The organism is Bacteroides sp. An19 (assembly GCF_002160215.1).
Lineage (GTDB): Bacteria > Bacteroidota > Bacteroidia > Bacteroidales > Bacteroidaceae > Phocaeicola > Phocaeicola intestinalis.
The window spans coordinates 1-48,946 of the sequence record NZ_NFKD01000031.1 but is presented as its reverse complement, the minus strand read 5'-3'; the positions used below and the strand labels follow the sequence as shown (position 1 = coordinate 48,946).

The following is a 48,946-nucleotide window of genomic DNA, read 5'->3' as shown; positions in this document are numbered from 1 at the left end:
CAAGTCCGGTCTGAAACCGAACAGAACTTTTAATACTAAACTTATCAAAGAACTATTTGGCATAGTGGCAGAAGCCGCTTAGCCGATATGTTGATTTTTTAACGGACTATTATAATAAGTAGATGTTGAAAATTAATTTATATGATGTGTGCCTGTCATGTTGAGCATTGTTCTCCCCCGACAAACGGGGGAGGTAAGAGGGGGTGCGAAGCGAAGTCGAAACATCTCCCGAAAGACACGATTCCCTTGGGCAGTGCATGTAGTGAGATTCTTCGACTACGCCCTACTGGCTTCGCTCAGAATGACAGATACGTCGATAGTATAAACTAAATAGGAATGATTACTTATATCATTTTGTTATGTATCTTATCGAACTTCCGCTACCAAATGGATATTCTGATACATCAGTGTTTAAGTAGAGTGAGTCAGGAACAGGAATCCCTTCAAATCCATAACGTATTTTTTTGAATTGTGTTCCATCATCTGCACACTTGTAAGGCAACCATTTTGTTGGTTTATATACTGTTCTTACAATACCCTTATACACACCTAGTACATAGGTGATTTTTGTAATCATAGATTTGCTTATCGGCCAATATTTACGGGTTGATTCATAATCGTTAGCTCGCTTATAAATGCCCGTTGATTTAGATTGGTCATAACTTTTATTAAGACTCACAAGAAGTAGCAATTCACCTTCTTGGAGGGTTATCTTTGGGCAATCATATAATAAGCACAATTCTTCTGTGGTTTTTATACCCTCGTCCCATTGATGGTGACCACTCGTAATGTTTGTGAGCAGGTTCTCCTTGTTGAATTTAGTGTATGACAGCATATCTATAAGTACAGACTCCACCAAAAAAGCGGTTTCATCTGACAATTTATGCCTGATAATATAATGCTTAACTTTTAAGCCGTCCTGATGAATGGAACGAATTGTTTCAAGTTTAAGATTGTGACCGTCAATATTCTCTTGAAGAGCATTTTCTGCATGTTGGAATACTCTGTTCCCCTTGCCCTTTCCGATGTAGAAGATATGGTCATTTCTTGGGTCTACCAATGCATAAACATAAGATTGCAATTCTTCTATTACTTTTTGTGTGAACATCCCTTTATAATTGATTTTAATTCATTGATTGATATATTAGCCCTGTGCAGCATAGAATGGCAATTGGAACAGGCCATTAAGAAGTCGGAAGGCTCAATTTTGTGTTCACCATCTGTTGTTGCTAATCCAATTTTATGATGAGCTTCTATGAAATCTTTACCAATTTCACCATAAACAGACTTAAAATTGAATCCGCATATTTCACAATACAACTCGTTATTATGATTCCTTTTGAATATAGATTTGGCTTCAGCAACGACTTTGCTGTTACGTTCTATTTTCATATGGGTCACTAATTTCCTACCTCCCTCAAAAAAGTGGCTATTAACAGATTCCCATGGAATTTCGTCCTCCAAACACCAATAACTTCTATTATTCTTAGATGGCTGTTTGCCTAACCAAAAACAATAAGTCTTATAGGCATCTTCCAGTTCTTGTGAATATATATTGGAATGTCCTAGAATACGGGTAATTTGCTGTGTCGTTATAGTTCCGTGTTTGTCAAGATTTTGTTTGTGCCGTTCTAATGTATTGTTGGCGTAGCCAATGAATCTACTTGGTGCAAAATGGAAATCACCATCAATTTTATATGCGATGAACACCCGTCCATGACTTATATGTTTAGCCATTATGTCAAAATCATTGTCTGAATCACCCATCAAATACTTTTCAATGGTCTTGATATTTGCAATAATCTGATTCTTATCCGATACCAATGATATTTTCATATATTCAATAAATTGGTTGTTAGCATTAAACAGCTTCGTCATAAAGACTTAGCAAAGATTTATTGCAAAGGTAGCTAATTTTTTAGAATCATTTTGTCATAGCCTTAAAACATTGACTGACAAGCAAAAAAAAGCAGTAAATGTGCAGGATAAAAAACATAAAATCCATATTTTGCCACATTCCCGTGTATGAAGCCCCTTGTTCCGTCATATAGGAAGATGACCGCACACGCAAGCAGCGCACCGGTTATGCCGTAGCGCATCATCAGCGGAAAGGCAAACGGCAGTTGCATCATCCTGTGCAAAGTGACGAATTTACCCTTGCCAAATCCTAACAGATAGAACACCACAATTAGCAGTACACCCCTCCATTCGTAGTCCGTTTCCAACCATGCCGCCAACCATGCTGTCAGCAGTATGGAAAGACAGCATAGAATGCGATGTTCCCAAAGCCTCTCGAATGCGGCCAATGCCGCCACTCCCAAGGCCAGCGTGAACATCACGTTGTGCGTGCCGTCCGCACCGTTCAACAGATACCACGGCACTTCGCTGACGACTGCGAACAACATGAGGGAAAGGAAGTACCGCATCCTGTTCCGCGTATGGGCGAAACCTTCCGCAACCAGGAAAGCGAACACGGGGAAGGCGATACGCCCGAAGCACCGCATCACCTCATAAGCCATTGTATTGCCATCCATAAGATAATATGCGTAATGGTCAATAACCATGGAAACCACGGCGATGATTTTCAATGCGCTTCCGCTCAACAAAGGAAGCGGTTCAGGCAGATAGGAAGTCGAACCAATATTCATATATCATTATCTTTCAATATGTTATCAGAAACAGTTAGACAATCACTTAGCTCATTCCAAGCAGTTCCTTGACCATATCCTCTACCTCCTGATTAACCCGTTTGAAATTGCGGTTGAGCAGAATTTCCTTCTCCCTGTCGTTCTTGAACTCGTAGATTTTGGGCAGCGGCACGTAGTGTTCCTCCTCGTCCTTAATCTTCTTCATGTCGAAGTGCGTCTTGCAGAAATACTTGGTGGTCTTGAACTCCTCCGACTGTTCGATGTCGAACTTCTCCAACATACTCTCGTCCGTGGCGGTGAAGTCGCGCGCCGCCTGTCCGGCCAGCCATCCGGTGGCCATGTCCGCTATCTTCGCCGCCGGAACGAGGTAGTCCATCTTCTCTGATATGGTGGTGGACACCTTCTGGTCGTTGATGGATATGGAGCGCGAGGTCTGCTTGGCCTTGCCGAACACGTCGTTCTGCGCCCATTCCAGCGTCTCCTTGTTACGGGCAGCCCCCATGAAGATGTTGCCGCACGTAGTAATGATTTTCTGCATACCCACCTTGCCGTAGTCCGCCTCCAGTTGCGGAAGTTCCTGAAAACCTAATGTCACGGCCACCTTGTTGCTCCGCGCCGTGCCGATAAGGCGGTCTATCTTGTGGAAGTACAGCGTGGGCAGCTCGTCCACGATGATGCTCACCGGGATGTTCCCCTTGGAGTTCACACGGGTTATCAGACGGTTCAGCACAAGGGCGTTGAGCGAGCCGATGACCTGCTCCTTCTCCGGGTCGTTGGCTATCACGAGGTAGCTCGGATGTTCCCTGTCGGAAATCTTCAGGTCGAAGTCGTCCCCGGTGAACACCCAATAGGCCTCCGGCGACACGAGCCTTGCCGCATTGACACGCAACGTTCCCACCATGCCTTCCAGCTGGTCGTTGGCCTTGTTCTCATAGGCACTCTTGAACGGTGCCATGAGAGAAGCAATCTTGTCGTCCTGCATCAGGATGTTAAACACCTGGTCGTATGGCCTGCCCAGAAAAGAGAGCACGTGCGGCATGTCCGAATATTCCCCCGTGACAGTGTCCGGCTCCACCTCGTTGCCGTCCTTGTCCTCATACCAGCAGCGGTCGATACGTATCAGTTTCCCTGTGCGGTCTTTATAGCTGTAACCGTTCAAGTCCACGAACATCCTATCTTCGTCTGTGGAAACATCGTTGCCCTTCTCGTCCACGAAATCCAGCACCACATTCCCGTCCTTGTCAATGGCGTTGAAGTCGTCCCAATTCCTGATGACGATTTCCAGCTTCTTTCCCTCGTGTAGGATGAAGCGCCTGAGCTTCCTGCCGTCCTTGAAGCCCACGGGGTGGAAGTTGACGAAGAAGTAGATGATAGCCGCGAGGAAGTTCTCCGCCGAGTTGGTGAAGAACGCCTCCGAACCGCCTTTCTTCTCGCCGCCGCCCTTGTTGAGCGATGCCAGCAGGGTAGCCGCCGTTTCCGACGCCGCCGCAAGGTCGGGGATATACTTCCGCTGAATGGGGTTGATGCGGTCGGAATACTCCACGTCGGTAAAGTTGATGGTGCGGAATCCGCAGTTGGCAGGCAGCCTGCCGGCCTTCCTGTTCTTACAGAACTGGTAGAAGAGCGTCTTCGCCAACGTGGGGTACTTGAAGTCGTACACCATCATAGCGAAGCCCTTGGCTGCGTGCTGCCGGATGAACGGGTCAATGACACCGAAGGACTTGCCCGAACCGGGCGTTCCCAACACGATTGTCCCACGGAAGGGGTTGATGATGTTTATCCATCCCCTGTGCATCTTCCGCTTCCAATAATATATCATAGGGATGTTCACCGAGTAGTCATTGGCGACAAGATTCTCCGACTGCTGGAACGACTCGTTCTCGAAGTTGAAGCGGTCTTCGCCCACCTTGTTGTTGTAATACTTGGCGATGCCGTCCAGCCCTTGATGCACCAGCATGGTGCCGACAACCGAGCAGATGGCGTAGAGGATGCGGTTGGCAGGGAAGCCGAACCAGCTGACGCCGAAATACATCCCGTGGAACACGAAGCACAGCCCGACAAGGGTAAGCCCGGCCAGCACGGGATAGACCACCATCGTGCGCACGTTGAACTTCAACGCCTTCTTCGCTTTCGTCCCTATGCAGACGATGCAGATGCACACCAGCTCCGCCACCTTGCAGCCCGATACGGTGTTGAACACCTTGAAACGCCCCAACAGGTCGAGAATGAACTGCGTGACACGGTTGTCCGCTGTGACGGGCAGGTTCATCACAATCTCTATGATTAGGAAGATGTATATGCAGCTGCGGAAGTAGTTGTACATCTGCTGCTGTTCCCTTGTCTCTTCAAATGCCATGCCTTCTGTTTTGTTTACAAGTGGTTAAAAAGGTATCTTCACTCCAAGCAACAACCCGTTGCGGAACGTGTCGCCGTGCAGGAAGTTCACGTTGTTCTTCTGTATCAGGGCGAACTCCCAGCCGTTACGGAACACATAGCTGTATTCAAACCCTCCCTCCAATCCGATGAAGAACCGTTTTTGCACCGCGCCGAACTGCGGGCCGAAGCGGAAACGCAGCATACCGTTCTTATAGCGCACCAGCCGGTGCTTGTAGACGATGCCGCCGTCCCAATAGTAGCCTTTCCAGAAATCCTTTTCCTGCCAATGGGTGCCGGCCTCGCCGTACAGTTCCACGGCATTCCCGTATGACAACGGACGCTCGTAGCCGATTGTTGCGTTCAGGGTGGACGGGAACAGGAAGCCGGCGTTTACCGCCAGCTTGCCGTCCTGTGCGGATGCGCCAATGGAAACGGCCGCACAGCATAAGGTAATCAGAAACTTCTTCATCATTTGTCAGAATAAGAGATGTAGTAATAAGGATAGTAGGCAGCGTCCTTCAGGATGTCGGCATCGAAGCCGTCCGCATGGAGGATGTCCTCGTATTCGAGGGTCAGCACGATGACCCGTCCGCTGATCTGGTTCTCGGATATTTCAATGCGCAACACCTTCTCGTCGGGGAAGGTCAGCTTGGGCAGCACCATCACGTTGCGGTAGTCCTTCCTGAACTTCCTCGTGGAGTTGAGCGTGAACACGGGCGACAGCTCAATGGTCTGCGAGTTGGTCGCCTTGGTTTCCTTCTTGTCCGTGAGCTTCACGCGGATTTCCTCGATGTCGTAGGGAATCTTCGTTTTGTTGCGCAGCGAAAAGTCGATGAAGAAGTAATCCCCGACGGCGTAGATGTTGTTGACCGTGGCCTTCATCCCGTGCGCCCTCGTCACGATCTGGTTGTACTTGCGCCTGCTGCCGTACACCGCCCACGCATAGCGTGCCATCTCGGACATGGGCATGGTGACTTCAGGGTTGATGTAGGACTGCGTGTGAGTGTACGGCACCTCGAAGATGGCGGCCGCCTGTCCTGGCTCTTCGGTATAAAGGACGTCATATTGCGCGATGTGTCTTTCCCCGATGAGCGTGATGGTGCCCAGCAGCTCGTTCTCCGTGTAGCCGCCGGACCGTATGGAATCGCCCTCATCGTGGTACGGCTTGATGCGGACGATGTTGTCCGTGCATTGGTTGCCTGCAATCTTTGGGGTGGAGATGTCCACCAGCTTGATGGGTTCGGGCATGACGATGTGCGTGGTCACGTCCCGGTTGACATAGATTTTCTCGTTGGCGTAGGCGGTCATGCCCACGGCGCAGAGCAAAGTCAGTAAGATGGTTCTTGCTTTCATATAAGTAAGTATGTATTTGTTTTTCAAATCATGTTCACCTTGCATCGTCCGAGTTGATGAGGTAGACGATGGTGTTGTACTTGATTTTCGCCTTGTTCTTCCGTATGTTGGACGACAGGGCGGAAGTGGCGGAGTTGTACATGTTCTGCAGGGCCTGCAAGGCAATGGCCTCGCCGGATATGCCGGAGCCGTAGCCGCCGTCGGACTCGATGTTGATGTCCTGCTGCACCACGTTGGAGCTAGCGTCCTTCACGAAATCGCGGAACGAGGATTCGGGCACGTAGAAGCCCTCCATGCCGTCGTTGTCGAATACGGACAGCTTGACCTTGATGAACTTGTCCCCGGCAAGTATGCTGGTGATGGTAGCCTTCACGCGCTGGCTGGAGAATCCCGTCACCGTGCCGTAGAGGTAAGTACCTTTCCTCAACTTGGTGCCGCTCACCGTCACGTCGTCAAGCAGCTTGAAGCGCAGGCGCGTGCCTTCCTTGGCCTTGGTGGTCTGGTCTATCATGGCGCGTATCAGCCTGGCTTCCGCCGTACCGTCGGGAGCGGCCACCGTATGGAACTTGTCCGCATTGGTGTCGGCAGACTTGATGACAAGGTTCGGGCGGTTTCGTTCCGCCTCTTCCTTGCGGATTCTCGCCAGCGAGTCGGCACGCTGCCTTTTGGCCGCCTCTTCCGCTTCCGGGTCGCCGAACCCAAGGCCGCGCCCGATGGCCTTCTGCCTCTCGTAGCTGCGGCGCTGGATTTCCTCAAGGTCACGGGCGAAGTCGTCCTGCGAAGTGTAGCCCATGCCACTGCTTCCATCAGACGGACGGTCCGAAGGTGCATTGTTGCCATAGGCGTATGAATTGATGTGCCGCCTGGACTCCGCCAGCGAGCGTTCCAGTTCCTCCATTTCCTGCTGCTGCCGGATTCGCTCCGCTTCCGCTGCGTCCAGCTCGTCCAGTTCCTCCTCGCTGTAGCCGTGTCCCGGCTCCTCTTTCTCCTCCTTTTCCTCGCCAATGCCTCCCACGGCGGTAAAGGCGTCCTCGTCGCCGAAGCGGCGCGACATCTCGTACATTTTGTCCCCGGCTTCCTCGGCGTGTGCTTCGGGCAGTTCCGTGTTGATGCGGTCGGTGGCCACGGCCTGTTCCGGCTCTCCGCCGCCCCCAAAAGTCTGCATCACGAAATACACCAGGGCGCACAGCGGTATGAAGATGACCGCCGGGAAGATGTACTTGGGTTGTTTGAAATTGACTTTAATCATGTTCTCCGTTGTTATTGATGAATTTTACAATGTTCTCCAGCCGCCTGTACTGCCTGACAATCCGCAGGGAGTCACCGTGCGTTTTCCGAGGCATGGCTATCAGGGAGTCAAGTTCCCGTCGGATGGCCCGTCCGCTGTCCGCCAGCTCCTGTATCGTGGCACGGTGCAGGCCTTTGTTCGACTGTATGGTGCGGAAGCCTTGGAACAGGGGTTCCATGCTGGCAATGGCGCCGATGCCGTGTGCGTTGTCCGTCCCGTCCGGCTTGCTATTGTTCATGACAAGGGAGCATACCAGCAAGAGCGACAATGTTCCCGTAACACAGGCAAAAGTCCTTTTCGGATGCTTCCGGGCCCAGATGTTCGCCAGACGGATACGACCGGCCAACCGGAGTCTTTCCCCGGCCTTTCCCAGTTTGGGTTGCAGCCATGCGCGGATTTGCAGGTGCGTCCTTAGCCTGCTTTCCCGAAGTTTCTTTCTGATTCTCATATCCAAATCGCATTTAGTAGTCCAAATCCTTGTTTTCAAGCGTCCTCCAGTTGGTAATCAGCAGCCCGTGGGGATTGTTCCGCGTCCTTGGCACGGACTCGACATATCCGGTCGTGACCAAAGAACGCTTCAGGTCACGGGTGCGCCGCTTGATGAGCTGCGTACCGTAGTAGGTGAACTTCCGTTCCTGTTCGTCGAAGTCGATGGAGTCGCACATGACGGTGCAGACCGCCGACGAGGAGATGATGTCGGAGTAAAAGCCGTTCTCGTCCATCGCCTGCTTCTGTTTCAACGCCGTGCCGTCCGCCATGTACATGGCCTTGCCGAGTGTCCACTTGATGTAGTCGTTGTCGGGCGGCAGGTTGAAGAAATACTGATGGAAGAGCTGGATGTGCGCCTTGGCCTCCATCGTGAAATTGGCCTCCAGCTGCGCGCGCTCGGCGAGGAACGGGATGTTGCCATCCAATATGTATATCTGGTCCCTTTCCTTGTTCACCAAGGAAAGGCAGCACCATACGGTGAAACCGCAGATGACGGCGCAACCGCCTATGGTGGCCAGCACCGTTATCATGGCGAGCCTTGTTTTCTGTGCCAGTGATTCTATGAGCATATTCTTGAAATATTAGGTTTATCTTCCTGATTTGGGCTTGACCATGGAAATCGCGCCCCCGGCCACCGAACCGGCCGCGCCTCCTGCCATGGAAGCGATGCCCGTCGCCGTGGAGCCTGCCGCCGTGGCCGCGCCCGAACTTACGCCGCCGGGGATGAGCCACGAGGCCACTTCCGGAACGAAACGTATAATGTACGCGCCGACCAGCATTCCCATGGCGTACATGCAGTTGGAGCCGATGCCCTGCAGCCCCAACGCGCCTATCTGCGACCATGAGTTGACCGAACCGTGAAGCAGGTGCTCGTAGGCCACCAAATCCTGTTGCAGGTTATAAAGCAGGATGAAGTCAACGTAGTACAGGCACATGTAGGTCACGAATCCCCACAGCGAGAGGGAAAGGAACTTGGACATCCACTGGCTCCACGCCGAGTTCCACGGCGGGGCGAGGGACAGGGCGAACATGATGGGGCAGAATATCATCATGATGGCCATGAAGATGCGCTGCGCCACGAGGATGCCGTAGTAGGACATCTGGAAAATCAGCTCTCCCACGAAGCGGATGACATCGTTTATCCATTCGCTGACCTTGGTCTCCGTGGCCACCACCGCCCGTTGGGCGTAGTTGTTGATGGTGTTGCCAAGGTTCTCCACGTTGTAGATGAGTTTGTCCCACCATGCGGCGTCCTGTCCGATGGCGGCCACCTGCTGCGCGGTTGCGATGGAATCCTGTACGGTGCGCAGCCGGTCAAGGTACTCGCTTTGTTTTTGAGCCACCTTCAGCTCGAAGGCGGCCACCTCCTTGTTCTTGGCCTGCGCCATCGCCTTGCTCGCGCTTTCAAGTCCCTTGCCGGGCACCTGCAGGGCGTCACATATCCACGAGGAGGAAGAGATGCAGATGGAGATGCCGACGATGCGGAGGAGCTTCATTACGTCCATGCCGCGCCGTCCGAGCATCATCATCCAGCACTCGTAGGAACCCACGCAGAGGGCGAGCAGCAGCCCGATGATACGGGCCAGTCCCACCGCGTCGCCCAGCACGGCCACGTTGGGGAACGTCTCCATGGCGACAAGGAGCTTGTCCAGGCTCTCGTCGATGGCCGGAAGGCCTATGGTCAATAAAACAGCAGACAGTTGCATAATCGTATTCTTATCTTCATGTAATACATTTTAATTCTAATAATGTGTGGCGGCCACGGCGCAGAGGTTGGCGGTCTGTTTCACGAGTGCCTCCATCTTTCCTTTGGCTTCTTCGTAGGCTTGCTGCCGCTTGGCGTTCTCCAGTCCGTAGCCCACGCCCGTCTTGCGGATATAGGCAATACCTGCGCAAAGGATTTCATTCTGCCTGCCCAGTTCGTCCACCTGCGGCTTCAACTTTCCGCCGCTTTTCGTCATGCAATAGAGCAGGCCGTCGGTGATGCAGTCCTGCATCCGGTTGAACTCGTCCTTGTAGGCCGGATAGACCAGGTCAACGGCGCGGTCGGCCTCCCGGACAAGCTCCTCCTTGTACAGCTCTTCCACATATTTGCGTTCTTCCTCCACCTTCTCCAGCTTCTGCCGCTGGGTCTCCTCGGATATGACCCGTGTGGGCATGATGCGTTTGATGTTCGACTTGGATTCCTTGAAGCGGACACGGAAGCCGGACTTGAAGCCCGCCCATTTCCAATACATTTCCGCGCCGGAGTAACCCTTGTGCAGGAAATAATAGTACCAGTCGGGCGCGAAGTCCCACGGCCCGTTCTCCATGGACTGCCACTGTTTCTTCTTCTCGTTGTCACGGACGGGCACTTGTGCTTCCGCCACAACCGGGGCGAAGACTACACACAGCAATAATATGGCCTCTTTAACTTTCATATCCTTTGTTCCATTTGTCTATTATCGTTTTCGCTATCTCGTCCTTGACCTCGGAGTTCAGTATCTCCCAGATGTAATCCGGCTTCCATCCGCAGTCGGTAATGAAGTAGCAGTACAGGTTCGCGTTGTCGATGATGTACCTCGCCCTGTCGATGGTGGTTTTCAGCGTCATCACCAGGTTCAGCTTCTCGTCCATGGAAGCCTTCATCAGGTTGATGCCGGAAGCGGCCACCGACGCATAAAGCTTGTAGCAGTGCTTCACTTCCCTCGATATGGCCAGGTTGGCGTCGGCATAGTACCACGCCACGAAGGGCTTCTTGCTGACATGGCCGAACGTGTTGGAGGTGAAGTCCTTGTATTCCTTCACCAACCGGTACAGTGCGTTGGCCGTGGAAGAGATGGCGCCTGCCAGCACTAAGTAGGAATGGGCATTGTCCAGCTTGGTGTTCAGGGTGGTGCGCACGTCGTTGAACTTGCCGGCCCCCTTGGTGAGGAGCGACTGCTCGCCGAAGCTGGCGGCCACACGCTGCATGGCCTTGTCCTCGTCCTTCTTGACGGCCTTGTGCAAGGCAATCAGGGCCTCGATGGTCGGGAGGTCTTTGGGGATGACTCCGGCCGATACCCTGACGGGAAGCGACAGGACGGCGATTGCCATAAAGGCGGCAACAAAAAACGCCCTGTAATTTCCTATACCTTTTATATTATAGTCCATGGCTCTTGTTGTCTGGTTCAGTAATTGGAAGCTACAAGCCCGTTCCATGACTGGACAAGGCTACCGACACGGTTCTTCATGGTCACCACGTTTGCCCAGCCCTCCGGGTCGATGGCAAAGAAGAGGTCGTCCGCTGTGGCATACTGTGCCATGAGCATCATTCCCTCCACCTTGTAGCGTATCTTCGTAAGGTCAGTATATATGCGATTGGCCAGGGTCAGCCGCTCGTAGCGGTCGAGCAGGTTGTACCCGTCGCTTTTCCTCTCCGCCGTGGCTTCCCCTTTGAGCGGGTTCTGCACCCTGGCGTTGTTCACGATGTTCACGAAGTCGCCCACCAGTTGTTGGGTCTCGGCTACGAGGTTGCCGAGTTCATTGAGGCAAAGCAGCTTGTTCGTAAACTTCGCCCTGCCCACCGTTTCAATAAGTTCCGGCACGTCTTTGAGGATATCGAAGGCGCAACTTCCGATTTCCTTGTAGTAAAGACTCTCCGTACCGAAACCGGAGATGTTTTCCATCGAGAGCTTGTACAGCTCCTTGATGGTGGCCATGCTCACGGTGTAGAGTTCCACCTTCTGCTTCTTGGAGGCGATGGAGTCCAGCCGTTGGTTGTGCTGCCCCTCGATGAGCTTCTGCGAGGCCAGGTTGGCGCCCACCGTTGCGATGCAGTTACGGTCTATGACGATGCGCCATCCGGCAAACGTGGGGGCGGACGCGGCAAACAGGAATGTTCCTAACAATATGTTTTTCAGCTTTCCCATAATGACATTACTTTTTGATGTTGGTTGACTTCTCTGGCGAACTCCAGGTACTTGGGGCTGCCCGCTTTTTTACGGTCGGCCTCGATGCGCGTGATGGCCTCCTGCACCGTGCCGTAGTGCCGCAGGTATGTTTTCAACGCCTCTTTTTCCGTCCGCTCGGTGGTGTAGGCCCAGTAACATTCGGGGGCTTCCTCCACGCCGTAGACGTCGGAGTGCTGTCCACGGCATATCCACACCTCCTTGAAGTAGCTGCGCCCCTCGTGGTTGTCAAGCGCGTTGATGGTGAATATCTGCTGCCGCTGCACGGGCGTCAGGCCCAATATGGCGGCTATCTGTTCGTACCTGTCCTTGAACTTGGACTGGTCGAGCAGTATCTTCACGTCGGAGTTGTTGATGATGGCCTCCTTCACGATGGGCGAGTCTATCACGTCGTTCAGCTCCTGCGTGACCACCCCGGCGATGCCGTGGAACTTACGGACGGTTTTGTACAGGTACTTGATGTACTCCGCCATCGTGGGCGAGGCGATTGCCTTCCACGCCTCTTCGATAATCAGGGCCTTTCGCCCCTTCTTGATGCGCATTTTCTGGAGGAACACGTCCATGATGATGAGCACCACGATGGGGAAAAGCACGGGGTCATCTTTTATCTTGTCGATTTCGAAGACGATGAAACGCTCGTTGAAGAGGTCCACGTCCAGGTCGGCGTTCAGCGTCATTTCCAGCTCGCCGCCCCGGTAGAACTGCTTGAGGATGGCGGCGAAGTTATGTATGTCGAATGTTATTTTCTCCAGGGAAGTGATTTGCGGGATGCGCTCCACGGCGAACTCGTAGTAGGAGTTGAAGGACAGTTCCCTGACTTTCAGCCTGCGCTTCTGCTCCTCCATGCGGTCTATTTGCCTGTCAATCTTGACGAGCATGGTGTTCTCGTACAGCTCCTTGCGGTATTTCTCCACGATATGTGCGGCGTGTTCCCTTTCAGACTCCGAGGCGGCCTTGTCGCATATGAGGGCCATGAGCGAACGGCACTGGCGGACGAGCTTCATGCGCCTGACTTCCGAGGGGAGTAGCAGGGCGCGGCGTTCCGGCACTTCCGGCTGGTCATTGGCGTTTATCAGGCGGTCGATGTCTTCCATCTCGTGGTTGTACTTCTCGTAGTCGTCATCCATCTTGGAGTCTACAAGGAGCTTCTGCCGCAACTCCGCACGCTGCTTCTCCGTGAATTTCTCGAATGGGTGGAAATAGGCGTCGTAATACTCCACGATGGTCTGGTTGACTATCATGTCCTCAATTTTGCTGGGAAAAGCGTTGCCCTTGAAAATGAGGAACACCAGCGATTTGAGGAAGTTCTTCTTCTCGCCGAAGTTCAGCCTGTATTCCTCCTCCGTGACCTTGAAGGGATTCATGGAGATGGGCTTCTCCTTGGAATAGGAGATGTACGTGCCGCCGTAGTAGCCGCAGATGCCCTCGTAGGAGTCGCCCGTGTCCACCATGACCACATCCGTCTGCTGTTCCAACAACTGGCGGACGACTGAGTTCATATGAAACGACTTGCCGCTTCCCGAAGGCCCGATGCAGAAGAAATTGGCGTTGTCGGTCATCTTCACCTTGCCCTCCTTGCCGGTGATGTCGATGCAGACGGGTAGTCCCTGCCGGTCGGTGTAATATGTGGTCAGGGGCGTGTCCTCCGATTCCTTCAGGTGCTCCTTGAAGAAGAAGCACAGGGCGGCGTCCGACAGGGTGAGGAACAGGTCGTAGTCGGGATTGAAAGCGTAGGCGTTGCCGGGGAAGCTGTCGGTGAACAGCTCCAGCTGGTTGTAGGCCGTGCGCGAGGGCATGATGCCGCACCCGTACAGCTTGGTCTCCAGGTAGGAAGTGACAGGAGTGACCTTGTCCGCCGGGCAGCTCACCAGGATGTTGAAGTTGGCGTAGACCAGCAGGGAGCTGTCCACGGCAAGTTTTTCCAAGACCTCCTCAATGTCGGCCTTGGCTATACGGTTACTCGGGTCGGGCATGGAGCCGTGCCGTTTGGCCTTGGCCTGCAATTTGCGGAGAAGCTTCCGTTGGCCTGGTATCTGCACCACCTGGTTGTACACCACGCAGTCCGCATGTGGAACGCTTGTCAGGAACGAGAAAAGGTCGGTGGCGATGGGATATCCGTTGACGGAAGCCTGCGTGTACGGCCTGATGCGTGAGGGCAGGTTTATCTCGTCGATGTCCACCAGCGGATAGGAGCGCACCACGCGGCCGCCCACCTTCAGGTACTCGTCCGAAGCCTTGAAGTTGGTCATGGAGAACGGGCCGTGGCGGAAGCGGAAAGCCATGAAACGGTGGCAGTATTCGTCAACTTCGTCCTTTGTCAGCCGCCTGTGGCGGATGTGCTTCTCGCTCAGGATGTCCTCCGCCTTGCTTACCTTGGCATGGAACTCCGCCCACATCTTCGGGTCGTACTGCACGAACTGGCCGCGCTGCGCCTCCTGGGTGATGACAAGGTATGTGCGTATCTCGGTGAACTCCCTTCCCTCAAAGTAGCGGAAATAGCTCTGCGTCAGGAACTCCGCATCCTCCGGCACGTCGTGGTGGTAGGCCTGTTTGCAGAAGATGTCCTGCTTCTGCAAGGCGTAGCCCTCACCGAGCGTCTGCACGAGGTTGGAGAGCACGTCCTGGAACCGCAGGTACTGCTCCGCGTCCGTGCATAGCTGCTGCACGGGGTTGGCCATCTCGAATATGACCGAAGACTCGCCTCTGGCGGAAAAGAGGACGGCATGGCCGTCCGTCTCTTCCAGCTGGGCGTAAAGCCCCTCGAATGCCCGTTTCCTGTTCTGTGCCATCGGTTGCTTTCTGTTTGTTGGTTTTTCAATTCGTTTTTCGGATGTTCTTATAGATGTAGATGCCCTTCGCCCGTTTCTTGCTGTGCAGTCCGCCGCGCTGCTTGACGAAGATGGTGGCCAGCCCTGCGGCGGCCATCACCAGCATGGCGATGAATCCGGCAAGTTTCCCAAGGGCGATGGAGAAGACGATGAATCCCACGAAGGACACGCCTATGGCTACCGCCGCCAGTGTGAGGAAGCGGCCGCGGATGCCCATGAACTCCAACGGCTTCTGGAGTCCCTTGAACACGGGAAAACCATCTTGATTACTCTTATTCTCTTCCATGATTTACGTGAAAAAGAGTGGCAAGGCCTCTGATAATGCGATGAACGCGATACAACCGCCGATGGTCAGCATGATGGTCTTCTTGACGTCCTGGTCGCCGTTCTGCATCTTGAAATAGACATTGAACGCACCTACAAGAACGATGACCGCCGCAATGGCTTTCATGAGGTTGGAGACGGGAGTCTGGTAGGAGCTTACTTCCTGCGTGGCCTTGGTGAAGCCTGCCGCTCCCTTGCTTCCGGCCATTGCATCGCCGGCGGCGAGGGTGAGCGCCACGAGGGCGAGCGTGCCCTTCCGGGCGAACGCTGACTGTTTGAAACGGACGAATGCGCGTAGGCATTTTCTTTTTAGTGTCTGCATTTCTTTAATCATTAAAAGGTTGTTTCATCGCCAAAGGAACAGGAGTCGCTAAAGGAACGTGTATTTGCTCACCTTGCGTTCTCGCAGGTGTATATGACAAGGCCGAGGTCGCTTGTGCCGGTTTCCGCCAGCCTGTCGATTTCATGGATGAGGTCGTCCACAAGGATGCCGTCGGTCATGATGGCCTCACGGTAGCCGGGGCGGCGGAAGTCTTTTCCTTGTCGAGGGTCTGGTTCGGATTGCCCGTGGTTAACCGCTTCTTCTTTCTTCTCCTCGTCCCTGCTGACTCTGGTCGGACGGAAGCTCCTTGCCTCGTCCGATATGTCTATCTCTTCTTCCGTATGGTTCTCCTTTTCCGCGTTCCGGGCCGCCTGCGCTTTCCTGATGTCCGTGAAGATGAGGAAGGCGTAATAGCAGGCCATTGCCACGAAAAGGATAAAAACGATTTGTCCGTACTGCATGGCTATATGGCATTGGATAATGGTGTATTGTCTTCGGGAAAAGGCAGGAAGGATAGTCCAAGTCTAGTGGCCTTGGCTTCCAGCCGGGCTTTCCGGCATGTGGCTTCGGTGAAGTACAGTATGTTCCTGTGTACGCCGGTGATGTATCCGTTGGCTTTCAGCCGGGAGCGAATCCTGACCTTGGCGCGGTGTGAGATGACTTTGAGGCGTGTGAGCGGATCAAGCCCGAAAATTGCCCTGCGCCGTTCGCGGCGTACCATCTCGCGGCGTACACGGGACGACATCGCATAACCCTCTGCCCTGCTCCGGGTCAGTCCCAGCTTGCAGGACATGCGGCTTACTGTGGTGCGGCTGATGCCCAGGTCGCAGGCCATCTCCGCGTAGGAACGGTTGTCGAAGTGGCGGCTGATGTGTCCGGCACGGTCCAGCCACCGGCTCTTGGCCAGCTTTTCCAGTCCGAGTTCGCGGGCTTTCGCCTTCACTGCCGTCACGCCTATCCGAAGTACGGAGGCGGTGCGGGCGGTGGTCTCCACGGGGTAAAGCTCGGCAAGCCGGGAGAGCATGGCTTCTGTCCAGTTGATTCTACGCATGGGATTCAGGATTATAGTTGTTGAACAATGATTTTTTCTCGCGGCGGTATTGCGCCAGTAGGGACAGGTGGTTCTCGAAGAACGAGCGGACGATGGCGTTCACGAGGTCGGAACGGCAGCGGCCACGGATGTCGCAGTCGTCAAGCGAGTCGGCCAGGTCGCGGTCGAGTTTGCATACCAGACGGTCTGCCTTGCCGTTCCCGTCCGTCGGCGCTTCAAGGTAGGCCATGAAGTCCTGCCAGCACTTGTCACCGGGATGTGCGGTGCCTTGCTCCGCTTGTCCTTCTCCCTTGAATGCAGGTTCGTCGTCATTGATGCCTCTGGTGAGGTCGTCTATTTGTAATTCCTTGTTCATTACGCTATGGTCATTGATGGTTTATGTCTTTGGGGGTGCCGTCAACGAAAATTCCGGCGTATATTTTGTCGAACACCGGACTGACGATGCCGGCCTGCATATCCAGTTCCGCCACCGTGCTGAAACGTTCCATGTCGGCCCGCTTGGGAATCTTGTCCGTCACCAGCCCGTAGTTGGCGAAGGTCTTCCCCGTGTTCTCCCACAGTTCCAGCTCGGAGCGTTTGCCCACCCGTCCGTCATAAAGGTTGGGGACGATGAAGAGCCGGGCTTTCATCTGTCCGCCCACGGCCTTGCGCAGACGGTCAATGAACATGAGGAAGCTCGCGGTGGAGGGGACGGTCACCAGGTCGTAATGGAACGGCACGACGATGATGTCCGAGTTAACGAACATGGGTATCAGTCCTTCCGCCTTCAGGCTGCCGGGCGAGTCCATGAGCACCACGTCTATGCTGGGGTCATTGTGCAGCTTCTCCATGAGCACGGTCATGGCCTGCTTGTCGTTGGCCTCGTAGGCCATCACGTCGTAGGGTACGGCTTCTTCGCCGTATTTCTTGATGTCGGCCTTGCGGCACTTCATGATGGAGTGCTGGAAATCGCAGTCGATGACCACGGCACGCACGCCCTTCGTCACAAGGTAGTTGGCGAAGGTGGCGCAGAGGGTCGTCTTGCCGACTCCCCCTTTCTGGTTGGCGAATGTCACGATGACGGGTGTCTGTATCATTTTGTCCACGGTCGTTTGGTTCGGTGCAAAAGTATGCACCGGACAGAACGGTGACGAAATGCACAACACTTTTGTGCTTCAGGTCAACCTGACCGAAGTATTTTATGCGACAACTTAAAAAATATGACGGCTTATGCGGCCAAACAGGTGACAAAAGGACGTCTCCGTTTTTGACTGCTTGGCTACCGTTTGAGGTTGCGTCCGTCGTCAATGTCCTCGTAGCCGCCCTTGCCGCCGACTTCCCACTCACGCTTTTCGGCATGGCTTCCGGCACCGGAATCCTTCAGTCCGTGCAGACGGATTGGCTTGATGTGTCTCCCGTATGAATCCGATTGTCGGGACTGCTGCTTCCGTGGCCGGGGTTTCAGCCGTTCCGTGTCAAGCCCTTCCGCCGCAAGGTCTATCACGATGTGACTTTTAAAAAAGTTGACGGCATATGCCGCGCCCGCTTCCTCGCGGATGATGAAGCCTTCCTCATGAAGGGCACTTTTCACGGAAAAGACGTTCTCGTCATTGAAGATTTCATGCAGGCGGCTGACGGCATCCGTATGGGACTGCGGCCTTTCGCCTGACAGGTCCACCAGATCAGGACGGTTCACCTTGAAGATTTTGCAGAGCAGATCGCGTTCAGCTTCTGTGGCCGGGTGGAACATCTCGATGAAACGGATGCGGTTGTTCCGGTCGATGGCTTCCGCCATGAACGGCTTTAACGGGCGTGTCTGTCCGTCAAAGTGGATGACGCCTTTCTTGATATAGGCACGCTGCTTCCTCAGCTTCTGGAAAATCTCGCCCTGCGTGATTTTCGGGTTGAGGGTGAGCAGCCGGTCTATGTAGTCCTCTATGCGTGCGAAGCGTTGTTCCGGGGTGGCGAAGTCCAGAAGCTGTTCCGTGGCCAGCACCCTTGCCCCGTTGATGACGGTACGGTGGGCGTGGTCGACAATCATGTAGCCGTAGGGCGCATCCTTCCTGCCGAAGAACACGAGGTCGATGCCGAACTTCTCCTTCAGCTCTTTCTGCAGCTCTTCCTTGCCGCCGCTCACGTCCCGGTATTTTTTGAGGATGCTCCGTAGCTGGCGGCAACGGGCGCGTTCCCTATAGCCGCTTTTGAAAAGCTGTTCGACTTCGGCCAACGGAATTTGCCGCTGCACCTTGCCGCCATGCTTGATAAATACGTTTTCATCTTTCTTATATACCTCATATCCCATAGAAACCATGATTGCCTTGAACTGGGCGAAAGAGGAGAAGGTATATTGCCTGGCCGCGTCCATGTCGTCGGCAATCTTCTTTTGCCTGTCCGTGCCGAGAATCCTGTCTATGACTTCCTGGGAACGCCTGCGCTCGTGACTATAGGCTATCTTCCTGCCGTCGGGGGCGACACGCGAGGTGATGATGTGCAGGTGGGTGTTGTCGGTGTCATGGTGGGCGTAGATGAGCCAAGGTTGTCCGGGTTCGGCATATCCCATTTCCTTGAGGTATCGGTGCGCGAAATCCAGCAGTTCGGATTCCGTCATCTCACGGCCTTTGCAGCTGACGGCCACATGGAACTGCGGTTTCCGGATGCGGCTGTTGGTGGAACTGTATTTTTTGAGGTAGCCGATAAGCTCCTCCGTGGTGGGTCTGCCTGCCAGACCGATTGTCCCGAAGTTCCGCATCTCGATGAGCCGGGCAAGCCCTTTCGATACCTTGTGTTCGTTGTAACCTACGGCATGGAAGTCCGCGCTTCCGGGTAATATGGTCGCTATCATCTTGGGGTGGTGTTATCTTGGTTGGTGATATGTACGTTTCTAAGGCTTGTTTATTCTTGATGTGAGGATGTCAAGTTGTCTTTTTATCCCGTTGACGGATTCTTGTGTGTCCCGGATAACCGGAAACAGAACTTCCCGGATATAGCTTGGGGGCAGCAACCCTGCAACCGCCAGCTCGTTGGTACGCTTTACCGTCTGGTTGAGATTTCCGCCTATATGGGACAATTCGCCCTGGTATCTCCGGTAGAACGAACTAAGTTCCTGCATGAGTTCAAGCTGCTGCTTGACGCTTACGTTTGAATACTCTTCGAGTGCCTTGCGCACGTAATGACTTACGGTCTTGTAATCAGCCGCTTTCTCCTTGAACGCCCGGATTTCCTCCGGAGTCATCCTTACCTTGATGTACTTGTTCCTTTGTTCCTTCATACTTCGGTTCTTGATGGCCGGGATTGTCTTACCTCATTTCGCAGGGCGAAACAGCGGCGGTGCCGCTCCGGTGCAGGGCATCCGGCAAGTCACTTTTGGGGGAACAAACGGAGTTTTGTGGCCACAAAAGTACAACTTGCTTGGAAAATCCTGCAACGCAGGGCAATGCCATCCCGGGGTCTTTTTTGCGTCAAAATTACCGTGGAAAGGGGCATCCGTGCAAAATGCACAACACTATTCTTCAAGGAACGTATCATTTTGACCGGGGTATCGGGAACATCCGGTTATTGGGTATGTCAGAGGGATTTGCTTTGGTATATGTGTATGATGCTTTTCGATTGCGTGGAATTTCGGGATATGAAATGAGGAGTGGATTGGTTTCAGATGGACGGTTATGTCGGTTCATCCATCTGTAAATTGTCGGGAACTTTATCTGCTTGCCTGATAACAAGAGGGAAGAGGAAACACGGACATTCGTTTCTCAGACTGGTAATGAGCTTGGTATTCCAGTATGATGCAATAGTGTAATGGCTGACCGGGACAAAGATGACTATGACATTTGTTTGCCATCATTCATCAGGTCTGAATAACACGGTTTATATACACCAGACAACCTCGGATTTTGGGAATATAAGAACTCGTCACTCGTATATCACAAGCTGTGGATATGGTAGTATCTTGATATGGAAGCACAATGGAAATCGTCTGACAATCAGCGGTTTTGTTAGAAAATAGTTACCGAAATACTTTCATATCTCACTGATTTTTAGTATATTTATGGTGGAAAATAGCCTCGTTTGGCTTATGGTTTCATATAAATTTGAGTATATGTTTGAACTGTTACTGATAATATACCTGGTGCCGGTCATCATCGTGCTTTCACTGCTGCTGCGGTTGGTATTATGGCTGGCAAGGAACGTGCTGCGGTTTGCCGGATGGTTGGTTAAGAAGGTATGCGTTCTTTTATGGAAGGGGCTGTTGCTGTTGGTCGGTATCTTCTTGGGACGGTGTTGTGCCAACCGTCCGCCAGATTAAGGATGGGAGCGAAACAGCAAAGCCGCACCTGTCTCGAACGGACAGGTACGGCTTCGTGCTGTATTCGGATGGAAAGGTGTTTTTCCCTCATGTCAGGTGTTTGGTCTAACCGACAAACGGGCTAAAATCCTTTTCCTTTGCTTCTCTCATAGACAACCTCCTTTTGGGTATCGCAGTTGGTGATACGGAACTGAACGGTGCATCCGGTCGGTATGTCGCTCGGAAGCTTGTTTGCCAGCTTGGCAATCACTTGGTCAACATTGCTGAAACCGATGTCTGTAAATTCGGAAAGCACCTTTCCTTTGAAATAGGCCCGTCCGCGAATCATCATCTTCTTGGATATGCGGAACAGCTTGTCTGCCGGAGCCTCAATGTCACGCGCTTTGCCTTGCTTGCTCTTCTCGTCACTGAAAAAGATGAAGTCGATGACCTTGGCATTCAGCCTCCATGCCGGGGTGAAGTCTATCTTGACATAGCCACGGGTGACATTCAGCCCGTGGCTGTGGTTCATACCGAACGCCACTTCATAAAGGTTGGCATCACAGTCATTTTGGGCGATGGTCGCCCACGTGTGCCGGAACGTGTAATAACAGTAGTAGTCCTCCTTTTTCATCCCCATGTCGGCGCATATTTTGCGTATTCCGATATTCACGTTGGCATTGAAACTGTCGGAGTTGCTGTAACGGCTGTGGAATACGAACAGGTATTCATCATCCTCGCCGGACAAATACTTCTCAAAAGTGGACTGGATAAATGGTTCGATACGCATTTCCATGTATGCCTCGTCTTTCCGGCTGTTGCGGGTCTTGGCTCTTTTATAGCCGATAATGCCATTGTTGTAGTCCTTCTTTTTGAGTTCGTAAAGGTCAACGGTATTGATGCCACCAATGCACAACGAAAGAAGAGCCACATCCCGGCCAAGCTCCGGAAGGGGAGACAGCATCTTTGTTTTTGGAAGCGGGCGGTTGAAGAACTCACGACAAGCTTCCGCACTGATTGCCCTTTGCACTGTGCTATCTGATTTTGGAATCTTTATTTTCAGCCAAGGGTTGAATTTTATACGCATGATGCCACGTTCTTCATCGTTTAACTCGATAATGGCTTTTTTGAAAATCTGTCTCACACAAGTAGGATACATTTCTTTGGCTCGGTTTGTTTTTGCCAGACTGTCTATCCATTTTTTCAAAACAACAGAGGTAAGTGTGCTGAACATAATTTGTGTCGTTCCCAAATATCGCTCAAGATGATTAACGGCAAGCTGATAATTTTTTGCATTTCGAGCATGACCACCATTTATCATTTGAGCAATGAAATTAGCTGCGAACTCACTAAAGTTTACATCACCATCCGAGTGCTGAAGAAATTCTATCAACTCAGAGACTGAATAGTTTGATACCTCATGACGATTAATCATATCAGAGTAGCGTAATATTTCACGCGAACAAAATTCATTCACTACCGCATCCTTAATTTCACCAGCTTTGGTAAGTTGCTTATCGGTGATAAACTTGTCTGTCTTTATATATCCCATTTTTGAGCGGTGAACGACACGAATATAGACTTGGTAGAAGCCATCGGCTCTCTTGTACCTTACGATTGCTTTAAATGTTGCCATAAATTGTTGGTTTGTAATGAATTACTTTTGTATGTCCTTTTGTATGCGCAGCATCAGAATTTCGTATGTAATTTGTATGCAAGAGCCGTTTATTTGGCTCAATTTATGCGGTCAAATGAACGAACCGTATAAAAACAGTTTAGGCTGTAACGCCTGTCATACAGGACATTACAGCCTAAATCAATGCCTAAGATATTTTTAGAGAGTGTCCTCTACCGCTGCCTGCGCCGCAGCCAAACGTGCGATAGGCACGCGAAATGGAGAACAGCTGACATAGTTTAATCCTACTTTGTCGCAGAACTTCACTGATGAAGGCTCGCCTCCATGTTCGCCACAGATACCGCATTTCAAATCAGGACGTACTGAACGGCCTTTCTCTACTGCCATTTGGATAAGCTGGCCTACACCGTTTTGGTCAAGTACCTGGAACGGGTCTACTTTCAGAATCTTCTTCTCTAAATAAACCGGTAAGAAGGAAGCGATATCATCGCGCGAATAGCCAAATGTCATCTGCGTCAAGTCATTCGTTCCAAATGAGAAATATTCAGCATGCGAAGCGATGCGGTTAGCGGTCAGAGCCGCACGTGGAATTTCAATCATCGTACCTACCTTGAACGGAACTTCTATACCTTCTTGTTCGAAAACTCTTTTAGCCGTAGCGCGGATGATGTTTTCCTGTGCTTCGAATTCGTACAAGATACCAATCAACGGAACCATGATTTCAGGATGCGGGTCGTAACCTTCTTTCTTCAGCTCACAAGCGGCACCCAAAATAGCCTCCGTCTGCATTTCGGTAATTTCGGGATAAGTATTTCCCAAACGGCATCCGCGATGACCTAACATCGGGTTGTGCTCGCACAGGCTTTCTACACGCTGGTGGATATAATCTACCGTAACACCCATCGCTTTCGCCATTTCCTCTTGGCCTTTCTGGTCGTGCGGAACGAATTCATGCAAAGGCGGGTCGAGCAAACGTACATTTACAGGATAACCGTCCATTGCTTTGAATATGCCCTTGAAGTCATTCTTCTGGTAAGGCAACAACTTAGCAAGTGCCTTCTTGCGTCCTTCTTCATCCGGTGCCAGAATCATTTCACGCATAGCGATAATCTTCTGATTGTCAAAGAACATGTGTTCCGTACGGCAAAGTCCGATACCTACGGCACCAAACTTACGGGCTACTTCCGCATCGTGGGGAGTATCGGCATTGGTACGTACCTGCAAGCGGGTATATTTGTTACACAAGTCCATCAGTTTTGCAAAGTTTCCTGATACTTCAGCTGCCTTGGTAGGCACCTCGCCCTGATAAACTTCGCCTGTACTACCGTTCAAGGAAATATAGTCACCTTCTTTCAGCACGACGCCATCGATTTCTACCGTGCGGGCTTTATAGTCTACATTGATAGCTCCTGCACCCGACACACAGCATTTACCCATACCGCGAGCCACTACGGCAGCATGTGAAGTCATACCGCCACGTGCGGTCAAGATACCTTCAGCAACGGTCATTCCAGCCAAGTCTTCGGGAGAAGTTTCGATACGTACCATCACCACCCGATGACCATCGGCACGCCATTTAGCCGCATCTTCTGCAAAGAATACAATTTGACCTGTAGCAGCACCCGGAGAAGCGGGAAGTCCGCGAGTCAAGACCTTAGCGTTACGGAGTTCTTCTTTATCGAATACAGGGTGAAGCAGTTCATCCAACTTATTCGGTTCGCAACGCAAGACAGCTGTCTTTTCATCGATTAAGCCCTGTTCCAGCATCTCCATGGCGATACGCACCATGGCAGCACCTGTACGCTTTCCGTTACGGGTCTGCAAGAACCAAAGTTTTCCTTCCTGTACTGTGAATTCCATATCCTGCATGTCATGATAGTGGTTTTCCAGTTTGGTCTGCAGCTCGTCAAGTTCTTTATAGATTTCCGGCATGGCCTCTTCCATCGAAGGATATTTGCTGGCACGTTCTTCTTCTGAAATGCCTTGCAGTTGCGCCCAGCGTTGAGAACCGATTTTAGTAATCTGTTGCGGCGTGCGGATACCTGCCACTACGTCTTCGCCTTGGGCGTTAATCAGGTATTCACCGTTGAAGAGGTCTTCGCCTGTAGCGGCATCACGAGAGAAGCAAACGCCGGTAGCAGACGTGTCGCCCATGTTTCCGAATACCATTGCCTGTACGTTTACGGCAGTACCCCATTCAGCCGGTATGCCTTCCATTTTCCGGTAAAGGATAGCACGTTCGTTCATCCACGAATCAAATACGGCACAGATAGCTCCCCACAATTGTTCGTAAGCATTGGCAGGGAATTCTTTACCGGTTTGAGTCTTAACAGCTTCCTTGAAGCGTTTTACCAGTTCTTTCAGGTCGTCCACTTCCAGTTCATTGTCCAAGCGGACCCCTTTCTTTTTCTTCACGTCTTCGATAATCGCCTCGAACGGGTCGATATCATCTTTATTGGCAGGCTTCATGCCCAATACAACATCGCCATACATCTGCACGAAACGGCGGTATGAATCCCATGCGAAACGTTCGTTGCCTGTCTTGCGTGCCAATCCGGCAACCACTTCGTCATTCAGCCCCAAGTTCAGGATAGTGTCCATCATGCCTGGCATAGACGCGCGTGCACCCGAACGTACAGATACGAGCAACGGATTTTCTACATCACCGAACTTTGATTTCATGAGTGTTTCGACTCCCGCAATAGACTTTTCGACGTCATCTTTCAACAGAGCTACTACATCGTCTTTACCTTTTTCGAAATATTCGTTACAAACTTCTGTAGTAATGGTGAAACCGGGAGGAACAGGTACGCCAATCAGGTTCATTTCAGCAAGGTTAGCGCCTTTACCGCCCAGCAGGTTTCTCATGTCTGCCTTTCCTTCGGCATGTCCGTTTCCGAAGGTGTAAACTCTTTTTGTTTCCATTTCTTTTGGTAAGATTTATTAGGTTATTATGTTTCTCATAAGTAGAGTGTCTGCAAAGCTATGGAAAATTTGCAACATATCAAATACAAATAAGGTGTTTTTGGGCATGTTTTGACAAACAGACTTGCCAAAAGCGGCTCTCAGGCTTTTTCATACCATTATGATTGGCTGGCCATATAGATAGCTTCGTCTGGTGTAAGATTAATAATCTTACAACGTATGCACCTATATGCGCTTGCCTCCGCACCTGTATCCGCGGGCTTCCGCAACCGGCTGCGTCTCGCAATGATACCATCCGGGAAGGCGGTTGTCAAGAGTTGGGGGAAATTATGCAGGGATGTGAAAAATAAATGCGGATAAATTCGGACTTCCTTTAAAATCTTTCCGGAATATGAAGGAAAATGCTTACCTTTGCACGCAAACTTGATTTATTAGAAAAACGACGTGACAAGAAAGAAGAAAGAACTTCCTTTACTGGAAAAGGTAACGATAACGGATGTGGCGGCAGAGGGAAAAGCTGTTGCCAAGGTGAATGATTTGGTCATCTTTGTGCCATACGTAGTGCCGGGCGATGTTGTCGATTTGCAAGTCAAGCGGAAGAAAAACCATTATGCGGAAGCTGTAGCCGTAAAGTTGCACGAAAAGTCTCCGATGCGTGTAGAGCCGTTTTGCGAGCATTACGGTGTGTGTGGCGGATGCAAGTGGCAATGTCTGGCGTATGCCGACCAGATTCGGTACAAGCAAAAACAAGTGTATGACAATCTGACCCGCATCGGGAAAATCGAATTGCCGGAAATCAGCCCCATCATCGGTTCGGAAAAGACGATGTATTATCGCAATAAGCTGGAATTCACATTCTCGAACAAGCGTTGGCTGACCGAAGAAGAAGTGAAGCAGGATGTGAAATACGAGCAGATGAATGCAGTGGGTTTTCATATCCCCGGTGCGTTCGACAAAGTACTTGCCATCGAGAAATGCTGGCTCCAGGATGATATTTCCAATCAAATCCGCAACGCTATCCGCGACTATGCATACGAACATCAGTATGCTTTTTTCAACCTGCGCACGCAAGAAGGCATGTTGCGCAATATGATGGTACGCACTTCTTCTACCGGAGAGTTGATGGTCTTGTTGCAATGCAAGATTGTGAATGACGAGGAATTGGAGAAAATGAAGGAACTCCTTCAATTTGTGGCGGACAAGTTCCCTCAAATCACCTCCTTATTATATGTGGTCAATAACAAATGCAACGATACAATCGGCGATTTGGATGTATGCGTATTCAAAGGGAAAGACCATATTTTCGAAGAGATGGAAGGGCTTCGGTTCAAGGTAGGTCCCAAGTCATTCTATCAGACCAATTCAGAACAAGCTTATAATTTATATAAGGTAGCCCGTGACTTTGCCGGATTAACGGGCAATGAGCTGGTATATGATTTGTATACCGGAACCGGAACCATCGCTAATTTCGTTTCCCGTCAGGCTAAAAAGGTAATAGGAATCGAATATGTGCCCGAAGCGATAGAGGATGCCAAAGTCAATTCAGAATTGAACGGCATAAAGAATACCTTGTTTTATGCAGGCGATATGAAAGATATCCTGACCGAAGATTTTATCCGCACGCATGGACGGCCCGATGTGATCATTACCGACCCGCCTCGGGCAGGCATGCATGGCGATGTCATTCAGGTGATATTGGCGGCAGAACCGGAACGCATCGTTTATGTGAGTTGCAATCCGGCTACACAAGCCCGCGATTTGCAGTTACTCGATGTGAAATATAAAGTAAAGGCAGTCCAGCCGGTAGATATGTTTCCACATACGCATCATGTGGAAAATGTGGTATTGTTAGAAAAGAAAATTCATTAAAAAATAATAGCCGTGGCAATAAAAGACTTTAAGACAAACAAGCCTATTAAGGCGCATGCTACTTCGAAATATACAATTTACCGGGTAACCGAACCTGCCGGATTGATGGAATTCCTGATGAAGAAAATGGCAGGAATAAGCCGCACACGGGTTAAAGCTTTATTGACTAACCGGGTGGTATTGGTGGACAATACGATTCAGACGCTTTACAATTATCCGTTGCAACCGGGCATGTGTGTGCAAATCAGCCGGGAAAAGCACAAACACGAATTCCATCATCCGATGCTGAAGATTTTGTATGAAGATGCATACATCATCGTTGTCGAAAAAAAAGAAGGATTACTCTCGGTTGCTACAGAACGTCAAAAAGAGCGGACGGCACAACATATATTAAATGAGTATGTAAAACGGATTCATAAAGGGAACCGGATTTATGTCGTCCACCGCCTGGATAGGGAAACATCAGGTATTATGATGTATGCCAAAGATGAAAAAACGCAGCATACATTACGTGATAACTGGCACGACCTTGTGCGCGACCGCCGCTATGTAGCAATTGTACAAGGAGAGATGGAACAAGATGAAGGCACGGTATGTTCTTGGCTAACCGACCGTAAGCTATACGTAAGCTCCTCTCCGACAGATGACGGAGGCAAATATTCGGTGACTCATTATCACACCATCAAGCGTGCCAATGGCTTTTCGTTATTGGAATTGCAACTGGAAACGGGGCGGAAAAATCAGATTCGCGTACACATGCAATCATTAGGGCATCCCGTTGTAGGAGACGAACGTTACGGATGCGAAATGAATCCGTTGGAAAGATTGGCCCTTCATGCCTTTAAATTGTGTTTTTACCATCCAGTAACACACGAATGGATGGAGTTTGAGACCCCATACCCCACTCCTTTCAAGACATTGATGCTAAGAAGATAAGAAAAAACTGTTTTCGAGGATGTTTTCTCGATTTTATAAGAATGATAGCGGGCTATCCTCGAATACAATTTGCAAAATAAACCTAAGCAAAGTTTAAACAGACTCTAAAAACAGTTTCTCAGGAGGAATGATATTCCACCAACTTTTTGATAGGGTTTTGTAGAAATGTGCCGGTGCACAAGCCGCAACAGGCAGCTGCTTCCTCTATCTCAGCACGGAAATGCCAGGCTATAGAGCCTACAAACGAAACAGGCAGGCGTCTGGAGTAAAGCAGAACGTTACGCCGGAAGAACTCTCCGAAATGTTGAAGTAGGAAAGTATGCACCTCCGGGTCGTTTTTGTGCGCATGGATAAACGGTGCAAGACTTGCCAGAAAGCGGTTGGCCTGAGGATGACGATACACGCGTTCAATGATACCTTGCGGGTCGAGGCGCAACGTGTCCAACAAGGCATCGCGAAGCTTCAGGGGAAGTTGGCTCTTAAGGCAATCTGCTACAAAATGCTTGCCCAAGTAAGCCCCGCTTCCTTCATCGCCCAGAATATAACCTAAAGGGGAAATATTTTGGGTGATACGCTCTCCATCGTACAAGCACGAGTTAGAGCCGGTACCCAAAATACAAGCAATGCCCGGACGGTGTTGACACAAAGCGCGTGCAGCTCCCAACAAATCCGTTTCTACCTCAATGTGCGCCTTAGGGAAAAGGTCTTGCAGCGCTTCGGTGACAGGAGCCGATACGGATGGCAGACATCCGGCACCATAGAAGAAAATACCCGTACATGTATCTGCAGGTACTGTGCATCGGGGTACCAACTGGTCTTCGAGAATATGGCGGATATATTCAGCAGATTGATGGAACGGATTGATACCTTCGGTCTGCACTTGCATGTAAGCCCCACCGATGGTATCATAACACCAGTCAGTCTTCGTTGCTCCACTGTCGGCTATCAGAATCATTTGAGTTTTTAAGTTTTTGAGTTTTTAAGTTTTTTGAGTTTGTCAGCACACAGGCACTCACAGATTTTCATTTTCTCCTTTTGTCATGCTGAGCATCGGCAAAGAATCTCGTGGACATCATGTGTATGCATCCGGGATGCTTCACTTCGTCCAGCATGACAAATTAATTTGTGGTGAAACTCAAAAACTATTAATGACAATGTCCGCATCCGCCTCCACAACACCCATCTTCATCGTGGTGATGATGCCCTTCTTCACCGCATCCTCCGCCACAACCTTCGCAATGTCCTCCGCATCCTCCGCTCATGGCGTTCACGATTTCTTCGATTTCTTTATTCGTGGCAGGACGCATCTCAATAATCTTACCCTCGAACATCAGGTCTTTACCGGCGTGAGGATGGTTCAAGTCGATTACTACCTTATCATCGGTAATTTCGCCCACGTTGGCATAGAAGCGATGCCCTTCGTTGTCGTTCAGCATGATGATATTGCCCGGATAAATATTCTCGCTATCAAAATTCCCATCGGGATCGCAGAACATCGCCTTCGATACCTGGCGCACATTGTCCTCATCACGCTCGCCGTATGCTTCGGCACAAGGGATGGTGAAACTGAAGTCGGCCCCCTTTTCCAAGGCAGTGATTTCTTTTTCGAAACGGTCAAGCGTATATCCGATTCCAGAAATAAACTGGAACGGATGTGCGGCAGGTGCTTCTTCGATAAGTTCTTTTTCTCCGCCGTTCATTGCGTAAAGGCGGTATGATACAGTGATGTATTTATTTTCCATGTCTAATATAAATATATTTATTGCGGCACAAAGATAATACAAAAAAGTGAGATACAGAGAAACCGTTCTGAATTTCTCAATGGCATCGCTGCAACCTTCTATGAAGATTGTGATGAAATTCTGATTCAGAAACTCTAAATCTACATGAAGTTACAGAGAAAAACATTTATGAACAAATATTCAATTTTTCTACAGACATTTACCAAATAAAAAAGTCCTGATTTCCAACGAAATCAGGACTCAAGTCGGGGTAGCGGGATTAAAATTTCATCATAAAAGCCCTGATTTTTGAAAAAATAGGAATCTATTTTTTTGTTTACTGCCTGTTTCTGTCGATTTTTGTCTGTATTAATTTCGTTTATTCTGATACATCAGGAGCGTATTTAATTTTTCCTGACGGTAATTCCACATATCTGTCTCCACGTAAGTTATAGTCCATATCACTGTCTGTTAACAGTTTTGTAAAACATTCGTCTACTGATAAATTCTCATATCCTCTTGATTGCCTTAGTTCGTCTAAATCCACAAAATATGTATTTTCTAAGAAATCATTATCTGTTTGTTCCCACTCAATCGGTTCTTCTCCTTCACACAAGTCTACGACAAGATTCATCAATCCATATTCTCCATTTGCAATACTTACTACTTTGCCATGATATTCAACATCTTCATATATTGTTTTAACTTCCATAAGTACCACTACTTTTTTAAAACAAAAGGCATGATGTTGCATGACACCTTTTGTTTCAATTCCTTTGTCTGAAATAATCCATAAATTTGAAGGAGTTGTGCTTGACATAATGTCAAAAGCTAAATTGACTTCAGTTCTTATCTCTCCTCTTTTAATAGTCAAATCAATTTTCATAATTTTAATATTTAGGTATTAGATATTCTACTTTTCCAAATATGACCCGCTTGCAGCGGCATAAACAGCACTTTCTTCCTGGTGGACATTGGCTTTTTTCAATTCTGATAATTGTCGCTGCAAGTCCCCTATTTCACGGTTCAGCCGTTCTACTTTGTCTTGCAATTCTTTATTTTGAATTTTTAAGAAAGAAGATAACTCCGTATTGGCTACAGATTCAATTGTTGAAAGCATTTCACCTTCACCAGTCAAGAACCAACGGGCATTTAGATCTTTATAAGTATATAGAATTTTCACAATATTACTCCCGTTAAGACTTCTACCCTTCTTTCTTGCGTTTCCAATAATGCCTGTAGAAAGTCCACATTGAACAGTTACTTGGTTGTCATTTAACCCAGCATAAGCCATATATTCCTCCAATCTTCTAATAATTTCATTTTCCATATTGAAAAAACACAAGTAAATCTTGCATATATTGTATTTTCACAATATATTTGCAGCAAATGATTAAATCGTATGCAACAAATGTACAAAGAAAACACTACTAAAGCAATAGCGAAAAAACGCTATTCATTCCGGAAAGGCTACCTTCAAGTGACCCTAAAAGATAGGGACGAACTGCGTGAGGAATTAAAAAGCATTCTTCGAATCACTCAACGGAGTTACTTCTACAATGTTATGAATGCAGGTATCATTGACATCAGCCTGCCAAGATTCGAAGCCATTACACAGGCATTCGCACGCCGAAACATCACAGACGTATGGGACATCACAGAACTTCCGCAATCCTCACAACCCGAGAAAGCCAAGTAGCCGAGCGTATCGCATGGGGTGCTTCACAAAAAGAAGTGGCTGATGATTTGGGTATCTCTCGCTATACGGTAGACAATATTTTGCGAAAGGTATATGACAAGCTACACATCAGCAAAATAAATGAGCTTTCCGCATGGTGGTTCTGCACAACCTTTGGCATTAGCTTCGAGTTGTCACCGCTGAAACGTACCATCGGCGCGCTTTTCCTTGCATGCCTCTTCATTTGTGGAGAAATGATGAATGAGCATCACTTCTGCCGGTACCGGACAGGAAGAGTGAGAATAGAACGCACTATAAAAATAAAGGATTAATAACTACGCATTATGAATTACATGAACATGTATGAAAAGATGATGGAGCAGAAACGCATCACTTACCTCACTCCAGTATTGGTAAGAGATACGGACCAAGGAATATGGGAGATTGACATATAAAAAACATTATTAACATGACAAGCAAGGAAAATGAAGTATGGATTCCCGTACCGGGATTCTCCGCTTACGAGGTCAGTTCTGACGGAAGAGCCAGGAGCCTGAAGCGGGGTAAATGTGTGCTAAAAAAGCTGAAAGGCAAGTCGCATATCGGCAATTACCGGAGCGACTGCGGCACGCGGTTCTACTCGTCTTGGGTGCGGATGTATTATTGTGCGCTCCACGGCATAAACCCACTGGACTTGAAAGGGAAAGACGTATTCATATCTATGGAACACGGAGAATTCAAGGTAGAAGGAAAGGAAAAACGGATTCAAACCCTGCAGGGGATAAGAGCTTACAGACTTTCCCCACTGGACATGGAAGAAGTCAGTCAGAGGTACGAATTCTGCAAGGAGGTTTGCGACGCTATCCTCGAATATTACGAGACCGGAAATGGCGGTCGGATAGAAAGGATGATACACAGCATCAAGGAAGAAGTGAAATGGTATATGTATAATACGTTACGGGTCTACAATCCCGAGATGAGAGAGGAAGTGTTCAGCCAGTCGGTAGAACAGTTCTTCAAAACCTTGCAGGAGAGAAAACGCACCATTTACGGATTACGTCCGTTCTTCTATAAATCCGCAAGGTATATCATGACGAATATGCGGAAAAGGAAACGAAAAGAAATTTCCATAAAAGACGAATTTTTAGAATACTGGGACTTTCATGCTTCTTTCTGACAAAGAGGATAATAACGGCAATAGGGAACAAAATACCACAACGGAAAACGCATAGCGGTACGCCTGCCAACGCACCGCGTTTCGTGAGCGGTTTCACCGCGCTGAAACTGCCATCGTACCGCTATGTATCGGGCTACGCACCGCGGTGTGTTTTCGGGCATAGCTAACAAACTGAAAAACAAGGAGGTTTAGGCACGACTTGGGTAGCGTGTAAACTTCGACCCGATGGAGTTCGATTCTCCAAACCTCCCCGACGATTTACCAACTTATTAAAACAGAATAATCATGGAAAAAAAAACTATCAAGCAAGTGCGGGGCTTTGCCTGCATCGCCTCCCCCGACGAACGATACCGCATCTGGATTCCGCGCCCCACGCCGACAGGCATCCTGGTGTGCACCTGCGGATTTGCCCTGAGCGGGCACATGGACTTTGTGGATGCCGTAGACCGCCTGTTCTACGTGCGTGTAGACCGCGCGCAGACCATCGACGACGACCTGAGCAACCTCTACCTCACTTGCCTGCAAGCCCCCATGGGCTGCATGGAACAGCTGCTGGTAGACCTGCCCGAACTGATGGAGGAACACCTTGGGTAATTAATAATTAACAATTAATAATTGGAGCATGGAATGTGAACTTAGCATCAACCGGGGCTTGCTGGAGGCGCTCATCGACGAATGCCGCCGGAAGCGGCTGCCCGTGCGCATCCAGCGGAGCTTCTGGTTTACGGAAGAAAACGGCACCGTGCTGGAGACCGTCACCATTGAGTATCCGGACACGGATTTCGACTTCAACGCGGTGATGAGCCGCGTCATCAACCGGCACTATAACTTAAATGACACGGAACAATGAAAAAAGACAAGAACACGAAACAACAACGCGTCAGGGTGCTGCAGACCGGAGAGCTGGGCACCGTGACCGACCAGGTATTGATGAAACGCGGCAACAAGCCGATGGTGTACAAACAGGTAAGGCTCGACAGCAAGCCTCACCTGGACCGCTGGTACTGGGCAGATCAGCTGGGAGCTGTAAGGGAGACGTGCTGTATTACGCTAACGGGCGGCAACGGGACGGAATTGTATATCAATGTGACGCATGACTACGAAAAATACGGCAGCTACGAGTTCGAAGCTTTTGTCAAACCTGCCAACCTGAAGGAGCACGACCGCCACGGGCTGCCGTTCCTGCTTACAGGCGCATTGCTGAAGGGATTGGGCGTCGGGCAGGAAGGTGTGGAGACTTCCGTCGATGTGCGTCCTGCCATATCCGAAAAGAATTGACCACCTTTGCACCTGTTAATACCCCGTATGCCTTATGATTAAAGCTACCGACATCTACGCCGCCACGCACGACGGTCTGGACATCATACTCTATTATTACCCGCAAGCCGAGGGGTGCGTGGACAACAAGAAGAAGTTCAAGCGCCGACCCGATGAAGATGACGCTTCGGCGTGCATCAAGCGGTTCCAGGACTGCTACAAGGTGACCGACTTCGGCGACACTGCCACCGCCATGAGTCCCATCGACATCTGCATGACAGAAGAGAACCTGCGGTTCAACGAAGCGATTGCCCGGCTCGCGGCACGCTACAACGTGACCGATGAACTGAAACGCTCGGTCAACAAGCCCGATATCCGTAAACGCCCCGCCACGGCGGACGAGAAAGAGGGCAGCCGTTTCTTCGAATTGGAGGAGCGGTTCACCCCCGACCAGCTGAAGATAATGGGTCCGCGCGTGAAACAGGAACATGTGGATGCCCTGCACTGGCACGTGGCACGTAGCATCTCGTACGTGAAGAACCGCGAGGTGATTACGAAGTATTCCACGCCCACGTATCCCATCTTCATGCGCGAGTGCACCATTGACAAGCCCGAACCGGGCAAGCCTTCCGTCTTCTACAAGATTTACGAACCGCTCAACCCAGACAAGCAGTGGCGGTTCAGCTATACTCCCGAGGGCGCGAAACCCAAGCAGTACATCAACGGCATGGCGGAACTGCGGGCTGCCTACCGCAAATTCAATGCAGATGAGGAAGCCGAGTTCCGCCGCACCGCCAAGGAGGACGAGGTATATAAGGAGAAGAAGCTGCCTGAGGCTTTCATCTGCAGCGGCGAGCGCGATTCGATGTGCCTCCGTTCGTTGGGCTACCACCCGTTGTGGTTCAACAGCGAGACCTATCGTGTCACCGCCGAAGAGATAAAGGAGATATACAAGTACGTGGAGCGGTTGTATAACATACCCGATATCGATTCGACCGGCATCCGCAAGGGGCGCGAACTGGCATTGCGCTTCCTCGACATCCATACCGTGTGGCTGCCCTCGTGGCTCACGGGATACCGTGACCAACGGGGCAAACACCGCAAGGATTTTCGTGACTTTGTGGAATTGCGACCCGACTACCGCGACTTCCAGAACCTGCTGCAGCTGGCGATGCCCGCACGCTTCTGGGACAGCCAGTGGAGCGAGCGGAGCAAGAAGACCACGTACTCCATCAACACCGCCCACCTGCACTACTTCCTTACGCTGAACGGATTCTACACCCTGCACGACGACAACAGCGACACCGTGCGCTACATCCATATCCGAGACAGCATCGTGCGCCAGATAAAGGCGAAAGACATTACCAGTTTCCTGCGCCAGTTCACCGTAGACCGCTTCTTGCCGGTGGATATCCGCAACCTGATACTCGATTCGCCGCGCACCAGCGAATCGTCGCTCTCGCTTCTTGATGAAATCCGGTTGGATTTTACCAGCTATACCCCCACGGGGCAGTACTTCTTTTTCCCGGACTGCTGCTGGCTGGTGACCAAGGACGGCATCGAGCGGCACGAAGGCATGTTGCCCGACGGACGCAGCGTGTGGGAATCGAACGTCATCGGTCACAAGGTCAAAGTGCTTCCTCCGATGTTCGAGATAAAGCGTATGCAAGACGCCGAGGGGTGCGACCGGTTCGACATCGATGTGAAAGAGCACCAGAGCTGCTTCTTCCGCTACCTTATCAATACCAGCCGTATCTACTGGCGCAAGGAGCTGGAGTATGCGTGGGAGGACAAGGGAGCCGACGAAGCCGACCGCTACCGGACGGAGCACAAGTTCGACATCGCCGGACCGCTGCTGACTGCCGACGAGGTTGCCGAACAGAAGCTGAACCTCGTGAACAAGATATACGCCATCGGGTACAACCTGCACCGCTACAAGTCGCCGAGCCGGGCGTGGGCACTCTTCGCCATGGACAACAAGATAGGCGAAGAAGACCAGTGCAACGGGCGCAGCGGCAAATCATTTCTCTTCAAGGCGTTCCGGTTTTTCATGCGCACGGTGAGCCTGTCGGGGCGAAACCCCAAGCTGATGGACAACCCGCACGTCTATGACCAGGTGGACCAGCACACGGACTTCATCCTCGTGGACGACTGCGACCGTTACCTGAGCACTTCGCTGTTCTACGACAACATCACCAGCGGCATGACGGTCAATCCCAAAAACAACCGCTCGTTCTTTATCGAGTTCGAAGACTCGCCCAAGTTCGGGTTCACCACCAACTTCGTGCCGCGCGACTTCGACGCTTCGACAAACGCGAGACTATTGTATATGGTATTCTCCGATTATTACCATGAGAAGACTCCGGAGAACGACTACCTGGAGACCCGGACTATCCGCGATGATTTCGGGCGCAACCTGATGACGGCTACCGACTATACCGATGACGACTGGAACCAGGACATCAACTTCTTCGCCCAATGCCTGCAGTTCTACCTTTCCATGGCCGGTTGCGGCGTAAAGGTGCAGCCGCCCATGGACAACATCATCAAACGGAAATACAAGAGCGACATGGGCGGCAGCTTCGAAGACTGGGCATACGGATACTTCGCCCAGGAGGGCGACAACCTGAACAGACTCATCGTGCGCAAAGAGGCTTACGAGGCATTTGTCGACTTCGCCAAGGTATCGAAAGCGTACTGGACGATGCAGCGGTTCACCAAGGCATTGAAGGGCTTCACCGAAATATGCCCCTACGTGGCGGAGATGAACCCGGCATCGATGCAGAACGCTTCCGAACGCCTGATGCGCAAAGATAAAGACGGCAAGACGCAGGACATGATTTACCTGCGCACCACCGACAAGGTATTGACCGCCGATGACTTCAACCCTAAAGAAGAAGACGATGGAGGAGTTTCGTTCTGAATACGTCAAGTACTACGAACGCTACCTTCCTGCCCTGCTGGACGGAGGCGATGCCGAGCGGTACATCCGTCAGGTGTACGACTACCTGGAGCTAATGCGCCCCGGCACACGGCTCAACCTGCAGGCGGAAGGCGACAAGCTGAAATGGATGCTGGTAGCTGTCGGTGCGTTTATGGCGGCGCAAGACCACTGGATGGACTTCGAGCTGAACACCGACTATACCAAACTGCGGCGCGTCTTCCTACCCGACAAGTTCAGGCGGCTGATGAAGAAGCCTCCCGGCAAGCGGTAAAAGGCATACTCGACAAGAAAACACGGGCACAATTGTCCGTGTTTTTTATTTGCCCGAGGTCAAGGAACCGGAAGGGCGCTTCCCGGCTTTCCACACCTTTCCCCCTTTTTTCTACTAAATTTTTGTAACTCTGTAACCAGTGTTTGAAAAAAGAATAAAAACGGCTCATTCATAAAAAGATAAGCAGGTCACAAAACGGTTACAAAATCCGGTTACAAAACAGGTTACAAAAAAATAAGGTTTGTAACCAAGCCCGTTCTCGTGCCTTCCGTTTCCCTCCGGTTGCAAAGTTGCAACTTGCCGTCAACTTGCCGTTCGAAGTTTGTAACAGCATGCAGGTTTTGATTATCAGACGGTTAAAGCCCAAAAGTTGCAGGTTACGAAGTTGCATAATTTTCTGGGCAAATCAGTCAGCGGAGCGTGTAATGTTCAGACGCAAGACGTACGGATAACGGAATAACCGCTTGATTTGTCAAGATAAATGAAAATTAATGTGCTACTGAATAATGCACATTGTCACATTCCCACATTAGCACATTGTCACATTGCCACATATTTCGTATCTTTGCAGTAATCAAATCTTTAACGCATGAAACCACAAGTAACCATTGAACTTCCGCCACATCTGCACGACTACCTGTATCACGAGTTCGGCACGCCGCGTGGCGAAGAAGCCATAACCGTTACCGCCGCAAACGACCTGGGCAAGCTTATCCAGTCGATGATTACCGTGAGCGACCGGCCGCCCAAACAGGCAATCAAGGAGCATCCCGTCACGCTTGCCTTGCCGGTACAGGAGTGGAACCACTTCATCTTTCAGGAAAACTTCATCTACATCCCCGAATGGAAGCAGCGGATGCTGCGCGAATACATTGAGGCATCCTACCGCATCCGTATCCGCGAATACTTTATTGCCGGATACGAAAAGGGCTACAAGCAGGACCGCATCATCCGCGCCTTCCTCTACGCCTACAACATCAAGAACAACGCCATCAACTACGATGCGGTGAAGAAGTACGACTACCGCAACCGCCAGCGCATGGTGAAGGAAGTGGACAGGGATATCCAGCTTTCGTTATTCCCTTAACACTGTTTAACCTATTAAATTCTAAGTGAAAACCGCCGAAACTCGTATTTTAACTCTTAAACTTTAAGTAAAAATGAACCGAAACGACAAACGCGCGTCCGTCTGCGGGCTGGCTTTCCTTCCGCTGAGCCAAGCCACGGTGCGCAACTTTCCGGGCAGTCCGGACATCGGAGTACAGGGTACCTTCACGCCGGTGCCTGTTTCGTCAGCCGAATACGGCGAGACCGGAGAAGCGGGTTATCCCATAGAACAGGAACTCGAAGCCGTAGTAACCGACACAAGTTCGGCAGAATTGAACGGACTCCGCACCCTTTTTGCCGAAGCCGGGCTGGTGCTGCTCGACTTCACCAATGGCGACCGCCGGGTGATCGGGACCGATGAGTTCCCGGTACAGGTCAACACCGAACTGAGCGGCACTCCTGCAACACTTTCACTCACTTTCAAGCGCGACAGCCCCGAACCCGCCAAGGTTTATTCGTCCTTTTGACGGGTTGATACCGTTGTACCTTTGTATCCGGTTATTAATAGGTATTAGTTTTCAAAGGTGTAACAATGGTTTTCTCATTTCTATACAGTGCGGTGTGCCGGGGCAAGTGGTTCATCTCCTTCCGCGAGGCGGAAGCCAACTTGCTTCTGGTGCAGCGGCTGTTGTCGCGCGACGCTTCGCTGGCAGACGGCAAGCCGCTGTCTGAAAGCCAGCCCGTTCCGGTGATGCTGGAGCACGAAGGGCGGCTGATGAAGCGTGGAGATTCGTTTGCCGATGCGCCCGAGGGCAGCACGGCAGTCATCCCCCTGCGCGGCACCATGCTGAAATACGGCACGATGTGCAGCTACGGCACAACCGAAATCGCCTCCGTCATCCGTGAGGCGGCAGCATCCAAAAACATTTCCTCTATCGTTCTCGACATCGATTCGGGCGGCGGCAGCGTGGATGCCATCGCCCCGCTGGCAGATGCCATCCGCCAGGCGCAGTCGGCGCGTAAGGCGGTGGTGGCAAGCTGCAGCCTGTGCGCTTCCGCCGCCTACTACGTGGCAAGCTACTGCAACGAGATACTGGCAGACAACGACATCGATGCCGAGTTTGGCAGCATCGGCGTGATGATGAGCTTTGCCGACTATGCCAAGTATTACGAGAACGAGGGCATCAAGGTGCACACCATCTACAGCAACCTGTCGGATTACAAGAACGCCCCGTTCGAGGCGGCAAAGAAGGGCGAGTATGCCAAGATACGCGACGAAGAGCTTGACCCGCTGGCGCGCGACTTCCAAGAGAACGTGAAGCGCAACCGGGGTGCACGCTTGAAGGCGGACACCGAAGGCGTGCTGCGCGGACGCATGTTCTACGCCCGTGATGCCGTCCGCACGGGGCTGGCGGATGCGGTAGGAACGCTGGCGCAGGCTGCCGAACGGAGCCGCGAGCTGTCGGCGCAGATGTGCATCGACGACTATATGGGAGCCAATTATTAATTGTAAATTATTAATTCTTAATTGAATAAGCTATGTTTGGAAAAGTAATGAGTGTGGTTCTCGCCTTTCTGGGCATCTCGGCTTTCGCCAAAGACAAGAACGGTAAGTCCGTTCTGCTGTCGGTGCAAGAAGAGCAGCTGAAGCAGAAGTACGGCGAGAAGTTTGTCGAGTCGTTCAAGAAAGACTTGGCGGAGTTTGAGAAAGACGGTGCGGCAGCCGAATCTGCCGTGACCGGCGAAGTGCAGGCACAGCTGGAAGACGAACGCGAGAGCAACGTCCGCCTGATGGAGCGCATCAAGGCACTCCAGGAATCCGAAAAGCAGATGAAAGCCCTTCTCGAAGAGCGGGACAAGACCATCGAACGCCTGAGTAAAGAGCCTGCAGCCGATGCCGGCGAACAGGTGACGGGAGATAATGATAAAGGTATGGCAAAGAAATTCAAGCCCGACATGAGCCTGGCGCATAACCAGTGGCTCGATGCGGCATTCAAGGGGGCTGCCTACAGCGGCAACACCACCATCGACACCACCGAGCTTCAGAAAGAGTTCGGCAAGTACGTCAGCAGCGAACGCCTGCAGATCATCAAGGACCTGATGGGCACTACCGAATCCATCCGCTACATGAGCACCATCATGACGGACAAGACCGAGGTGCGTGCACAGCAGGCGGCCATCGACAGCGTGCTGCAACAGTTCGTGCCCTACTGGACACCCAAGTCGAAGAGCACCTTCACGCCGCTCACCATCAAGAACTTCAAGTGCAAAATCAACGTGCAGATCAAGCCCTCCGACATCATGGAGGACATCCTGGGATACCTCTACGACGAGAACCTCGACCCGAAGGACATGCCCATCGTCCGCTACATCCTCTACCAGCTCATCTTCCCGAAGCTGGCCGAGGAACGCGAACAGGCATTGGCCGTCGGCGTGTACAAAGAGAACTCGGTCAGCCAGGACGGCGGCACTGCCAGCGCGGCCCTGGACTGTATGGACGGCTATGTGACGCAGTTGAAGGCGTTGAAGACCGCTGAGAATGACAAGGTAACCTGGCTGCTCGATGACACGACGCTGAGCACGGATGGCAAAACGCTGCTGTCGCAGATAGACCAGGCGGTGGACCAGGTGAAACCCCTGTACCGCAACAAGACGATGTTCGTGCACGCAGACCCGGATCTGGTCATCCGCTACAGCCGTGCCTACCGCGAGAAATACCCGTGGCTGAAGAACCAGGACGGCGAGAAAGTGAAGATTGATTTCACCAACTTCACCTTCGCCCCGCTCGAAGGCATGCGTGGTACCGGCGTGTTCTTCATCACCCCGAAGGAGAACTTCAAGCACCTCATGTCCAAAGACCCGCAACGCACCAGCATCCGCATGGAGACCAACCACTACAACGTCGACATCATGGCAGAATGGTGGGAAGCCTGCGGTTTCTGGCTCGCCGAAGCCATCTTCGCCTACATCCCGCCCGAAGAGGAAGAAGAACCGGAATCTTCGCAGGGAGGCGGCGTGTAAACAATGGACAATGGACAATTGCGATGCCGCATGGTTCATTGTCAATTCTTCATTCTTAATTATTAATTCTTCATTATTATGGCAGACGAATACGCATTCATATCTGTGCCCCGCAAGAGCAACAATGCCGGACGGGCTACAGGCAAAAAAGGATACATCGTGCTCTTCCGCTGGGACGACGTGGCAACCTTTACCAAAGACGCGAAGGGCGTGCGCGTGACCGCCTTCTCCTTCGCCGAGAGCAAGAAACCCATTGCCGTGTACACCACGCAGAGCACCATCAACATCTACGACACCGCGGAGGGAGACCCCGATGCACGCGGATTTATCCACCACGTGGACTTCGAGCATCCGGGTTCGGAAGTCGAGTTCAAAGAGTTCCTCAACAACAACGTCAACGAAAACCTCGGCGCGATTGTCATCAACTGCGCGGGCGAAGACTGCAAGATTGCCGGAACGCCCTGCACCCCGCTGAGCATCAGCACCGCCGAAGGGCAGGACAACAACGAGGCGAACAAGACCACCATCAACATGGCTTCCACCCTGCGGGGAGACACGCTGGGCGTGATTGCCAAGTCGCTCATCCCTGTGACCGACGATGAAGAAATCAACACCATTCTCGGACTGACCGGTACAGGGTCGTCACAAGGAGGAGGAGTATGACGGACAAGATGAAACCTGTAGAGAACCCTGCACCCCTGCCAGCCGCACCGGTGCAGGATGGCTTTGATAAGAAGACCGCCGGGACCGCATGCGTCTCGGTGGTCATTCCGTATTGCAAGGAATATGCGCAGGGCAACGAGCTGCTCTTCGCCTTGCGCTCGTGGTACCAGAACGCGCGCTTTCCCTTCCGCATCGTCATTATCGGCGATGCCGAAGAATGGATGGACGGCGAGAACCTGACCCTCATCGAGTGCCCCCGCTGCTCGGACATCCCCAGCGTGGACACCCTGCACAAGCTGTGGACGGCACAGGAGAACCCGGAAGTGACCGGCGGCTTCATCTGGACCAACGACGACATCTACCTGATGAACCCCGTCGGGCTGGAGCACATCCGTATTCCCAAGGTACTGGGACCGCTCCGCCCCGAATCCTACAGCGGGCACTACCGTGCCGCAATGCGCCACACGATGGAACTGCTCGCCGAATCGGGCTTGCCTGCGCTGAACTACGGCACCCATACGCCCCTATGGTTTGAGAAGGAACGGCTGGCGGCGTTCCTGCCTGCCGATGACCCCAAAGCCACGGAAGGCACGCTCTTCACCTCGCTTTACTTCAACCAGTGCAACACGGTGCACCCCGTCCGTCTGGACTGGAAGACCGATCCCTTCCTGCTGCCGGTGGTAAGCAAGGCGCCCGATGAGAAGTACGTGGAGCGGCTGTTACAGAACAAGGTGTTCATGAACAATGCCCGAAGCGGTTACAGCCCGTGGCTGGAGAAGTTCCTGGAGAAACGCTTTCCCGACAAGTCGCCCTGCGAGCTATGAAGAGCGGATGCCGCAGAAAAAAGCCTGAGCTTCCGCGACGAGTTCCCGTTTCTCGACAAGCCCGGATGCCCCATGGAGCTGGAAGCCCTTGCCAGCCGCAAGTTCACCAAGTACCGGGCTTACGTCCGCCTGCATCAGAAGCTGCGCGGATGTGCCGGACTGGCGGAATGCGCCGAGACGGCAGGCGAGCTGGTAGACAACTACATCGACAACCGCCTTATCTGGCAAGAGCTAACGTGGTACCAAGAACACGGCTCGCTGTTGGGCAAGCATCCCGCCTTCGCCGAGTTCCGCCGCCGCAAAAAGCTGGTGAACATGCCGGTCAAGAAGCTGATGACACGGCTGCGGCAGGTGGAGATGAACATCTGGCGCGTGAAAAGCGAACTGGCAAAGGGTGACAAGCCCCACCTCGACGCCGTGCGCCGCGAACGGCTGGCAGGCTATGAGAAAGAACGGGCAGACATCCTGAGACTGTTGGAATGAAAATTCGTATTGATATGGGGTATTACTTTTCGTTGGATGAATTAAAACGTGAGATGATGGACTCTTGCTTCTATTCACAGAGGTTTGAGTCCTTACTCACGTTTAAACTTGACAGTCTGCGTGAACTGTGCGGTCGGCTTCCTGAAGAAAACGAGATATTCTTTATCGAGACGCAGAAGAGTTTTACCGCATTTACCTTTATCGTTTACCTGATCAGGCAGACAGGCCATATCAACCGGTTATACATTGCGACCTATTCCACCAACGAAAGAATCATCAATGCCTTGTTGCGCTGGCGTGACAGAGGCATGTTGGGCGACATCCACCTGCACGTTTCCGAGACACTCAAGTTCCGTATGCCGAAGGTGTTTGCCCGATTGGTTGATTTAAACCATAAAGGTGTAATTACCCTTACATGGTCATGGAGCCACAAAAAGGTGGCTTGCATCGATACTCCGCAAGGGTATTTCGTCGTCGAAGGGTCAGGCAACTACGGTGAGAATGCGATGATAGAGCAATATGTATTCCTTAAAAACAAAAAAGTCTATGAATTCAGAAGTGACCGGATACGACCGCTGGCATGACAGTCCCGAATGGATGTCGCGCATTGACATTGACGAATACGAACGTCTCGCCGGCATCGGCTACCGCCCCGAACAGATTGCCATGTACTACAAGATACCGCAGAAAGACTTCCTGTGGTACTTCCACCTCATAGGCAGTCCGCTGAAGTACCACTACGACCGGGGGCAGCTGCTCCAGCAAGCCAAAGAGGGGCTATCAATGTCCGCCGCTGCACAGACCGGAGAGAACGTGACACAGGCACAGCGGTTTGACAAGTTCCGCAAATCGATAGGTTATAAAAACAGCATCAACAAGATATTCTTTGATGATATAGGCTGACTTTAATTCTTCCTTTCTAAGTATGTTCGAAAAATCCCACTACGAAACCCTACAAGACTACCTTGCCAGCGGCTGCACCCTGGAGCTGACCGCCGAAGAACTGGACTACTACAATGCCCTTTACGCCTTGGTGGGCATCCACCGCAAGTACGGCAAGGACAATGCCATAGCCTTCCTGATGCACAAGCCGTTCTGCGTGGAGCGGGGCAGGGCGCGGCAGATGTACGCCGAAGCCCTCAATCTGTTCTACCTGAACGACACGGTGGAAAACGACGCCTACCGCAGCATCCTCTTCGACAACCTGCAGAAGGCAGCCCTCGCCGTGCTGCAGAACGCCACCTCGGCAAAAGACATGGAGGTGTACGGCAACCTGCTGGTGCAGGCCGCCAAGGTGAAGCAGCTCGACAAGCCCGACCCCGTGAAACTGAAGCAGGTGGACGAAAAACACTTCAAGGTGTACGACCTCAGCCCCGAATCGGTAGGGCTTCCGGCGGCAAACCGCCAGAACCTGGCACGGCAGATCGACCAGATGCAGGACTTGCCCGAAGGCGAGAAGGTGCGCCTGCGCCGGGATGCCAACATAGAAGACATTAATTTTGAAGAAATGCTCGATGACACGCAAGAGAAAACTAAGGATTACGAATGACGTAGAGGTGCGCTATGCCAACTGGATGGCGCAGCTCATCGCCGTGATGCAGCCCTGGAGCCTGTACTGGATTGCCGGGCGTGCCAGTGCCAAGACGGTGCAGGTATTGGCGGAACGGGTGCAGGAGGTGGCGCACGACTGCCCCGGAGCACCCTTCGCATGGGTGGCGGACACCTACAGCGACCTGCACAAGAACGTCATCCCCTCGCTCATCGACGGGCTTTCGCTGCTGGGATGGATGCCCGACGTGCACTTCGTCATCAACCGCGAGCCGCCGCGCGAGTGGAAGCAGCGCATGTACAACGTCTGCACCGACTGGCGCAACACCATGGTGTTCTATACCGGGTTCAACTTCACCTTCATCTCGCTCGACCGTGCAGCAATCGGCGCGGGACGCTCCTACGTGGGCGTGTTCGGCGACGAGGTGAAGTATTTCCCCGAAGAGAAGTTCACCAACCTGCTGAAGGCGGTGCGCGGCTTCCGGGTGAAGTACGGCGACTCGGTGTGGTACCGCAGCCGCACGCTCACCACCGACATGCCCAACCCCAACCACCTGGGCGAGTACGACTGGATATTGAAGCTCGCCCGGCAGAACGACAAGCAGCGCATCCTGCTCGCCCTCCGTGCCGGCTTCGTCTACAACGACACCAAGCGCGAATACCTGTCACGGCTTCAGGAATACAACAGCCTGAAGGCGGACGCGCGCACCGACCCTGCCGTGCGCCCCGCCCTGGCGGATGCCGAACGCCAGATGATGCTGGCACGGCGCACCATGGAGCGGTGGGAACGGCGGTGGGTGAAGACCCGCCGCGGCGTGTCGTTCTTCTTCATCTCGTCCTCGTATGTCAACGTGGACATCCTGGGCGAAGACTGGTTCAACGACGAGTTTGCCGAAGGGCTGGAGGGCGCGGCATGCAACATCCTCTCGGTCATCCCCAAGCTCGAAGCCTCGCAGATGTTCTACTGCAACCTCTCGATGAAGAACTTCTATGCCGACGGGTTCCTGAACGACGTCATCGAGCAGCACCCCTTCGGCTGGGAGCAGGACTGCACCGTGCTGCGCTACCTCGACCCGGGGCGTCCGCTGGAGGCAGGCATGGACGCCGGCAACATGCTCAGCATGGTGTTCGGGCAGCAGGCGGGACGCGTGATGCGCATCCTCAAGGAGCTGTACACCCTGCCCCCGCAGAACGTGCGCGACCTGGCAGACAAGTTCCTGGCTTACTTCAAGCCCCACCGCCGCAAGCTGCTCAAGCTCTACTACGACCGCTCGATGAACAACTACAAGCGTGTCAGCACCGACATGGCAAGCCAGATAAAGAAAGCCATCGAGACCGATGCCGAAGGGAGGCGCACGGGCTGGACGGTGCAGCTCATGTCGTTGGGGCAAGGCAACATATCGAGCAACCTCGAGTACCGGTTCTTCATGGACCTGCTGCCGGGCAACCTCGCCCGCCAGCTCTACACCCTGCTCATCGACCAGCACAACTGCCCCAACCTGAAGAGCGAGATGGAGGTGACCCGCACCAAGGCGAAGGTGAACGAGCGCGACAACACCACGCAGATAGTCAAGGAGAAGACCGGCGACAAGCTGCCCGTACACCGCCTGCCCCGTGAGAGTACCAACCTGACCGACGCGCTGAAGTATTTCGTGCTGCGCCCCGAAGTGGTGCGTATGTGGCAGAGCCGCAGCAAGGTGAGCGGGGCAGCCTACTTGTAATAGCACAGCTTTCTTTCCATGTTTTTGTTCAGCCCGGCTGTCCGTGATGGATGGTCGGGCTTTTGGCTGTTTGTAACGATATTTCGTCATATTTCCGAACTGGTCGACGGCTTGCAATCGCAATCCCCCGACGGCGCGGCTCGGGCTTCGGAGATGCTTGTTGCCGCTTTTAAAGCGACAACAGAAGGTTTTCTTTCTGATATTCATCGGTTTCTTGCTTCCCGTTGTGCCGTTTTGCCCGGAAAACCGCCCTGTTCCGCAGGCGCACTCCGCCTGGCAGACGGGGAGGAAGCGCGGAATGCCGCCGCACGCAGCGCGCTGATCAGCCCGATACATAGCGGTACATCCGCAGTTTCACCGCTATGAAACTGCCTTCGCAGCGCGCTGCGTTTCCGCCCGTAAGGGCATAAAAAAAGCCCGTCCCCATAAAGGGACGAGCCTCTTTCCGGTTGTCGTCAATCGCCTACGCGCCCGTCTGCGTTTGTGCTTTCCGTTTTGCCGCTTCCAGGTCTACCGTCGCCTCGCCCGCCTTTTCGGCTTTCAGCGTGGCGGCTTGGGCGGCACGGCTGCTCACGGGGTTGAACACGGCTTGCGAGGCGAGGTTCTCAAAGTCGGCTCCCGGCGTGAAACGGATGTTCACCGCCTTGATGTTCTGGGCGGTGAAGGCTTCCAGCGTTTCCGCGCCCTCCGACGAGAGCGTAATCCAGAAGTCGCCCAGGTCGCCCAGCTGCACCTTCTTTCCTTCGAGGAGCATCTCCACGAGGCATTCGCACATGTCCGAGATGACACCCTTCACGGTGCCGCGCGAGTACACGCCGTTGTGGTTCGCGATGTGGCGCACGAACTTGTTGAACGTCATCAATTCACTCATCTGGGGTTTTGCATACGCCTTTTCGGGCGCCGACTCGTTGGCAGGGTTCGCCTGCAAGGATACAGAATAGTTGATCATAGATTGTAAGGTTTTAAAGGTTGCGCCGCAGCACCATTGCTCCGGCCGGGTGCAAAGGTAAGGCTAAGGGGAGGAATCCGTACACCGGCGTGCGCTCATTCCGCTGCACGGCGCGTGCAGTCGGCGGCGAAGCGTTTCAGCAGGGCGTACACCTTGCGCTCGGAGATGCGGTATTTCACGGCAAGTACGGTCACGGCGTAGGTCACCTTCTCGCCTCGCCGGCGCATGGACGTATATTCGATGTAAAGGTCGATGTATTTGCAGTCGTCCGCCTTTACGCCGGCGGCAACGAGCTTGGCGATGAGTTCGCGGTTGAACTCCAGTATTTCGAAAAGGGTCATAAAAAAAAGCGGGAGCTTCTTGTTTCCTCCCGCCACGGGCAAAGATAGCATAAAGTTTTGTAACAGAAAGGAAAAACGCCCGGAAATTGCGCGTTTGCCGGATTTTGCTTACATTTGCGGTGCCCAATCAATCAACGAACGAACATGAACCCCTTTTCAACGCGTAACCCGTAGCCAATCGGGTTAAGGTAAATCGTCGAACCTTTGGGCACGCGTTGGAGAGGGGTTCGCCCTTTTATGTACAATGAATGATGAATATTTATTTAACTATATATTAGACTACATTTTCGAAACCGGAGGATGTGACGATATTGGCGTAATGCTGAAAGAGAACTGCAATGTATCATTGGAAAGTGAACGGGTACATCGGTTACGCCGCATGTTGGTTGCTTCCGGATATGTTGAAGAAGACAATTATGCCTACGGAAACCATCCCCATTTATCGATAACTGAAGCGGGCACGAAGTTCGTGATGGAAAAAAGAAGGCAGGAATCGTCAGCCCCGCAACGTAAAGCAGGAAAGAATACGGTTTTTTTCCGGCAGAACTGGAAATGGATTGTGGAAATCACTGTAGCAACTGTAGCAGCTCTTGCAGCTGTCGCTTCATGCTGACAATCTGTAGAGACAACAGGATGACTGCCAATGATAAAAGAAAAATGGCCAATGTGCGCAAATCATCGATGGTGAACGGGTTCTTGAATTTCATAAGACAGTATGGTTTTTATTTTGTATCTGTTTCTCCGTTGGAGATGTATCTGAACAGTATGTCCGCACGGCGTACGGTTTCTTTTATGTCATGGCTAAGGAGGCCGGTACTGATGATTTTTTCTACGCAGTATTTGCGCAAGCTAACTTCGTTCGGGTATGTTATGGTGAAACCTCCGATTGTCAATCCATCGCCTAAGCCTTCTATTTCTTCGGCAAGTTGTTCTCTTTCTGTCATAATCGCCCACCGTCAAGTTAGAAGTGCAACTCCTCCACCGCCTTCCTCCGTCCTTGGAGCGTAGCGGAAAGGGCGGAGGAAGGCGGTGGAAGCCGGGCTTCGGGTCATCCGGCAATACAAAA

General features: G+C 51.8%; 55 protein-coding genes. 23 read left to right on the top strand and 32 right to left on the bottom strand.

Translation table 11 applies throughout. The features are described 5' to 3' along the window. Positions 1-349 precede the first annotated feature (349 nt). The 22 genes from B5F25_RS12245 to B5F25_RS12140 form a co-directional block, all read right to left on the bottom strand. Complete coding sequence (locus B5F25_RS12245) at positions 350-1,108, bottom strand: endonuclease (protein WP_087249871.1); 759 nt, start codon at positions 1,106-1,108, stop codon at positions 350-352. Next, entirely contained in the window at positions 1,090-1,878 is a 789-nt protein-coding gene (locus tag B5F25_RS12240) for an HNH endonuclease (protein ID WP_087249870.1), read from the bottom strand. Before B5F25_RS12240 ends, B5F25_RS12245 begins: the two co-directional genes overlap by 19 nt. Before the next feature lie 62 nt (positions 1,879-1,940). Further along, the gene (locus tag B5F25_RS12235; RefSeq protein WP_087249869.1) at positions 1,941-2,648 is read right to left on the bottom strand and encodes a TraX family protein; all 708 of its coding nucleotides are present in this window, start codon (positions 2,646-2,648) and stop codon (positions 1,941-1,943) included. A gap of 46 nt (positions 2,649-2,694) precedes the next feature. Then, positions 2,695-5,004, bottom strand: a complete 2,310-nt coding sequence (locus B5F25_RS12230; protein ID WP_087249868.1) for a type IV secretory system conjugative DNA transfer family protein — start codon at positions 5,002-5,004, stop codon at positions 2,695-2,697. 24 nt (positions 5,005-5,028) lie between these two features. Continuing rightward, the gene (locus tag B5F25_RS12225) at positions 5,029-5,493 is read right to left on the bottom strand and encodes a hypothetical protein (RefSeq protein ID WP_087249867.1); all 465 of its coding nucleotides are present in this window, start codon (positions 5,491-5,493) and stop codon (positions 5,029-5,031) included. Continuing rightward, positions 5,493-6,377, bottom strand: a complete 885-nt coding sequence (gene traN / locus B5F25_RS12220) for a conjugative transposon protein TraN (protein WP_087249877.1) — start codon at positions 6,375-6,377, stop codon at positions 5,493-5,495. Before traN ends, B5F25_RS12225 begins: the two co-directional genes overlap by 1 nt. A 34-nt stretch (positions 6,378-6,411) precedes the next feature. Beyond that, positions 6,412-7,626, bottom strand: coding sequence for a conjugative transposon protein TraM (locus B5F25_RS12215; protein WP_087249866.1), 1,215 nt, complete (start codon positions 7,624-7,626; stop codon positions 6,412-6,414). Then, positions 7,619-8,113, bottom strand: coding sequence for a hypothetical protein (locus B5F25_RS12210; RefSeq protein WP_087249865.1), 495 nt, complete (start codon positions 8,111-8,113; stop codon positions 7,619-7,621). The genes B5F25_RS12215 and B5F25_RS12210 overlap by 8 nt, the downstream gene beginning before the upstream one ends. Positions 8,114-8,126: 13 nt before the next feature. Further along, positions 8,127-8,723 carry a conjugative transposon protein TraK gene (gene traK, locus B5F25_RS12205; protein WP_087249864.1) on the bottom strand — a complete coding sequence of 199 codons (597 nt, stop codon included), beginning with the start codon at positions 8,721-8,723 and terminating at the stop codon, positions 8,127-8,129. Positions 8,724-8,741: 18 nt separating this feature from the next. After that, the gene (locus B5F25_RS12200; protein WP_087207503.1) at positions 8,742-9,860 is read right to left on the bottom strand and encodes a hypothetical protein; all 1,119 of its coding nucleotides are present in this window, start codon (positions 9,858-9,860) and stop codon (positions 8,742-8,744) included. A 36-nt stretch (positions 9,861-9,896) separates the two neighbouring features. After that, positions 9,897-10,574, bottom strand: a complete 678-nt coding sequence (locus B5F25_RS12195) for a DUF5045 domain-containing protein (protein WP_087207501.1) — start codon at positions 10,572-10,574, stop codon at positions 9,897-9,899. Then, positions 10,564-11,229: a hypothetical protein gene (locus B5F25_RS12190; RefSeq protein ID WP_087249876.1), complete on the bottom strand. Its 666-nt coding sequence runs from the start codon at positions 11,227-11,229 to the stop codon at positions 10,564-10,566. The genes B5F25_RS12195 and B5F25_RS12190 overlap by 11 nt, the downstream gene beginning before the upstream one ends. A gap of 74 nt (positions 11,230-11,303) precedes the next feature. Further along, entirely contained in the window at positions 11,304-12,044 is a 741-nt protein-coding gene (locus B5F25_RS12185; protein WP_087249863.1) for a hypothetical protein, read from the bottom strand. Continuing rightward, positions 12,032-14,872, bottom strand: a complete 2,841-nt coding sequence (locus B5F25_RS12180) for a TraG family conjugative transposon ATPase (protein ID WP_087249862.1) — start codon at positions 14,870-14,872, stop codon at positions 12,032-12,034. Before B5F25_RS12180 ends, B5F25_RS12185 begins: the two co-directional genes overlap by 13 nt. 25 nt (positions 14,873-14,897) lie before the next feature. After that, positions 14,898-15,197, bottom strand: coding sequence for a DUF4133 domain-containing protein (locus B5F25_RS12175; RefSeq protein ID WP_087249860.1), 300 nt, complete (start codon positions 15,195-15,197; stop codon positions 14,898-14,900). Positions 15,198-15,200: 3 nt separating this feature from the next. Beyond that, a complete protein-coding gene (locus tag B5F25_RS12170; RefSeq protein WP_087207590.1) occupies positions 15,201-15,557 on the bottom strand; it encodes a DUF4134 domain-containing protein in 357 nt (118 codons plus the stop codon). Positions 15,558-15,625: 68 nt separating this feature from the next. Further along, positions 15,626-16,018 carry a hypothetical protein gene (locus tag B5F25_RS12165; protein WP_087249858.1) on the bottom strand — a complete coding sequence of 131 codons (393 nt, stop codon included), beginning with the start codon at positions 16,016-16,018 and terminating at the stop codon, positions 15,626-15,628. Between the two features lie 2 nt (positions 16,019-16,020). Next, entirely contained in the window at positions 16,021-16,608 is a 588-nt protein-coding gene (locus B5F25_RS12160) for a MarR family transcriptional regulator (RefSeq protein WP_206423549.1), read from the bottom strand. Beyond that, positions 16,601-16,963 carry a hypothetical protein gene (locus B5F25_RS12155; protein WP_087249855.1) on the bottom strand — a complete coding sequence of 121 codons (363 nt, stop codon included), beginning with the start codon at positions 16,961-16,963 and terminating at the stop codon, positions 16,601-16,603. Before B5F25_RS12155 ends, B5F25_RS12160 begins: the two co-directional genes overlap by 8 nt. Positions 16,964-16,973: 10 nt before the next feature. After that, a complete protein-coding gene (locus tag B5F25_RS12150) occupies positions 16,974-17,684 on the bottom strand; it encodes a ParA family protein (protein WP_087249874.1) in 711 nt (236 codons plus the stop codon). Positions 17,685-17,866: 182 nt separating this feature from the next. After that, positions 17,867-19,429 (bottom strand): relaxase/mobilization nuclease domain-containing protein, encoded by a 1,563-nt coding sequence (locus tag B5F25_RS12145; protein ID WP_087249853.1) that lies wholly within the window; start codon positions 19,427-19,429, stop codon positions 17,867-17,869. A 39-nt stretch (positions 19,430-19,468) separates the two neighbouring features. Continuing rightward, positions 19,469-19,855, bottom strand: coding sequence for a plasmid mobilization relaxosome protein MobC (locus B5F25_RS12140; RefSeq protein ID WP_087249851.1), 387 nt, complete (start codon positions 19,853-19,855; stop codon positions 19,469-19,471). Positions 19,856-20,683: 828 nt separating this feature from the next. Here B5F25_RS12140 and B5F25_RS12130 point away from each other — a divergent pair. Continuing rightward, on the top strand, positions 20,684-20,890 hold the full coding sequence (locus B5F25_RS12130) for a hypothetical protein (RefSeq protein ID WP_087249873.1): 207 nt from the start codon (positions 20,684-20,686) through the stop codon (positions 20,888-20,890). Between the two features lie 121 nt (positions 20,891-21,011). On the opposite strand, the gene B5F25_RS12125 is transcribed toward B5F25_RS12130, so the two are convergent. Continuing rightward, the gene (locus tag B5F25_RS12125; RefSeq protein ID WP_087249847.1) at positions 21,012-22,505 is read right to left on the bottom strand and encodes a phage integrase SAM-like domain-containing protein; all 1,494 of its coding nucleotides are present in this window, start codon (positions 22,503-22,505) and stop codon (positions 21,012-21,014) included. A 198-nt stretch (positions 22,506-22,703) separates the two neighbouring features. Beyond that, on the bottom strand, positions 22,704-25,430 hold the full coding sequence (gene ppdK / locus B5F25_RS12120) for a pyruvate, phosphate dikinase (protein WP_087249845.1): 2,727 nt from the start codon (positions 25,428-25,430) through the stop codon (positions 22,704-22,706). Between the two features lie 444 nt (positions 25,431-25,874). Between ppdK and rlmD the strand changes: the two genes are divergently transcribed. Together rlmD and B5F25_RS12110 are read left to right on the top strand one after the other, a co-directional pair. Further along, entirely contained in the window at positions 25,875-27,299 is a 1,425-nt protein-coding gene (gene rlmD, locus B5F25_RS12115; protein WP_022040111.1) for a 23S rRNA (uracil(1939)-C(5))-methyltransferase RlmD, read from the top strand. Between the two features lie 12 nt (positions 27,300-27,311). Beyond that, positions 27,312-28,235, top strand: a complete 924-nt coding sequence (locus B5F25_RS12110; RefSeq protein ID WP_022040110.1) for an RluA family pseudouridine synthase — start codon at positions 27,312-27,314, stop codon at positions 28,233-28,235. Between the two features lie 118 nt (positions 28,236-28,353). Here B5F25_RS12110 and B5F25_RS12105 read toward each other — a convergent pair whose 3' ends face one another. From B5F25_RS12105 to B5F25_RS12090, 4 genes are all read right to left on the bottom strand, one after another. Continuing rightward, positions 28,354-29,190, bottom strand: a complete 837-nt coding sequence (locus B5F25_RS12105) for an ATPase (protein ID WP_087249843.1) — start codon at positions 29,188-29,190, stop codon at positions 28,354-28,356. 190 nt (positions 29,191-29,380) lie between these two features. Further along, the gene (locus tag B5F25_RS12100; RefSeq protein ID WP_022040108.1) at positions 29,381-29,977 is read right to left on the bottom strand and encodes an FKBP-type peptidyl-prolyl cis-trans isomerase; all 597 of its coding nucleotides are present in this window, start codon (positions 29,975-29,977) and stop codon (positions 29,381-29,383) included. A 358-nt stretch (positions 29,978-30,335) separates the two neighbouring features. Continuing rightward, a complete protein-coding gene (locus tag B5F25_RS12095; protein ID WP_087249841.1) occupies positions 30,336-30,842 on the bottom strand; it encodes a hypothetical protein in 507 nt (168 codons plus the stop codon). 27 nt (positions 30,843-30,869) lie between these two features. After that, a complete protein-coding gene (locus B5F25_RS12090) occupies positions 30,870-31,286 on the bottom strand; it encodes a hypothetical protein (RefSeq protein WP_087249839.1) in 417 nt (138 codons plus the stop codon). A gap of 81 nt (positions 31,287-31,367) precedes the next feature. Here B5F25_RS12090 and B5F25_RS21210 point away from each other — a divergent pair, with 81 nt between their 5' ends. The 10 genes from B5F25_RS21210 (at position 31,368) to B5F25_RS12040 (ending at position 38,857) form a co-directional block, all read left to right on the top strand. Further along, positions 31,368-31,655 carry a hypothetical protein gene (locus B5F25_RS21210; protein ID WP_140406929.1) on the top strand — a complete coding sequence of 96 codons (288 nt, stop codon included), beginning with the start codon at positions 31,368-31,370 and terminating at the stop codon, positions 31,653-31,655. Then, positions 31,604-31,966 (top strand): helix-turn-helix transcriptional regulator, encoded by a 363-nt coding sequence (locus tag B5F25_RS12085; RefSeq protein WP_087249837.1) that lies wholly within the window; start codon positions 31,604-31,606, stop codon positions 31,964-31,966. Before B5F25_RS21210 ends, B5F25_RS12085 begins: the two co-directional genes overlap by 52 nt. Before the next feature lie 137 nt (positions 31,967-32,103). Continuing rightward, the gene (locus B5F25_RS12080) at positions 32,104-32,811 is read left to right on the top strand and encodes an NUMOD4 domain-containing protein (RefSeq protein WP_087249835.1); all 708 of its coding nucleotides are present in this window, start codon (positions 32,104-32,106) and stop codon (positions 32,809-32,811) included. A gap of 285 nt (positions 32,812-33,096) precedes the next feature. Then, a complete protein-coding gene (locus tag B5F25_RS12075; protein ID WP_087249833.1) occupies positions 33,097-33,405 on the top strand; it encodes a hypothetical protein in 309 nt (102 codons plus the stop codon). A gap of 28 nt (positions 33,406-33,433) precedes the next feature. Beyond that, entirely contained in the window at positions 33,434-33,661 is a 228-nt protein-coding gene (locus B5F25_RS12070; RefSeq protein ID WP_087249831.1) for a hypothetical protein, read from the top strand. Further along, positions 33,658-34,089 carry a hypothetical protein gene (locus B5F25_RS12065; RefSeq protein WP_087249829.1) on the top strand — a complete coding sequence of 144 codons (432 nt, stop codon included), beginning with the start codon at positions 33,658-33,660 and terminating at the stop codon, positions 34,087-34,089. Before B5F25_RS12070 ends, B5F25_RS12065 begins: the two co-directional genes overlap by 4 nt. A gap of 34 nt (positions 34,090-34,123) precedes the next feature. Beyond that, positions 34,124-36,991, top strand: coding sequence for a hypothetical protein (locus tag B5F25_RS12060; RefSeq protein ID WP_206423548.1), 2,868 nt, complete (start codon positions 34,124-34,126; stop codon positions 36,989-36,991). Beyond that, entirely contained in the window at positions 36,972-37,283 is a 312-nt protein-coding gene (locus B5F25_RS12055; RefSeq protein WP_087249827.1) for a hypothetical protein, read from the top strand. Before B5F25_RS12060 ends, B5F25_RS12055 begins: the two co-directional genes overlap by 20 nt. A gap of 589 nt (positions 37,284-37,872) precedes the next feature. Then, entirely contained in the window at positions 37,873-38,370 is a 498-nt protein-coding gene (locus tag B5F25_RS12045; RefSeq protein WP_087249823.1) for a transcriptional regulator, read from the top strand. Positions 38,371-38,443: 73 nt separating this feature from the next. Beyond that, positions 38,444-38,857, top strand: a complete 414-nt coding sequence (locus B5F25_RS12040; RefSeq protein ID WP_087249821.1) for a hypothetical protein — start codon at positions 38,444-38,446, stop codon at positions 38,855-38,857. A 34-nt stretch (positions 38,858-38,891) separates the two neighbouring features. Here B5F25_RS12040 and B5F25_RS22475 read toward each other — a convergent pair whose 3' ends face one another. Next, positions 38,892-39,191 carry a hypothetical protein gene (locus tag B5F25_RS22475; protein ID WP_241148409.1) on the bottom strand — a complete coding sequence of 100 codons (300 nt, stop codon included), beginning with the start codon at positions 39,189-39,191 and terminating at the stop codon, positions 38,892-38,894. Here B5F25_RS22475 and B5F25_RS22470 point away from each other — a divergent pair. The 9 genes from B5F25_RS22470 to B5F25_RS11995 all read left to right on the top strand — a co-directional run bounded on the left by B5F25_RS22470 (position 39,082) and on the right by B5F25_RS11995 (position 46,590). After that, the gene (locus tag B5F25_RS22470) at positions 39,082-39,837 is read left to right on the top strand and encodes a S49 family peptidase (protein ID WP_343206231.1); all 756 of its coding nucleotides are present in this window, start codon (positions 39,082-39,084) and stop codon (positions 39,835-39,837) included. The genes B5F25_RS22475 and B5F25_RS22470 overlap by 110 nt on opposite strands. A gap of 32 nt (positions 39,838-39,869) precedes the next feature. Continuing rightward, entirely contained in the window at positions 39,870-41,351 is a 1,482-nt protein-coding gene (locus B5F25_RS12030) for a hypothetical protein (protein ID WP_087249816.1), read from the top strand. Between the two features lie 78 nt (positions 41,352-41,429). After that, positions 41,430-42,014: a hypothetical protein gene (locus tag B5F25_RS12025; protein ID WP_087249814.1), complete on the top strand. Its 585-nt coding sequence runs from the start codon at positions 41,430-41,432 to the stop codon at positions 42,012-42,014. After that, on the top strand, positions 42,011-42,838 hold the full coding sequence (locus tag B5F25_RS12020; RefSeq protein WP_087249812.1) for a hypothetical protein: 828 nt from the start codon (positions 42,011-42,013) through the stop codon (positions 42,836-42,838). Before B5F25_RS12025 ends, B5F25_RS12020 begins: the two co-directional genes overlap by 4 nt. 72 nt (positions 42,839-42,910) lie before the next feature. After that, a complete protein-coding gene (locus tag B5F25_RS12015) occupies positions 42,911-43,321 on the top strand; it encodes a hypothetical protein (protein ID WP_087208060.1) in 411 nt (136 codons plus the stop codon). Then, entirely contained in the window at positions 43,318-43,905 is a 588-nt protein-coding gene (locus tag B5F25_RS12010) for a hypothetical protein (protein ID WP_241148407.1), read from the top strand. Before B5F25_RS12015 ends, B5F25_RS12010 begins: the two co-directional genes overlap by 4 nt. Further along, positions 43,868-44,224, top strand: coding sequence for a hypothetical protein (locus B5F25_RS12005; RefSeq protein WP_087208062.1), 357 nt, complete (start codon positions 43,868-43,870; stop codon positions 44,222-44,224). The genes B5F25_RS12010 and B5F25_RS12005 overlap by 38 nt, the downstream gene beginning before the upstream one ends. 22 nt (positions 44,225-44,246) lie before the next feature. Beyond that, entirely contained in the window at positions 44,247-44,870 is a 624-nt protein-coding gene (locus B5F25_RS12000) for a hypothetical protein (protein ID WP_087249810.1), read from the top strand. Then, on the top strand, positions 44,836-46,590 hold the full coding sequence (locus B5F25_RS11995) for a hypothetical protein (protein ID WP_087249808.1): 1,755 nt from the start codon (positions 44,836-44,838) through the stop codon (positions 46,588-46,590). Before B5F25_RS12000 ends, B5F25_RS11995 begins: the two co-directional genes overlap by 35 nt. A gap of 463 nt (positions 46,591-47,053) precedes the next feature. Here the strand turns inward: B5F25_RS11995 and B5F25_RS11990 are convergent, their stop codons facing one another. Further along, positions 47,054-47,539 carry an HU family DNA-binding protein gene (locus tag B5F25_RS11990; protein WP_087249806.1) on the bottom strand — a complete coding sequence of 162 codons (486 nt, stop codon included), beginning with the start codon at positions 47,537-47,539 and terminating at the stop codon, positions 47,054-47,056. A 95-nt stretch (positions 47,540-47,634) separates the two neighbouring features. Then, positions 47,635-47,880 (bottom strand): hypothetical protein, encoded by a 246-nt coding sequence (locus B5F25_RS11985; RefSeq protein WP_087208070.1) that lies wholly within the window; start codon positions 47,878-47,880, stop codon positions 47,635-47,637. A gap of 244 nt (positions 47,881-48,124) precedes the next feature. Between B5F25_RS11985 and B5F25_RS11980 the strand changes: the two genes are divergently transcribed. After that, positions 48,125-48,493, top strand: coding sequence for a hypothetical protein (locus tag B5F25_RS11980; RefSeq protein ID WP_087249804.1), 369 nt, complete (start codon positions 48,125-48,127; stop codon positions 48,491-48,493). A 109-nt stretch (positions 48,494-48,602) separates the two neighbouring features. Here B5F25_RS11980 and B5F25_RS11975 read toward each other — a convergent pair whose 3' ends face one another. Further along, positions 48,603-48,824 (bottom strand): hypothetical protein, encoded by a 222-nt coding sequence (locus tag B5F25_RS11975; RefSeq protein WP_087249802.1) that lies wholly within the window; start codon positions 48,822-48,824, stop codon positions 48,603-48,605. Positions 48,825-48,946: the final 122 nt, after the last annotated feature.

Coding starts and splice junctions, on each gene's coding strand:
- B5F25_RS12090 (WP_087249839.1), bottom strand. CDS start 31,286: ATGGAAAATGAAATTATTAGAAGATTGGAGGAATATATGGCTTATGCT.
- B5F25_RS12140 (WP_087249851.1), bottom strand. CDS start 19,855: ATGAAGGAACAAAGGAACAAGTACATCAAGGTAAGGATGACTCCGGAG.
- B5F25_RS12155 (WP_087249855.1), bottom strand. CDS start 16,963: ATGAACAAGGAATTACAAATAGACGACCTCACCAGAGGCATCAATGAC.
- B5F25_RS12020 (WP_087249812.1), top strand. CDS start 42,011: ATGACGGACAAGATGAAACCTGTAGAGAACCCTGCACCCCTGCCAGCC.
- B5F25_RS11995 (WP_087249808.1), top strand. CDS start 44,836: ATGACACGCAAGAGAAAACTAAGGATTACGAATGACGTAGAGGTGCGC.
- B5F25_RS11975 (WP_087249802.1), bottom strand. CDS start 48,824: ATGACAGAAAGAGAACAACTTGCCGAAGAAATAGAAGGCTTAGGCGAT.
- ppdK (WP_087249845.1), bottom strand. CDS start 25,430: ATGGAAACAAAAAGAGTTTACACCTTCGGAAACGGACATGCCGAAGGA.
- B5F25_RS12010 (WP_241148407.1), top strand. CDS start 43,318: ATGAAAATTCGTATTGATATGGGGTATTACTTTTCGTTGGATGAATTA.
- B5F25_RS11985 (WP_087208070.1), bottom strand. CDS start 47,880: ATGACCCTTTTCGAAATACTGGAGTTCAACCGCGAACTCATCGCCAAG.
- B5F25_RS12025 (WP_087249814.1), top strand. CDS start 41,430: ATGGCAGACGAATACGCATTCATATCTGTGCCCCGCAAGAGCAACAAT.
- B5F25_RS12190 (WP_087249876.1), bottom strand. CDS start 11,229: ATGGCAATCGCCGTCCTGTCGCTTCCCGTCAGGGTATCGGCCGGAGTC.
- B5F25_RS12015 (WP_087208060.1), top strand. CDS start 42,911: ATGGAGCTGGAAGCCCTTGCCAGCCGCAAGTTCACCAAGTACCGGGCT.
- B5F25_RS12230 (WP_087249868.1), bottom strand. CDS start 5,004: ATGGCATTTGAAGAGACAAGGGAACAGCAGCAGATGTACAACTACTTC.
- B5F25_RS12195 (WP_087207501.1), bottom strand. CDS start 10,574: ATGAAAGTTAAAGAGGCCATATTATTGCTGTGTGTAGTCTTCGCCCCG.
- B5F25_RS12160 (WP_206423549.1), bottom strand. CDS start 16,608: ATGCGTAGAATCAACTGGACAGAAGCCATGCTCTCCCGGCTTGCCGAG.
- B5F25_RS12125 (WP_087249847.1), bottom strand. CDS start 22,505: ATGGCAACATTTAAAGCAATCGTAAGGTACAAGAGAGCCGATGGCTTC.
- B5F25_RS12000 (WP_087249810.1), top strand. CDS start 44,247: ATGTTCGAAAAATCCCACTACGAAACCCTACAAGACTACCTTGCCAGC.
- B5F25_RS12165 (WP_087249858.1), bottom strand. CDS start 16,018: ATGCAGTACGGACAAATCGTTTTTATCCTTTTCGTGGCAATGGCCTGC.
- B5F25_RS12030 (WP_087249816.1), top strand. CDS start 39,870: ATGTTTGGAAAAGTAATGAGTGTGGTTCTCGCCTTTCTGGGCATCTCG.
- B5F25_RS12200 (WP_087207503.1), bottom strand. CDS start 9,860: ATGCAACTGTCTGCTGTTTTATTGACCATAGGCCTTCCGGCCATCGAC.
- B5F25_RS12100 (WP_022040108.1), bottom strand. CDS start 29,977: ATGGAAAATAAATACATCACTGTATCATACCGCCTTTACGCAATGAAC.
- B5F25_RS12210 (WP_087249865.1), bottom strand. CDS start 8,113: ATGAGAATCAGAAAGAAACTTCGGGAAAGCAGGCTAAGGACGCACCTG.
- B5F25_RS12070 (WP_087249831.1), top strand. CDS start 33,434: ATGGAATGTGAACTTAGCATCAACCGGGGCTTGCTGGAGGCGCTCATC.
- traK (WP_087249864.1), bottom strand. CDS start 8,723: ATGCTCATAGAATCACTGGCACAGAAAACAAGGCTCGCCATGATAACG.
- B5F25_RS12085 (WP_087249837.1), top strand. CDS start 31,604: ATGGGACATCACAGAACTTCCGCAATCCTCACAACCCGAGAAAGCCAA.
- B5F25_RS12055 (WP_087249827.1), top strand. CDS start 36,972: ATGGAGGAGTTTCGTTCTGAATACGTCAAGTACTACGAACGCTACCTT.
- B5F25_RS11980 (WP_087249804.1), top strand. CDS start 48,125: ATGAATGATGAATATTTATTTAACTATATATTAGACTACATTTTCGAA.
- B5F25_RS12065 (WP_087249829.1), top strand. CDS start 33,658: ATGAAAAAAGACAAGAACACGAAACAACAACGCGTCAGGGTGCTGCAG.
- B5F25_RS11990 (WP_087249806.1), bottom strand. CDS start 47,539: ATGATCAACTATTCTGTATCCTTGCAGGCGAACCCTGCCAACGAGTCG.
- B5F25_RS12245 (WP_087249871.1), bottom strand. CDS start 1,108: ATGTTCACACAAAAAGTAATAGAAGAATTGCAATCTTATGTTTATGCA.
- B5F25_RS12080 (WP_087249835.1), top strand. CDS start 32,104: ATGACAAGCAAGGAAAATGAAGTATGGATTCCCGTACCGGGATTCTCC.
- B5F25_RS12235 (WP_087249869.1), bottom strand. CDS start 2,648: ATGAATATTGGTTCGACTTCCTATCTGCCTGAACCGCTTCCTTTGTTG.
- B5F25_RS12060 (WP_206423548.1), top strand. CDS start 34,124: ATGATTAAAGCTACCGACATCTACGCCGCCACGCACGACGGTCTGGAC.
- B5F25_RS22470 (WP_343206231.1), top strand. CDS start 39,082: ATGCTGGAGCACGAAGGGCGGCTGATGAAGCGTGGAGATTCGTTTGCC.
- B5F25_RS12150 (WP_087249874.1), bottom strand. CDS start 17,684: ATGATACAGACACCCGTCATCGTGACATTCGCCAACCAGAAAGGGGGA.
- B5F25_RS12240 (WP_087249870.1), bottom strand. CDS start 1,878: ATGACGAAGCTGTTTAATGCTAACAACCAATTTATTGAATATATGAAA.
- B5F25_RS12175 (WP_087249860.1), bottom strand. CDS start 15,197: ATGGAAGAGAATAAGAGTAATCAAGATGGTTTTCCCGTGTTCAAGGGA.
- B5F25_RS12105 (WP_087249843.1), bottom strand. CDS start 29,190: ATGATTCTGATAGCCGACAGTGGAGCAACGAAGACTGACTGGTGTTAT.
- B5F25_RS12170 (WP_087207590.1), bottom strand. CDS start 15,557: ATGCAGACACTAAAAAGAAAATGCCTACGCGCATTCGTCCGTTTCAAA.
- B5F25_RS12095 (WP_087249841.1), bottom strand. CDS start 30,842: ATGAAAATTGATTTGACTATTAAAAGAGGAGAGATAAGAACTGAAGTC.
- B5F25_RS12045 (WP_087249823.1), top strand. CDS start 37,873: ATGAAACCACAAGTAACCATTGAACTTCCGCCACATCTGCACGACTAC.
- B5F25_RS21210 (WP_140406929.1), top strand. CDS start 31,368: ATGTACAAAGAAAACACTACTAAAGCAATAGCGAAAAAACGCTATTCA.
- B5F25_RS12130 (WP_087249873.1), top strand. CDS start 20,684: ATGTTTGAACTGTTACTGATAATATACCTGGTGCCGGTCATCATCGTG.
- B5F25_RS12075 (WP_087249833.1), top strand. CDS start 33,097: ATGGAAAAAAAAACTATCAAGCAAGTGCGGGGCTTTGCCTGCATCGCC.
- B5F25_RS12145 (WP_087249853.1), bottom strand. CDS start 19,429: ATGATAGCGACCATATTACCCGGAAGCGCGGACTTCCATGCCGTAGGT.
- B5F25_RS12215 (WP_087249866.1), bottom strand. CDS start 7,626: ATGATTAAAGTCAATTTCAAACAACCCAAGTACATCTTCCCGGCGGTC.
- B5F25_RS12040 (WP_087249821.1), top strand. CDS start 38,444: ATGAACCGAAACGACAAACGCGCGTCCGTCTGCGGGCTGGCTTTCCTT.
- B5F25_RS12180 (WP_087249862.1), bottom strand. CDS start 14,872: ATGGCACAGAACAGGAAACGGGCATTCGAGGGGCTTTACGCCCAGCTG.
- B5F25_RS12005 (WP_087208062.1), top strand. CDS start 43,868: ATGAATTCAGAAGTGACCGGATACGACCGCTGGCATGACAGTCCCGAA.
- B5F25_RS12225 (WP_087249867.1), bottom strand. CDS start 5,493: ATGAAGAAGTTTCTGATTACCTTATGCTGTGCGGCCGTTTCCATTGGC.
- B5F25_RS12185 (WP_087249863.1), bottom strand. CDS start 12,044: ATGGGAAAGCTGAAAAACATATTGTTAGGAACATTCCTGTTTGCCGCG.
- traN (WP_087249877.1), bottom strand. CDS start 6,377: ATGAAAGCAAGAACCATCTTACTGACTTTGCTCTGCGCCGTGGGCATG.